At 48.2% G+C, this 57,671-nt stretch carries 45 protein-coding genes and 3 pseudogenes (2 of these 48 only partly in view); 42 read left to right on the forward strand and 6 right to left on the reverse strand.

The features are described 5' to 3' along the window. From B1728_RS03990 to B1728_RS04070, 17 genes are all read left to right on the forward strand, one after another. A protein-coding gene (locus tag B1728_RS03990) for a glycerophosphodiester phosphodiesterase family protein (RefSeq protein WP_256865216.1) crosses the window boundary here: on the forward strand, positions 1 to 2,439 show its 3' portion. 3,168 nt of this gene lie to the left of the window's left edge; only the last 2,439 of its 5,607 coding nucleotides appear in the window; its start codon lies off the left edge, out of view; it ends in the stop codon at positions 2,437 to 2,439. Between the two features lie 263 nt (positions 2,440 to 2,702). After that, complete coding sequence (locus tag B1728_RS03995; protein ID WP_306293507.1) at positions 2,703 to 3,485, forward strand: HAD-IIA family hydrolase; 783 nt, start codon at positions 2,703 to 2,705, stop codon at positions 3,483 to 3,485. Between the two features lie 138 nt (positions 3,486 to 3,623). Next, a complete protein-coding gene (locus B1728_RS04000) occupies positions 3,624 to 4,964 on the forward strand; it encodes an ABC transporter substrate-binding protein (protein ID WP_079908855.1) in 1,341 nt (446 codons plus the stop codon). A 134-nt stretch (positions 4,965 to 5,098) separates the two neighbouring features. Further along, on the forward strand, positions 5,099 to 5,992 hold the full coding sequence (locus B1728_RS04005; protein ID WP_079908856.1) for a carbohydrate ABC transporter permease: 894 nt from the start codon (positions 5,099 to 5,101) through the stop codon (positions 5,990 to 5,992). A gap of 21 nt (positions 5,993 to 6,013) precedes the next feature. Beyond that, complete coding sequence (locus tag B1728_RS04010) at positions 6,014 to 6,826, forward strand: carbohydrate ABC transporter permease (RefSeq protein WP_079908857.1); 813 nt, start codon at positions 6,014 to 6,016, stop codon at positions 6,824 to 6,826. A gap of 62 nt (positions 6,827 to 6,888) precedes the next feature. Continuing rightward, positions 6,889 to 7,725: a sugar phosphate isomerase/epimerase family protein gene (locus tag B1728_RS04015; RefSeq protein ID WP_079908858.1), complete on the forward strand. Its 837-nt coding sequence runs from the start codon at positions 6,889 to 6,891 to the stop codon at positions 7,723 to 7,725. A gap of 471 nt (positions 7,726 to 8,196) precedes the next feature. After that, positions 8,197 to 8,802: an alpha/beta hydrolase domain-containing protein gene (locus B1728_RS04020; protein ID WP_144027745.1), complete on the forward strand. Its 606-nt coding sequence runs from the start codon at positions 8,197 to 8,199 to the stop codon at positions 8,800 to 8,802. A 346-nt stretch (positions 8,803 to 9,148) separates the two neighbouring features. Beyond that, positions 9,149 to 9,997, forward strand: coding sequence for a MurR/RpiR family transcriptional regulator (locus tag B1728_RS04025; protein ID WP_079908986.1), 849 nt, complete (start codon positions 9,149 to 9,151; stop codon positions 9,995 to 9,997). Positions 9,998 to 10,261: 264 nt separating this feature from the next. Next, positions 10,262 to 10,924, forward strand: coding sequence for an RraA family protein (locus tag B1728_RS04030; protein ID WP_079908860.1), 663 nt, complete (start codon positions 10,262 to 10,264; stop codon positions 10,922 to 10,924). Positions 10,925 to 10,984: 60 nt separating this feature from the next. Continuing rightward, positions 10,985 to 11,860 (forward strand): prephenate dehydrogenase/arogenate dehydrogenase family protein, encoded by an 876-nt coding sequence (locus tag B1728_RS04035; protein ID WP_079908861.1) that lies wholly within the window; start codon positions 10,985 to 10,987, stop codon positions 11,858 to 11,860. A 38-nt stretch (positions 11,861 to 11,898) separates the two neighbouring features. Beyond that, positions 11,899 to 12,924: a tripartite tricarboxylate transporter substrate binding protein gene (locus B1728_RS04040; protein ID WP_079908862.1), complete on the forward strand. Its 1,026-nt coding sequence runs from the start codon at positions 11,899 to 11,901 to the stop codon at positions 12,922 to 12,924. Positions 12,925 to 12,984: 60 nt separating this feature from the next. Beyond that, a complete protein-coding gene (locus tag B1728_RS04045; RefSeq protein ID WP_256865229.1) occupies positions 12,985 to 13,413 on the forward strand; it encodes a tripartite tricarboxylate transporter TctB family protein in 429 nt (142 codons plus the stop codon). 14 nt (positions 13,414 to 13,427) lie between these two features. Beyond that, entirely contained in the window at positions 13,428 to 14,936 is a 1,509-nt protein-coding gene (locus tag B1728_RS04050) for a tripartite tricarboxylate transporter permease (protein ID WP_079908864.1), read from the forward strand. 263 nt (positions 14,937 to 15,199) lie between these two features. Continuing rightward, positions 15,200 to 16,258, forward strand: a complete 1,059-nt coding sequence (locus tag B1728_RS04055) for an Ldh family oxidoreductase (RefSeq protein ID WP_079908865.1) — start codon at positions 15,200 to 15,202, stop codon at positions 16,256 to 16,258. A gap of 210 nt (positions 16,259 to 16,468) precedes the next feature. After that, the gene (locus B1728_RS04060; protein ID WP_256865217.1) at positions 16,469 to 16,801 is read left to right on the forward strand and encodes a TerC family protein; all 333 of its coding nucleotides are present in this window, start codon (positions 16,469 to 16,471) and stop codon (positions 16,799 to 16,801) included. Between the two features lie 421 nt (positions 16,802 to 17,222). Continuing rightward, entirely contained in the window at positions 17,223 to 17,528 is a 306-nt protein-coding gene (locus B1728_RS04065) for a Gfo/Idh/MocA family protein (protein ID WP_079908866.1), read from the forward strand. Continuing rightward, on the forward strand, positions 17,515 to 18,285 hold the full coding sequence (locus tag B1728_RS04070) for a Gfo/Idh/MocA family protein (RefSeq protein WP_256865230.1): 771 nt from the start codon (positions 17,515 to 17,517) through the stop codon (positions 18,283 to 18,285). Before B1728_RS04065 ends, B1728_RS04070 begins: the two co-directional genes overlap by 14 nt. 8 nt (positions 18,286 to 18,293) lie before the next feature. Here the strand turns inward: B1728_RS04070 and B1728_RS04075 are convergent, their stop codons facing one another. Beyond that, positions 18,294 to 19,034: a helix-turn-helix transcriptional regulator gene (locus tag B1728_RS04075; RefSeq protein ID WP_179135871.1), complete on the reverse strand. Its 741-nt coding sequence runs from the start codon at positions 19,032 to 19,034 to the stop codon at positions 18,294 to 18,296. A gap of 117 nt (positions 19,035 to 19,151) precedes the next feature. Between B1728_RS04075 and B1728_RS04080 the strand changes: the two genes are divergently transcribed. The 4 genes from B1728_RS04080 to B1728_RS04095 all read left to right on the forward strand — a co-directional run bounded on the left by B1728_RS04080 (position 19,152) and on the right by B1728_RS04095 (position 21,771). After that, positions 19,152 to 19,514 (forward strand): cupin domain-containing protein, encoded by a 363-nt coding sequence (locus B1728_RS04080; RefSeq protein WP_079908869.1) that lies wholly within the window; start codon positions 19,152 to 19,154, stop codon positions 19,512 to 19,514. 157 nt (positions 19,515 to 19,671) lie between these two features. Continuing rightward, a complete protein-coding gene (locus B1728_RS04085) occupies positions 19,672 to 20,670 on the forward strand; it encodes a Gfo/Idh/MocA family protein (protein WP_079908870.1) in 999 nt (332 codons plus the stop codon). A gap of 199 nt (positions 20,671 to 20,869) precedes the next feature. After that, complete coding sequence (locus tag B1728_RS36120) at positions 20,870 to 21,043, forward strand: extracellular solute-binding protein (protein ID WP_179135872.1); 174 nt, start codon at positions 20,870 to 20,872, stop codon at positions 21,041 to 21,043. 452 nt (positions 21,044 to 21,495) lie between these two features. Next, entirely contained in the window at positions 21,496 to 21,771 is a 276-nt protein-coding gene (locus B1728_RS04095) for a hypothetical protein (protein ID WP_079908872.1), read from the forward strand. 227 nt (positions 21,772 to 21,998) lie between these two features. Here B1728_RS04095 and B1728_RS04100 read toward each other — a convergent pair whose 3' ends face one another. Then, entirely contained in the window at positions 21,999 to 22,385 is a 387-nt protein-coding gene (locus B1728_RS04100) for a MerR family transcriptional regulator (protein ID WP_079908873.1), read from the reverse strand. Between the two features lie 118 nt (positions 22,386 to 22,503). On the opposite strand from B1728_RS04100, the gene B1728_RS04105 reads away from it, so the two are divergent. The 3 genes from B1728_RS04105 to B1728_RS04115 all read left to right on the forward strand — a co-directional run bounded on the left by B1728_RS04105 (position 22,504) and on the right by B1728_RS04115 (position 25,497). Continuing rightward, positions 22,504 to 23,358: a patatin-like phospholipase family protein gene (locus tag B1728_RS04105; RefSeq protein ID WP_079908874.1), complete on the forward strand. Its 855-nt coding sequence runs from the start codon at positions 22,504 to 22,506 to the stop codon at positions 23,356 to 23,358. Positions 23,359 to 23,531: 173 nt separating this feature from the next. Next, entirely contained in the window at positions 23,532 to 23,993 is a 462-nt protein-coding gene (locus tag B1728_RS04110) for a MarR family winged helix-turn-helix transcriptional regulator (protein ID WP_079908875.1), read from the forward strand. Position 23,994: 1 nt separating this feature from the next. Beyond that, on the forward strand, positions 23,995 to 25,497 hold the full coding sequence (locus tag B1728_RS04115) for an IMP dehydrogenase (protein WP_079908876.1): 1,503 nt from the start codon (positions 23,995 to 23,997) through the stop codon (positions 25,495 to 25,497). Between the two features lie 129 nt (positions 25,498 to 25,626). Here the strand turns inward: B1728_RS04115 and B1728_RS04120 are convergent. Next, positions 25,627 to 26,255 (reverse strand): annotated as a pseudogene (locus B1728_RS04120) (IS3 family transposase); the annotation flags it as partial. Positions 26,256 to 26,257: 2 nt separating this feature from the next. Here B1728_RS04120 and B1728_RS36685 point away from each other — a divergent pair. Both B1728_RS36685 and B1728_RS37170 read left to right on the forward strand, forming a co-directional pair. Next, positions 26,258 to 26,359: pseudogene (locus B1728_RS36685) on the forward strand (alpha/beta fold hydrolase); the annotation flags it as partial. A gap of 62 nt (positions 26,360 to 26,421) precedes the next feature. Then, positions 26,422 to 26,666: pseudogene (locus B1728_RS37170) on the forward strand (tautomerase family protein); the annotation flags it as partial. Positions 26,667 to 26,742: 76 nt separating this feature from the next. On the opposite strand, the gene B1728_RS04130 reads toward B1728_RS37170, so the two are convergent. Then, positions 26,743 to 27,948 (reverse strand): MFS transporter, encoded by a 1,206-nt coding sequence (locus B1728_RS04130; RefSeq protein ID WP_079908877.1) that lies wholly within the window; start codon positions 27,946 to 27,948, stop codon positions 26,743 to 26,745. Between the two features lie 174 nt (positions 27,949 to 28,122). On the opposite strand from B1728_RS04130, the gene B1728_RS04135 reads away from it, so the two are divergent. The 3 genes from B1728_RS04135 to B1728_RS04145 all read left to right on the forward strand — a co-directional run bounded on the left by B1728_RS04135 (position 28,123) and on the right by B1728_RS04145 (position 33,158). Continuing rightward, positions 28,123 to 28,386 (forward strand): ArsR/SmtB family transcription factor, encoded by a 264-nt coding sequence (locus B1728_RS04135; RefSeq protein WP_256865231.1) that lies wholly within the window; start codon positions 28,123 to 28,125, stop codon positions 28,384 to 28,386. A gap of 555 nt (positions 28,387 to 28,941) precedes the next feature. Next, a complete protein-coding gene (locus B1728_RS04140; RefSeq protein WP_179135873.1) occupies positions 28,942 to 29,064 on the forward strand; it encodes an IS3 family transposase in 123 nt (40 codons plus the stop codon). 317 nt (positions 29,065 to 29,381) lie between these two features. After that, a complete protein-coding gene (locus B1728_RS04145) occupies positions 29,382 to 33,158 on the forward strand; it encodes an OmpL47-type beta-barrel domain-containing protein (RefSeq protein WP_144027746.1) in 3,777 nt (1,258 codons plus the stop codon). 129 nt (positions 33,159 to 33,287) lie between these two features. Here B1728_RS04145 and B1728_RS04150 read toward each other — a convergent pair whose 3' ends face one another. Next, entirely contained in the window at positions 33,288 to 35,597 is a 2,310-nt protein-coding gene (locus B1728_RS04150; protein ID WP_079908880.1) for a putative bifunctional diguanylate cyclase/phosphodiesterase, read from the reverse strand. A 360-nt stretch (positions 35,598 to 35,957) separates the two neighbouring features. Between B1728_RS04150 and B1728_RS04155 the strand changes: the two genes are divergently transcribed. The 5 genes from B1728_RS04155 to B1728_RS04175 all read left to right on the forward strand — a co-directional run bounded on the left by B1728_RS04155 (position 35,958) and on the right by B1728_RS04175 (position 41,741). After that, the gene (locus B1728_RS04155) at positions 35,958 to 36,992 is read left to right on the forward strand and encodes an ROK family protein (RefSeq protein ID WP_079908881.1); all 1,035 of its coding nucleotides are present in this window, start codon (positions 35,958 to 35,960) and stop codon (positions 36,990 to 36,992) included. A gap of 27 nt (positions 36,993 to 37,019) precedes the next feature. Continuing rightward, positions 37,020 to 38,039, forward strand: a complete 1,020-nt coding sequence (locus B1728_RS04160; RefSeq protein ID WP_079908882.1) for an MFS transporter — start codon at positions 37,020 to 37,022, stop codon at positions 38,037 to 38,039. A gap of 297 nt (positions 38,040 to 38,336) precedes the next feature. Next, positions 38,337 to 39,290, forward strand: a complete 954-nt coding sequence (locus B1728_RS04165; protein WP_079908883.1) for an ABC transporter permease — start codon at positions 38,337 to 38,339, stop codon at positions 39,288 to 39,290. Between the two features lie 19 nt (positions 39,291 to 39,309). Then, on the forward strand, positions 39,310 to 40,191 hold the full coding sequence (locus B1728_RS04170) for a carbohydrate ABC transporter permease (RefSeq protein WP_079908884.1): 882 nt from the start codon (positions 39,310 to 39,312) through the stop codon (positions 40,189 to 40,191). Between the two features lie 38 nt (positions 40,192 to 40,229). Then, positions 40,230 to 41,741: an extracellular solute-binding protein gene (locus tag B1728_RS04175; protein ID WP_079908885.1), complete on the forward strand. Its 1,512-nt coding sequence runs from the start codon at positions 40,230 to 40,232 to the stop codon at positions 41,739 to 41,741. Positions 41,742 to 41,871: 130 nt separating this feature from the next. On the opposite strand, the gene B1728_RS04180 is transcribed toward B1728_RS04175, so the two are convergent. After that, positions 41,872 to 44,166 (reverse strand): helix-turn-helix domain-containing protein, encoded by a 2,295-nt coding sequence (locus B1728_RS04180; RefSeq protein ID WP_079908886.1) that lies wholly within the window; start codon positions 44,164 to 44,166, stop codon positions 41,872 to 41,874. Between the two features lie 264 nt (positions 44,167 to 44,430). Here B1728_RS04180 and B1728_RS37175 point away from each other — a divergent pair, with 264 nt between their 5' ends. From B1728_RS37175 to B1728_RS04220, 8 genes are all read left to right on the forward strand, one after another. Then, entirely contained in the window at positions 44,431 to 46,314 is a 1,884-nt protein-coding gene (locus tag B1728_RS37175) for a stalk domain-containing protein (protein WP_079908887.1), read from the forward strand. A gap of 408 nt (positions 46,315 to 46,722) precedes the next feature. After that, complete coding sequence (locus B1728_RS04190) at positions 46,723 to 48,606, forward strand: sensor histidine kinase (protein ID WP_079908888.1); 1,884 nt, start codon at positions 46,723 to 46,725, stop codon at positions 48,604 to 48,606. Position 48,607: 1 nt separating this feature from the next. Next, entirely contained in the window at positions 48,608 to 50,131 is a 1,524-nt protein-coding gene (locus B1728_RS04195; protein WP_079908889.1) for a response regulator, read from the forward strand. Positions 50,132 to 50,307: 176 nt separating this feature from the next. After that, entirely contained in the window at positions 50,308 to 51,633 is a 1,326-nt protein-coding gene (locus tag B1728_RS04200) for an ABC transporter substrate-binding protein (RefSeq protein WP_079908890.1), read from the forward strand. Between the two features lie 34 nt (positions 51,634 to 51,667). Beyond that, complete coding sequence (locus tag B1728_RS04205) at positions 51,668 to 52,543, forward strand: carbohydrate ABC transporter permease (protein ID WP_079908891.1); 876 nt, start codon at positions 51,668 to 51,670, stop codon at positions 52,541 to 52,543. Next, positions 52,540 to 53,376: a carbohydrate ABC transporter permease gene (locus tag B1728_RS04210; protein ID WP_079908892.1), complete on the forward strand. Its 837-nt coding sequence runs from the start codon at positions 52,540 to 52,542 to the stop codon at positions 53,374 to 53,376. Before B1728_RS04205 ends, B1728_RS04210 begins: the two co-directional genes overlap by 4 nt. A gap of 196 nt (positions 53,377 to 53,572) precedes the next feature. Further along, the gene (locus tag B1728_RS04215) at positions 53,573 to 54,877 is read left to right on the forward strand and encodes an ABC transporter substrate-binding protein (RefSeq protein WP_079908987.1); all 1,305 of its coding nucleotides are present in this window, start codon (positions 53,573 to 53,575) and stop codon (positions 54,875 to 54,877) included. A gap of 121 nt (positions 54,878 to 54,998) precedes the next feature. Then, positions 54,999 to 57,671: the 5' portion of a beta-galactosidase gene (locus tag B1728_RS04220; RefSeq protein ID WP_079908893.1), read on the forward strand. The gene runs 483 nt beyond the window's last position; the window shows 2,673 of its 3,156 coding nt (coding positions 1-2,673); it begins with the start codon at positions 54,999 to 55,001; the stop codon falls past the right edge of the window.

The following is a 57,671-nucleotide window of genomic DNA, read 5'->3' on the forward strand; positions in this document are numbered from 1 at the left end:
ATCCGCAAACCCTACATCGTAGCTCACCGGGGAATGCCTGCGAACTCTCCTGAAAATACAATCGAGAGCAATCGGGAGGGCTTAAAAGCCGGCGCTGAATTTATTGAGAATGATATGTACATTTCCAAGGATGGACATATTGTAATCCTGCATGACGGGTCATTGGAAAGGACGACGAACGGTACTGGAAACATTGAAAATTATACACTGGCGGAGCTGAAACAGCTTAATGCCAACAAGCCGTATCCCGCCGGGTATCCGGATGTCAAAATACCTACGCTGGATGAGCAGATTGATCTGGCTAATGAATACGGCGCGATGGTGATGGCTGAAATCAAGACAGCAACACCGGCGGCGGTCGACGCTTATGTTAAGCTGTTGAAAGATAAAAATGCCGTTGGGATCGTCAATACGATGTCATTTGACCTGAATCAGCTGAAGCGGATGTCGGCGCTGATGCCGGAAATGCCGCTTGGCTTGCTCGGCGGCGGCTATGCGAATGAGACGAACGTAAAGAAATCGCTTCGTGAGACATTAAAGGCGCTTCAAGGCATTAATGCTTCGTACAACCCTGGTTACGGAGAGATAGGACCTAACTTTATGGAGGCTTCAAAACACCGGGGACTCGTCATTTCTCCCTGGACCTTCAACAAGAAGAGTGACTTTATTAAATTTATGAAAATGGGTGCTTTCGGCATCACAACGGATTACTCCCTATGGGCATCCGATTGGGCAGCATCCATTCGTCCCGAGAAGGACAAATATGAGCTTGCGGCAGACGGAAGTGTAGATGTATCCGCTATAGTGAAATCTTACAAAGGAACAGAAACGAACGTGAAGCCTGCCGTGATTGTGATCGAAGGACAAGATACAGTCGAAGTGAACGGATCGAATGTGATTGCCAGGAAAGCAGGGACAGCCCATGTGCTATTGAGATACACGGCTTCGCTGGATGAAAGCAACGTTTACGATATTTATACGCAGCCTATCACAATTCAAGTGGCAGGCGGCAACACTGGAGGCGGTGATAGTGGCAACACCGGAGGCGGTAACGGTGGCAACACTGGAGGCGGTGACGGTGGCAACAACGGCAGCGGTAATGGTGGCAATACCGGAGGCGGTGACGGCGGCAACACCGGAGGCGGTGACAGTGGCGATTCCGGTAGCGATGATGGTGATTCCGGCAGCAGCACCGGAAGCGGACACAGTCACTCGGGCGGCACAACAACTCCTGGCGGCGACTCGTCTGCATCAACACCTGCCGTTCAGGTTGTGGCAGCTATGGAAGGGACAGCGAACGCAGATGAGCTGAAGCGAGCCTATGGCGCCCACGACAAAGTACAAGTGCAATTTACAGGCCATTCCGTAGAGTTTGCAGCATCAGGGCTTACAAAGGCTGCTCAGGCTGGCGGTAAAACGCTGCAGCTTTCCGGAGAACGGACTTCCTATACAATCCCGCTGTCGGGATTGAAGCTGGATGCTATTGCCCAGCAACTTGGAACCGGGATTGAGAATGTATGGATCCGCTTTACAGCCAATAAGCAGGGAGGAACGGAAGCTGCCGATTTACAGAAGCTATCAGCAGCAGCTGGAGGCAAGCCATTGACGGAAGCGGTACGCTTTGATGTGGAAGCTGCTACTAAGGAAGGGAAATCGGTGGCGATTGCTATGAATACCCAAACGGCAGTAAAAGAGATCAAACTGGATCAAGCCGTTGTTCCAGGCAATGCGACCGTCGTGCAGTTGGTACCGGGAAGCCATCAACTGCGGTTTGTTCCGGCTGTGTTCACGATGAAAGACGGTCAAATGACAGCTATGTTGAAAGGCGGCAGAGACCAAGCTGCGTTTATGATTATCGAGAATCATAAGGCATTCTCCGATTTGGACAAGCATTGGGCGAAGAATGACATCGAACTGTTAGCCAATAAGCTTGTTGTGGATGGTGTCGACGAGAAACGCTTTGACGCAGACCGTCACATTACCCGTGCGGAGTTTGCGACACTGCTGGTAAGGGCGCTGGGGCTTGACGCAGCTGCAGCAACGAACAAGTCCGGCTTTAGCGACGTGGCGGCGAACGATTGGTATGCGGAAGCAGTTGAAGCGGCTGCAACCGCAGGCTTGCTTGGCGGATACGAGGACGGAACGTTCCGTCCAAACCGTGAAATTACGCGGGAGGAGCAAGCGGCCATGATGGTCCGCGCGCTTCGCAACGTGGGGCTCGAGACTGGAATGACCCAAGCGAAGCAGCAGGAAATGCTGGCGGCGTTCAAGGATGCCGGACAGATCGGCTGGGCCAAGGCCGACGTGGCTGCGGCGCTGCAGGCCGGATTAATGAACGGCATGACATCCGATACGATCGATCCGCAAAGCTTTGCAACTCGGGCACAATCGGCTGTGCTATTGAAACGCTTCTTGGGCAAGGCAGGCTTTATCAATTAATGGAATGCAGATGCTGAAGTCGGGGCTGCACTTTTACAAATCCTTCACTTTCCCTTGATTTTGCGATAACAGTGGTCGTTTATACTTATAGTGTAAGCAAGAAGCAAGATGAATAGATGCAAGGGTACGAGACGAGGAGAAAACCCTTTATGCACCGGATGAGAGCTGTACAGGCCAATACTGGCTTGGACGAGGATTATTCGGTGGATAGGGGGTTTTTTGTGTTGTCTTCTAGGGAGGGGGCTGCATGAAACTTGCCGGATGTGAACGAATTTGACGGCTATTTTTTTGACTTGGACGGAACGATTCTGCTAGGGGAGCAGCTGCTTCCCGGTGTTCCGGAAACATTGGGGGCGCTTCGTGCAGCCGGCAAACAGGTTTTGTTCTTGACGAATACGACAACCCGGACGCGGGCTGAATGCAGCCTTCGGCTTCAGAGGCTCGGGCTTGCGGCGGAAGTCGGCGAGATTATGACGGCTGCTTATGCCTCAGCGCTTTACTTGCGCGATCAAGGAAGGCGTACAACAGTATTCGTAGTCGGTGAGAGTGCTCTTACGAAAGAACTGGAAGCCCAGCAGATTCGGGTTACCGCAGACCCGTTGAAGGCGACTCATGTGCTTGTTGGTATGGACATGCATTTTCATTATGACAAGCTGCATCAGGCTATGAAAGCTGTGCGCAACGGAGCGGAGCTCATTGCAACCAATCCGGACCCGTTCTGTCCGATCGACGGGGATGAAATCCCGGATACATGGCCCCTTGTGAAGGCGATTGAAGCGGCGAGCTGTACGGCTTCGGTTGTCATTCTCGGCAAGCCGTCGCCTCATTACGGCGCCATGGTGCTGGAGCGGAGCGGATTGTCCGCAGAACGGTGCTTAATGGTCGGCGACCGTCTGGAGACCGATATTATGTTCGGGGTTACCAACGGTATGCGAACCGCCCTAGTGCTGACGGGTGTCACCGATAAGGCGCAGCTGCGCCAGTTTCAGGTACAGCCGGACTACGTATGGGATGCGCTGAGTGACCTGTTATTGCTCAAGCGTTAAGTGAAAATGAGATCGATATTTAACCCTGTCTTCACACAGTCCTAATCACATGTTTACACTTGTCCGTTACAGTGGGAATAGACAAAAGTGAAGCGGGGCTTATGCATGCACCTAATTCATTGTATAAGGAGAGATACCATGAGTTCCATGATGAAGAAAATGATTAGCCTCGCGCTTTGCTGCTCTACCTTGGCGGCTTGCGGGCAAACAGGCACAACTTCCAAGCAGGCAGCGCCACCGGCAGCGTCAACCGCGCCTGCTAGTGAAACGAAAGCAGACGAAAAAGTCGAGCTGACCTTCTATTACCCTATCGCGGTAGGCGGTCCATTGACGGCAACCATTGAGTCGATGGCGCAAGAGTTCACGAAGCAAAATCCGAATATTACCGTGAAGCCGGTATATACAGGCAGCTATGCAGATACTGCAGTGAAAACACAAGCGGGCGTACAAGGCAAAAACCCGCCAGATGTTGCAGTGCTGCAATCGACGGAGCTGTTCAGCCTGTTGGACATGAACGCGGTAATTCCGCTGGACGATTACATAGCCAAAGAGGGCGGGGACAAGTATTTGTCCGATTTTTACCCGGCATTTATGGCGAATTCCCAAACCGGCGGCAAAACCTACAGCATTCCGTTCCAGCGCAGCACCATCGTGCTTTACTATAACAAGGATATGTTCAAGCAGGCGGGTCTCGACCCGGAGAAGGCGCCTCAGACATGGGCGGAAATGAAGGAATACGCTCAAAAGCTGACCAAGAACGGCACCTGGGGACTGGAAATTCCGGTGACAGGCTATGGCTACTGGATGCTTCAAACCTTCGCCCTGCAAAGCGGCAAAAACCTGATGACCGAGGATGGCAAAAAGGTCATGTTCAACACACCTGAGAACGTTGCTGGCTTGAAGTATTGGTACGATTTGTCCCATAAGGGCAAAGTGATGCCGGAGGGAGTAACCGATTGGGGAACAGTGCCTTCCGACTTCCTGGAAGGGAAAACGGCTATGATGTACCATACGACGGGTAACCTGTCCAATGTGAAAAAGAACGCCAAATTCAATTTCGGCGTCAGCTTCTTGCCGAAAAATACAAGCTTCGGCAGCCCGACAGGCGGCGGCAACTTCTACATCTTCAAGGACATCGACAAGAAGAAGCAGGATGCAGCCTGGAAATTCGTCAAGTTCATGACCGAGACCGAGCGTGCGGCGCAATGGAGTATTGACACCGGTTATGTTGCAGTAAAGAAATCCGCATACGATACGGACCGTATGAAAAAGTACGCGGCTGACTTCCCTGCGGCACTTGTTGCCCGTGACCAGCTGCAATATTCTGCGGCCGAGCTGTCCACACACAACAACGGGAAAGTAATGAAGACGCTGAATGACCAGGTGCAGGCAGCGCTGACCGGTGCGGCGACGCCGGAGGAAGCGTTGAAGAAGGCTCAGGAGGAAGCGGACAAAGCGCTAGCTCCGTTCAACAAATAACATTCGGAATGGGTTCCGCTGCATGGGGCTAAGCCTTTCGGCTCATACTTGCGCTTTGCGGCGGCAGCCCATTTTCTTTTCACAGCTCGACAAATCACTTATCGATGGATCGCTTTACTGAAGGAGGTTCCTGTATGGGCGCTACGGCGTTAAAGAAACATTGGAGAACAAACGCCTTTGCTTGGCTGCTGCTGCTGCCTTCGCTCTTATTTTTGTTCCTATTCACGTTTTACCCGATGGCCAAAACGATCAAGCTGAGCTTGTACCAAGCGGATTTGGCCACTCCGGTCCCGATGTTTATCGGGCTGGACAACTACAAGCACTTGGCTGAGGATGAGATCTTCTGGAAAGTAATGAGCAATAACCTGTGGTTTGCCATCGGTACGGTACCTACCTCGATAGCGCTAGCCATCGTGATGGCGATTTTCGCCAACAAAGCCATGCGCGGGACCGGTCTCGTGCGCGCCGCCTTTTTTTACCCGACGATGATTCCTATGATTGCTGTAGCGAACATTTGGCTATTTATTTATACACCGCAATACGGGCTCTTAAGCCGGTTGATGAAAATGATCAGTGTCGGGGAGCTGCAATTGCTTGGCTCGTCTCAGCTTGTGATGTGGGCGATGGTCATTATGGTTATTTGGAAGGAAGCGGGTTATTTTATGATTTTTTATTTGGCAGGGCTGCAAAATATTTCGCCGGACCTGTATGAATCCGCACAAGTTGACGGGGTATCGCGATGGACGATTTTTCGCAAAATCACGTTCCCTCTGCTCATGCCAACCACCTTGTTCGTCACCATTGTGGCGCTGACCAATTCGTTCAAGCTGGTCGATCACATTATGATCATGACCAAGGGCGGGCCGAACAACGCGAGCAACCTGCTGCTGTACTATATCTACGAAACGGCGTTCAGCTTCTGGGATCAAGGGATGGCTTCGACCTTGACGGTCGTCATGATCGCGGTGCTGCTGTTGTTCGCAGCGTTGAACTTTTTCGGACTGGACAAAAAGATACACTATCATTGAAGAAGAAAGACAGGCGATACCATGCGGTATAATAAGATAACCTGGGGCCGGGGGCTCCTCTTCCTATTCGCGCTGCTGTGGCTCGTGCCGCTGGTTTGGATGCTCCAAACGGCATTCCGGCCGAAGCAGATTGCGCTGAGTCCGGGTTTTTCCCTTGAATTTACTTTGCAAAACTTCGCGACAGTGTGGTCGGCTGCGCCGTTCGCACAGTATTATTTCAATACGGTCTTGATTGTAGTGGGTGTCTTTGCAGTTCAGATGGTTACGGCGACCATGGCCGGGTTCGCATTTGCCCGGGTCAGCTTTGCCGGGAAAAATATCATATTTCTTCTGTTCCTCGTTCAATTGATGGTGCCTGCCGATGTACTCATTTTTCCAAACTATACGGTATTAAAGGAATTGTCGCTGCTGGATACGAAGCTGGGCATTATGCTCCCGTATTTCGCCTCGGCCTTCGGCATATTTTTGCTGCGCCAAATGTTCAAGACGATTCCGCCGGAGCTGGATGAGGCCGCTGTAATGGAAGGATTCTCAAAATGGAGAATCATGTGGCAGATTTATTTCCCTCTGGCGCGCCCTTCGTATATAGCGTTCGGGCTTGTCTCCGTGAGCTATCATTGGAATAATTTCCTTTGGCCGCTCATAGTCACCAACTCCGTGGAGAATCGCCCGCTTACGGTGGGGCTTGCCATTTTTGCGCAATCCTATGAGATCGGTGCTCAGTGGACGGAGGTCAGTGCAGCGACACTGTTGGTCATTGCTCCATTAATGGTCGGATTCCTGCTGTTCCAACGTCAGTTCATAAACAGCTTTATCCATTCCGGGATTAAGTAAAGAAGGCACGCAGTTCCCGATTGATAGAAAGAGAGGATAGGATCCATAAGGAGGAGAATCAAATGAAGGAACAAAGCAAATACTCCGTATCTACCTATGCTTTAATTGAGCTGCCTTTGGAAGAGGCAGTGCAGCGCCTGCTGCACGAAGGCTGGACAATGATCGAGATTATGGGTGAAGGACGGCATGCCGAAGTGTTCGACTGGCCGGAGGAACGGCTGGATGCGCTGAAGCGGTTGGGTCAGGACCACAGGGTAATCTGGTCGCTGCATGCGCCTATCACCGGCTTGAATCTAGCCTCCACCAGGGAAGAGGAGGTTCGCACTACCGTCCAAATGCTCGAGCGCAGCCTGGAGGTGGCACACAAGCTGGAATGTACGCATGTTGTCATTCACCCCGGCGAGCTTGCTCCCGAAGAGGGCGGTGTGACGTGGTCCGATACGGAAGCAGCGGCGGCGCGTGCTGCTGCCGTGCTATCCGATGCCTTGCGGATTACCGGGGGCACGGATATCATCATGGCGCTCGAAAATGTGCCTCCTTATCCGGGACTGCTCGGTGCGGATGCAGACTTCTTGCTTCAAGTGCTTCACAAGCTGCCGCCTTCCGGCTTCGGAATTATTTTTGACGTAGGGCATGTGCATTTGACTGGGGCAGGCAAGTGCATGTCTGCGTTGCGGGAGGTATTGCCTTATGTCGTTGGCATACATTGGAGCGACAACAATGGGGAGCATGACGATCACATGAGACTTGGCGCAGGCACAGTGCCATTACGAGAAGTGGTTTATTTACTTCAGGCATCCGATTATACGGGGGCTTGGGTACTCGAGCTTCGGAGCTTACACGATGTGGAAGCTTCGGCAGCGTGGCTTGATGAACACCGGACCATTCCGGCAAACTGAATGGGAAGCCTTAGTTTTGTATGGAGCTCAATCAAATATGAAACTATTATAACGGAGCCGGGGGTTACGTCATCACGCGCAGATCGAGCGAACTCGAGCGCCCATATCGGGGTTCGATTTCGGAACTGGACAAAAGCAGGAAAAATGAGGCTTCCGGTTTTGGAAAGAGTTATTATATAAAGTTAGAAGAAGACAGGCGATCTTGCCCTTCATGCCCTCAAAACATTAAAAGGCGATAATTATATCAAGTAGGATTTAATACAATACGCAGATGAAGGAACTAGATGACTTGGCGAACGTTAAGGGCAGGGGAAATCCTGCTCTTTTTTGTCATTATAGAGTTTATAAGTTTCGGGGTCCCCACAAAGTACTGATTTCAGTTTTGAACCCAAGGCTCTTCTTTGTTGGAGTTACATTCGGGGTTCCTCTCAATTCTGTGGAAGGAAATGGTCTCAGGCTGCAAGTGCTGTCATGCAGATTAACTCTCAAACCGAGTCGCTCTACTATTATACACAGAGACAACCAGACACTTACTTTTTTCGATCATGGGAGATCGCAGGTGGTTCACATGCACCAGTAAGAACAATGCAACTCATAAGACAAAAGACAGACCGTGACGGGTTAACAGACTCTATAAATACTTATTCAGCGATACGATCAAGTGAAGTGAATTGGATATATACAGTCGATGCAGCATTCCAACATATTAATGTATGGATCAACGGAGGTGATCCTCCTCCTCAGATGCAACCGATGGAACTATCCTCGACAAAAACCAGTTATATGAATGACCAATACGGGAACGCAAAAGGAGGAATTCGCCTTCCAGAACTTGAAGTACCGATTGCCCGATATATAGCTGGACCAACAATTGCCCTTGGTGGATACACCATTCCATTTACAGAAGCACAGCTTAAAGAACTTTACCCAACGCATGAGGCATATGTGCAAAAGGTGGAAGCAGCAGCAATTGCAGCTAAAGATGCAGGTGTCATATTGCCATACAGAGTCGAAGAATATGTTAAAGCTGCAGAAGCAGCACCCATTCCTACGTCAATTATGCCAAATCTAAAGTAAAAAGAACTGGCGAATTTTATTAGTATCAAAATAGGGCTAACAAGTGCACTGTACTCGAGGAATATTAATTGGGGATTTTTTATTTGAAAGCACATATGTTTGTGTCGCAGTCTCACGACACAAACATATGTGCTTAACCGTTTTGAGACACAAACATATGCGCATAATCGCGGTAGGCTTTTCGCAGATCGAAAGCAGCGGCTTATTAAGTTTTCGGGATACGATAGCGTGGAGCTTCCACGAGAACAACTCCTCTGTGATAGAAGTCCCCTTTTATTGGAGAAATAAAAATGTTACAATGCATCCGTTAGAAAGTAATAAAAATTACAACAAATGGAGCCGATCTATGGACAATCCTATCCTTCAGTTAAAAAATAAAATTTCCGAACTGACGGAAACGCAGCGCAAGGTGGCCGACTACATTATTAAAAATCCGGTGGACGTCGCTTTCCTGACGGTCGATCAGCTTGCCGGTATCGTTGGAACGAGCACGACGACAATTATGAGATTAGCGTTCAGTCTCGGTTATTCGGGTTATACCGAATTTCAAAAAGGGCTTCAGGAAATTTTGCGGAATCGGGCGGATCCGAATACCCGGCTGGCAGCTAATCTAAAAGACGTAAATAGAAGCGATCTATGGATCCGCTGCGCCGAAAACCATATTAATAACATTCAATCGACCGTGGAAATGGTTTCCGGGGAAACGTTAAGCAAAGCGTTAAGCATGATCGTTTCTGCTGGCCACATCTACTGCACCGGCGTTAGAAGCGGTCTTCCGGTCGCGCAATGCTTAAACTACGGGCTGAATCGGCTGCTTGGCAACTGCGAATTGGTTCATGCGGATCATTTTGAATGGACGGAAAGAGTACACAATTACACCTCATCGGATCTGGTCATCGCCACATCATTCCCCAGATACGCCAGAAAGGTGTTCGAATATGTAAAAACAGCCAGAGAAAACAACGCGCAAGTGATATCGATTACCGACAGCTATTCATCCCCCTTAGCCAAATATTCGGATATTATACTGCCCTGCAATGTGGGCAGCGTCGCATTTCATAATTCAGTGATCGCCCCGATGTTTGTAGCCGATTACATCATAAGCGCAGTCGCCATTAACGTTCCCGAGAAAACAAAACAGCGTCTGGATAAGCTGGATTCAATTCTTAAGGAAACGAATTATCATTTAACTTGAAAATGTTTCTCTGTCGTTCATTCCTTCGGCAGCTTTCGGCAAAACTTATACATGCGCGCGTCAGCGAATTAGGGCCGTCCCTTCACAGCGGGCCTTGTTTCCTGACGTTTTTTCGTTTTGTTCGGCACATCTGAAAAAAGGGTTTACATCAAAAAAAATCAATGTTACTATTACGATGAAGAAAGTAATAAATATTACATCGTTATATTAATGTTGTTATATTTACTACTTTTAAAATTATAGCAGGAAGATGGGGAATCATAAATGACTAGTTTGTATTCCGGGAATAATCCGCCTTTATTGTCTGAAGACATCATCAAACGCGCCAAACTGCTAAATACGACGCTGCTCAGCGATGTAATGGGCTGCGCCGGCGCCATGGATTATGCGATCAAACCCGTCGCTTCCGGGATGAAGGTGTTCGGCACCGCGATGACCGTTAGCTTAAGACCCGGCGACAACCTTTTTCTCCATAAGGCAATTAGCATCGGGCAAAAAGGTTACGTATTGGTTGCGGATGGGAAGGGACATGTTGCAAACGCTTACCTTGGGGAGCTAATGGCCGAAGCAGCAAAGACGTTAGGGCTGGAAGGTATTGTTATAGACGGGGCGGTGCGCGATCGTGAGGCACTTTGTGAATTGAATCTCCCGATTTTTTGCAAAGGCTTCGTTCCTAACGGGCCGCATAAAGACGGACCGGGCACGCTGAATACACCGGTATCGTGCGGCGGAGTTGCCGTGCAGCCTGGCGATTTAATCGTCGGCGATGACGATGGCGTTGTTGTCGTACCGAGAGACATGATTGAAAGCGTGCTGGGCTTGGCCGAGAAAAAAGCGGATTATGAGGAGAAACGCAAGCAAGCGATAAGAAGCGGCAATGTCGAGCCCGCGTGGCTCAAAGCGAAGATGGAACCTTTCGGCTTGTAGTCCGTGGGGCAGCAGCCAGAAGGAAATCAATTGAAAGGATAAGTGAAAGGATAAGTGAACATGCAACTGGGATTTATCGGCTTTGGAGAAGCTGCTTTTGAAATGTCGTCAGGACTAAAAGAGCAAGGTTTTGGAAAAATTATTGCATATGACCCGCTGTGGAATCATCCTGTATTCGGCTCGCTTGTAAAAGAGAGGGCGTTTAAAGCTGAAGTGGAACTAAAGACCGAATCGGAGGGGGTCTTGGACCAGGCAGACATTCTCATCGTCGCCGTACCCGCGGACAAAGCATATGAAGTGAGCGATACATTAAAACCGCATTTAAAAAAGGGTTGCATTTATGTTGATGTATCCGCTTCCAATCCTGATGTCAAAAACAAAATAAGCGGCAACGTCAAAGAGAAGGAAGTTTGCTTTGTCGATGCGGCCATGATGGGGCCTTTGCCGGTTTACAGGCATAAAGTTCCCATCCTTGCAAGCGGTGACGGAACGGACGCTCTGATCCGGCACATGTCGTCTTACGGAATGGAAATTAGCAAAGTTAGTGAAAATCCCGGGGACGCCTCCGCGGTAAAATTAATCCGCAGCATTTACATGAAAGGCACCGCGGCTCTTTTGATTGAAATGCTGGAAGCAGCCCATCGTTTCCAGGTCGAGGACTTGGTAGTTGGCTCGATCGGCGAAACGATGGACGGCAAAAGCTTTGAGCAAAGCATGAACCGGCTGGTGACGGGAACCTCGATCCACGCCGTAAGAAGAGCGGCCGAACTCGAAGGCTCTATCCAGATGCTGAAGGCAGCCGGGTTGGATTCGTTAATGTCGCAAGCGGCAAGGGATAAACTGCGCTTGCTCTCCGACTTTAACCTGAAGGAAAAATTCGAGGGCAAAACACCGGCGAAATGGCTGGATGTCATTACGGCTATGCAACGGCAATGAGGTAAAAAGTATTTTATAGACGGGAGGAGTATTTTTTTATGAAAAAAATGGCTGCGCTTACAGCAGTTTGCGTTTTGGGATTAGGTACTTTGATTGGCTGTACGGCGAAATCGCCGGTCACCTCCAAAAAAGGTGGCGAGCAGCAGGCGGGCACTCAAGCTAGTACCACGCAGTTGGATTATCCGAAAAAGCCGATCACGTTGATTGTTTCGTTTGCGGCCGGCGGCGGTACCGATCTCGGTGCACGTTTGTTGACTCCTATATTGGAAAAGGAACTGGGGGTTCCTGTCGTTGTAGAAAATAAGCCGGGCGGAGGCGGCTGGATCGGTTATTCCGAGCTGCTTGGGGCGAAGCCCGACGGCTACACGCTTGCATACGTAAATACGCCGGGCCTCATTACCGGTTATGTTAATCCGACGGCGAAGCGCAAAGAAAACTTGGACAGCTTCGATTTTATTATTAACCATGTTCTCGATGCAGGCGTTATCGCCGTCCGCACGGACGACAAACGGTTTTCCAACATCAATGATCTGGTCGAATACGCCAAGAAAAACGAGCTTTCCGCAAGCAGCAACGGTGTCGGCTCAGGGAACCATTTTGCTTCCCTGCAAATGAACAAGCAGCTTGGCACCAAATTGAGAGCGGTTCAATTCGGCGGTACGGCGGAGGCATTGACGAGCGTGCTTGGCAGCCACGTGGACGTGCTTATGGCGAAAGTCGGGGAAGTGGTGGAGCCGATGAAAGAAGGCCAGTTAAAGGTGCTTGCGGTCATGATGCCGAATCGCGTGCCGCAGCTGCCGGATGTGCCGACGTTAAAAGAAGCGGTTGGCGTGAGTATCGACAATTACTCCATTCGCGGCATCGCCGGACCGAAAGGCATGGATCCGCAAATCGTCGCCAAGCTCCAGGACGCGTTTGAGAAAGCGATGAAAAATCCGGAGCACGCCAAGAAGATGAGCGACATGGGATTAAATATCGACACGACCAAAGGTGCAGACTTCAAGCAAATGCTGAAAAAAGAAGAAGCGAGCGTTAACGAATTAAAAAGCTTGCTCGGCTGGTAAGGCGATGGATGCAATTTATATTAAAGGACGTGTCTTCCGTTGAAAAATATAAGCGTTTATATGGCTGTCTTCTTTCTTCTTTTTAGTGGCGTCATGTTCTGGGAATCATTATCGATGAGCTACTACAGTGAGTACGGTCCGGGTCCCGGGCTGCTGCCGCTGTGGGTCAGCGGCTTTATTTTCTTGTTATCGGCGGTATATCTTGTGACAGCGTTTAAGAAGGACATTATTCTTTTTGCCCGTGTATTGCCGAAAGGAGAAGGGCTTGTCAACGTGCTCGTCTGCATGGGATCGCTCGTGCTTTTTATGGTTCTGGTACCGTTGACGGGTTTTTTGATCGGTAGCACCGTCACGTTGTTCATCCTTTTCATGCGCGGCTACAAATGGTATTGGAGCCTAGGATTTTCCGCTTCCGTCGCCTTTATCATATTTTGGGTATTTGGCGTTATGCTGCAAGTACCGCTGCCGGTAAACGATCTTGGTTGGTAGGAGGAGAATGCATCATGGAATCACTTGGGTACTTGCTGAACGGATTTGAAACGGCGTTAACCTGGACCAATCTGCTTTATTGCCTGATCGGCGTCACTTTCGGGATGTTTATCGGGGTATTGCCCGGGCTTGGTCCGACGGCCGGAACGGCGCTGCTGCTGCCGCTGACTTTTGCCTTGGAGCCGGTTTCAGCTATCATTATGCTCGCGGGCATTTATTACGGCTCCATGTACGGCGGGACGATCACCTCAGTGCTGATCAATACGCCGGGCGAAGCCGCTTCCTTAATCACCTGCCTGGACGGGTATCCGCTGGCCAAGCAGGGACGGGCGGGCGCGGCGCTAGGCATCGCAGGCATCGGGTCGTTTATCGGGGGCATTATTTCCATTATTGGTCTGGTGTTAATCGGTCCGTTTCTCGCCAAACAGGCGCTTAAGTTCGGGCCTCCGGAATTTTTTGCGCTTGTCATTTTGGGGCTATCCCTGCTGCTTGGTCTCATGGGAAAATCGCTGCTGAAAGGGTTGATCGGGGCACTTTTCGGTCTTTCGCTAGCGTTTGTCGGCCTGGACCAAAGCTCGGGCATCGTCCGGTTCGGCTTCGGGCAGACAGAGCTGATGAAAGGCATCGATTTTATTTCAATCGCGATGGGGATGTTCGGATTGTCCGAGCTGTTTCTCAGTGCGGAAGCCAGCTTGCGCGGCAAAGCGCCCGAGCCTCCGAAGGTAACAGGGCTGCTTCCTAAAAAGGAAGAATGGGTACCATCCATGAAGGCGATTAGCCGAGGAAGTGTTCTCGGCTTTATTATCGGGTTAATTCCGGGGACCAACTCGGTTATCCCGACAATTTTAAGCTATTCGATGGAAAAAAAGCTGTCGAAAAATCCTTCCCGCTTCGGGAAAGGCGCTTTGGAAGGGGTCGCAGGTCCGGAGACGGCGAACAATTCGTATTGCGGTGGCGCGCTGATTCCGCTGTTCACATTAGGCATCCCGAGCTCCCCGACGATTGCCGTATTACTGGGCGCGTTTATTATGCATGGTCTTACGCCGGGGCCTACGTTGTTCCAGAAAAACCCGGATCTTGTTTGGAGCATTATCGCCAGCATGTTTATCGGCAACGCGATCCTTCTCATTATGAACCTGCCGATGGCCAACCTGTGGGCACGTATTACGATGGTTCCGTTCAAGCTGCTATTCCCAATCATTATCATGATTACGATCGTAGGCACTTACAGCTTGAACAACAGCATGTTTGACGTAGGAGCGATGCTGGTGTTCGGAATTTTAGGCTACCTATTTAAAAAGGCGGAAATTCCGCTGGCGCCAGTTATTTTGACCTTTGTACTCGGAAGCCTGCTGGAGAAAACGTTATTGCAGTCGCTTACCATTTTCCAGGGCAGCTTTTTGGGCTTCTTTACACGGCCGATCTCCGGAACGATTTTAGTGATTGCTGTCCTTTCGCTAGTATTCAGCATTGTTTCTTCGGTAAGAAACAAGCGCATCATTACAGAAGATGTGGAGATGTAGCCTTTCAGCAAAATAAATCCGTTATGTACCGCGTTCTTTGAGCGGCGCCGGGTTCTCGCACACAGGACTTGGCCGCCGCTTTCGATTAACACTTCATTTAGCCGCATGAAAAAGGAAGCCAACAAATGCTATTTTAGTTGCCTTCGGATCGCTTGGCTCCATATTAGGTTTTTTTCCGGGTTTTTGGTCAAACGCATTGTTGTTTATGTTAAGCACTTTTTCCTTGCGGGAGAAGCAGTCTAAATCGGGAGGAGAACAATCGCATGGCAGAACCTACCGGCTTTAAAGTGAACCATGAGAAGCTTGAACAATACGTGAGCGCTCTTTTTCAAGAAGCGGGAATGGATGAAGAACAGGCGGCGATCATCGCGAGGCACCTAGTGTTAGCCAATTTAAGAGGCATCGACTCCCACGGAGTCAGCCGGGTTGATATTTATACGAAAAGGCTGGACTACGGCCTGGAACGAAAAAAGACGGCGGTGCGCATTGTTAAAGAAACCGCGTCCAGCATGCTGATCGATGGCGACAATGGAATGGGCATCGTTTTGGCATCAAAAGGCATCGAGATTGCGGTCGAGAAGGCGAAGGGAACGGGACTTGCGGTCGTCGGGATCAAAAACTCGGGCCATTGCGGAATGCTGGCGGATTACACGCAATATGCGGCACGGCATCAATGTCTAGCTCTCGCCACGACCAATGCGCCCTCGAATATGGCGCCTTGGGGCGGGAAACAGGGCTTTTTCGGCACCAACCCGTTCTCTTACGGCGTGCCGGCTGGAGAAGAACGGGACATTATTTTCGATATGGCGACAAGCGTCGTCGCACGCGGAAAAATAACGTTAGCCCGGAAAAACAAAGAGCAAATTCCGTTAGGCTGGGCAATCACTAAAGAAGGAAAGCCGACAACCGATCCTGACGAAGCTTTGGACGGTCTGGTGCTTCCCGTAGGGGGCCCGAAAGGGTACGGCTTGGCGTTTTTAGTGGACGTTTTATCGGGACTCCTCACCGGCGCGGCATTCGGACCCTATATAGGCAGCTTGTACAAAGATTTGGACCGGAATCAGCGGATCGGCCAGTTCTTTTTTGTCATGAGGGCAGACTTATTTGAACCGTTGGAGGAGTTCAAACGGCGGATCGATCAAATGATTCGCGAAATCAGGCAAATCCCGTTGGCGGAAGGGTTCGAGAAAATTTACATACCGGGGGAGCTTGAGCATGAGAAGGCGGAGGAAAGAAAGATGAGCGGCATCCCGCTAACCGGTTCCGTCCTGCAGGAGCTTGAAGCGGTCGGCAAGCGGTACGGCATCGATTGGCCGCTTTAATAAGTTGAACCACTATGCGGGCCCATTGCATTCCAAACGGGATGGCCTTGCAGCTTCAGACATTTTGTTCCCAAGTTTCTTTGATCATATGGGCCTTCAGCTGGAAGAAACTTGTGAACCAAAATTCGCCTGCAAGACCATTCCCTTTTTCCATTTCATTGGGCTTCTCTCCGATGTTCTTTGGTTCAACTAATATAGATCCTCGATAACGTGTATGCCGTAGCCGGTGCGGCCGGAGGAAATTATGTATTAATCGGGCTCGGCTTGTTGATCAGCATACCGTTAATTATTTGGGGAAGCCAGCTGATAATGGGATTAATGAACCGGTTCCCGATCATCGTTCTGCTCGGTGCTGGGCTGCTCGGTTATACGGCGGGCGAGATGATCGCGGGTGACAGTCTGGTAAACCGGCTGGCGGAAGCTATGTTTCCGCAAATTCATTACATTTTACCGGCCGGCATGGCCCTGGTTATTGTAGTGCTCGGCATCATGAGTAAAAGAGCCGAACACCGGACGGAGAAAGCGGAAGGCACTTTGGAATAATTCGAACAAAGCTCCAGCTGGCCATCAAATAAAACTAAAAAACAATTAACAATTGTATGTGAGCGCCTCAAAAAATCAATGGGAAAAAGGCGGTTAAAAGAAACCAAAAAGTTCAGGAAACCCCGAAGATTGATGAATGACGAATTTCTGAGCCGAAGAGGAGGGGCCATGCGTTATCGCATGGTGGCTGTCGGGTGACAAGTACATTATCTCATTAATTGCCGCGTAAATCGCGGCATTATTATTTTTTGGGATAAAGTTCTTGTCAAAACCAAATTCGCCATTCATATCGATTTTTCATAAATGATCATCGTATTTTTACATTTACAGTCCAGTTTGTCAGGCATATGATTAATTTATCGAGAATGCCTTTTTAAAACATCATCACAAGCTTCAGCGATACTATAACGGGAGGATAAGCATGAGCAGCAGAAAACTAAAAGTAGGTGTGGTCGGCTTGGCTGTAGGGGCAAGTCATGTCAAAGACTACGCTAAAAGTGACACCGTTCAAGAAATTGTGCTGTGCGACGTGAATGAATCAAGACTGCACGAGATCGGCGATAAATATAACATATCCAAAAAATATACGGATTTCGATAAAATGCTGAAGGAGGAAAAGCTGGACGCCATCAGCGTAGCCGTTCCTAATTTTTTGCATATGCCGTTTGCCATTCGGGCGATGGAAGCGGGAGCGCATGTGCTGTGTGAGAAACATGGCGAGAAATGAGGCAGAGGCGAGAAGCATGCTGGAAGCCTCTCAAAAGCACAACAAGAAGCTGATGATCAACTTCAATCAGCGATTTCAACAGGAATGCCAAACGTTAAAATCCGTGATCGACGAAGGCAAACTCGGCGATATCTATTATGTACGTACGGTGTGGCAGCGCAGACGGGGGCTGCCATGGTGGTATCCGCTTTCAAGCGGAAAAGAAATATGCGGCGGCGGGGCCATCATTGATCTCGGCGTCCATGTGCTTGACCGTGCCATGTGGTTTTGCGGGTATCCGGAGCCGGAATGGGTACTGGGAAACACCTTTTGTAAGGTTTCCAAGGACGAGGCCATGCGCAGAGGCATTCCGAATTTCGAGCTTGAAGACATGGGTGTCGCCATGTTCCGTATGACAAACGGAACCATGCTTGAACTAGAAGCATCCTGGGCCAGCAACCGTGAGAAGGAGATCATTACAACGCGGATCTACGGCTCCAAGGGCGGTGCGGTTCTGCATACAACCGTTGGAGAGGGTAATGCGGCCTATAATAAAGTGTTTTTGGAAACCGACGGAGAGATTCATGACATTCCTATAGAAGAGTTAAGGGTTTCCAAGATGCCGAACGTTCGGCAAGCGTTTCTGGATGCCATCGTCAAAGATGAGGAGGTGCCATGTACGCCGCAGCAAGGACTTAGGATTACCCAAATGTTAGATATGGTTTACTACAGCGCTGAAAAAGGTATGCCAATCAGAATTGAATCATGGTCGATGTAAATTAGGATTCAAGTACGGAATTTTCTTGGCGATAAGCCTGTCTTGGATTGAAAAAAACGAGAAAAGTTGTAGATATCGGAAAAACCGCAAGCGTTCGCAATATCCGTGATACTGAGAGTAGACATGCGCAGCAGCGTTTTGGCCGTTTCCAGTCTGCAATGCTGCAAATAGGCGTAGGGCGTAACGCCGCGTTCCTGTTTGAAAATGCGTATAAAGTGATCTGTCGTAAGAGAAAAATGCCGGGCGAGTTCGCTTATATCATATTGCTTCTGGGGATGCTGTTGAAACATGCGGCACAGCTCATCTATTTTTAATGAATAGGCCCCGGCCGATGTTGGCGGTTTATTCTGATATTCCGTAATAAGCGCTTGCAGCCATACTTCCATCTGCGGCAAGTTATTTCTTTCTTCGGCTAAACGAAAGCGATTGAGAAGCTCCAATACGAAATGGTATTGATCAAAATGGCGATGCTCAGGCAGGTCACCTAAGACATCCGGATTCCGCAATGTAAAATCAATATAACGAACGTCAAGACTGGCAGGATCATTCTGATGGGCATTGACCGCCTTCTTATAATCGATAAAGAAAACGTCGCCGACACTTAATTTGTAGCAGTTCTTGCCCAGCATGATCTGGCCGTTTCCGCCCCAAACGCTCCACAAAGTAAACCCTGGATGACAACCGACGGGAACATTCCATTTCCATTCCGGAACGCAGTGCTTCCCGTAATGCATGGAGAGGATATCCATATGCTTCACTCCGGTTATTAGATATCGATTTTTCATAAAAGTCTATTAAATTTTTACATTTATAGCCCAGATTGTCAAGCGTGAAAGAGCTTACATTAAAAGAAGGAGTGATTTGAAATGAGAACTTATCGTTTACAGCAGTTGGCCGATGTTACGGAAGGACATATTTTGAAAGACATTATGCCGGGGGATTACATTTCTCACGGCGGGCTTGCCTTCGAGAAGCCGGGGGCACGCGCTCATACGAATGACGGTCCGGGAGGCATCGACTATCATGTGCACGAAGATTGCGAAGCTTTCTTGATCCTGCAGGGCAGGGGCGAGGTTGAAATCAATAAACAGCACATGTATCCCGTAAAGACGGGAGACGTCGTCATTATTGAGCCGGGAGAGGACCATCATCTCATTTCAAGTGTGGAAGATCCGATTGTCGTCGTCTGGTGTCACGCCGGTCCGTCCCGACATAAAAATCAAATGTAAAGAAGCGGTGAAGGAGCTTGGCTTTGACGATGAACCTATAAAGTTAGGGAGTCCCTCAGGGGACTCCGTTCTTGAACGGGTGAGTGGAATTTCGGACTGGCTTGAAAGCGCTTCATAATGGCCTATTACTGAAATGAATTGAAAGCGAGGTTAAGACATGGACAAAGCCAGAATTATTCAAATCGGTACAGGATTGCATGGACTGCACTGGATCACAACCATCCTCTCAACGGAAGAAGTCGAATTGGCGGCAATCGTGGATGCGAGCACGGACAACTTAGAGAAGGCGCAGCCTCTGCTGGGTGGCCGCGCTGTCCCCGCTTATACGGATTACAATGAGGCGCTTCAGGAGACGAAGGCGGACATCGCGGTGGTGGTCACCCCTCCCGACACGCACAAAAAAATCATGGAGGATATGCTGAATGCGGGACTCCACGTCATTATGGAAAAACCGATTTCCTCGGATTGGAACGAATCCATAGAAATGGCGGATTTCGCCGACAAAAGAAGCAAGTATGTCATGATCAGCCAAAATTACCGCTGGAATCCCGTTGTGCAGGCGGTCAAAGCCGCCGTGGATTCCAATGCTGTCGGCCGTATTGAGGAAGTAGAATGGTTATTCGCTCGCAATCATACGGCATCCAGCTCGTTCGTCGTTTGGCGCAAGCAAATGGAAGAGATGTTTTTGAAAGAAATGTGCGTTCATCATTTCGATTTGATGCGATATCTCTTAGGGACCAATGCGGTATCTGTCTATGCCGAGAGTTCGAGTCCATCCTGGAATTTTCTCGATAGCAACGGAGCCGTTTCCGCCATTATCCGGTTTGAACAGGACGTGATGGTTCACTATTACGGAAGCTTTATCAATCGCGGAACCGATACGCCTTGGCACGGTTATTTCCGTCTGATCGGCAGTGATGGCGCGATCGAATCGTATGACGAACCTCCTGTCATCATAAAACTGGATGGATCCAAAGAGCGTATTCCGCTGCCGGATATGGCCTGCACGGGACTTAAGTATTCGCTGGTCGAGATGCTTCAATCGATACGGGAAGGCCGTAAACCGAGCACCCATATAGGCGATAATCTGCATAGCTGGGAAATGGTGTGCAGGGCGGTCGATTCGATTAAAGCGGAAAGAAGGATCCGATTTTAATCATGATTACCCGATGCCCTGTTTCAACTGAAAACTTACCATACTGAGGGGGAAGAACGATGTTGAAAAAAATGACGTCACTTTCGATTAGTATGTCCTTTTGCTCACTGCCGCCGCTTGCGGAGGTGCAGAACCGGCCGGCCCATCCAACAACAGCTCCGCTGCCGATGGCTCAAAATCCGATACCAAGGATGCGAATGTGACCATCCGTTTTGCGACATGGGATACGGCTAGTTCCCTAGAAACGTACAAAGCGGTCGTGGCTGGTTTTCAGGCTAAATATCCGAACATTAAAGTACAGGTTGAATCCGTGCCGGACAGCTATGAGCAGAAAATATTCACATCGCTTGCAGCCGGTAATGCTCCGACCTGAGCGATTTTCTATAACAAAACTTTATTCGACAACGTTCCTTATCCGAAAGACGATTGGACGTATGATGATTTCTTGAATGCAGCACAGAAGCTAACCGGTAACGGGGTGTACGGCTTTGTTACCAAGCCAAAAATACGTATCATTTTATGTAGAACTTATTATTTCATCATCGAAAAAAGAGCTATATAATGTATGACACCATATATGTCGGGTGACAAGAACATTATCTCATTAAATGTCGCGTAAATCGCGGATTTTTTTTTGTTATGGGATAAAGTTCTTGTCAAATCTCAATGACAAGAACTTTATCCCATTCCCGACAATGGTTACATAACATCGTAATGACGAAGTTTAGTACCAAAAAGCTTATTCCGACCAGCTTCCTTCAATCAATCATTTGCTGCAATAGCCGGCGATGTGCTTTAAGCATCGGCTAGCAGGAATTCAAAAAGATGAACTTAAAGTATTGGATATTGGATACACTTGAAAGTCATCCAGACTCTAGCGCCTATAGAACAATTTTTTACGGAGATATTATAGGGTGTCCGAATAGTGGGATGGGTGCAATGGTTGTAAGTATCGATGGAGTTGTTCATGCTATTAACGGTATTGCGATTGGATATTATAAAAACCTCCCGACATATACTGGAGAACACTTTGATGAGTATGTGTTGGCTTGTAGAAAGGGGTTAGAGGAGACCAAACTGGATCCAGTAATTGAACCTTGAACAAGGATTAATTTGAAGGCATATCACGTTTTGATTGCTCTCAGTTGAATGTAAGGATGCCTTAGAAAAGTAACCAATTGCAAGACGACAAGAACATATATCGTTTGCCGAAAAAGACAAGAACACATATGGTTAACCGTGATTGATAAGATCCTCAATACATATGTAGTTTTTAGCGTCAAAACGAGTTACGGTTACAGAAGTCCATCCTTCATTACGGCAACGGTTTATTTACTACTGTTCCCATCTTCGGTTCCCTTCTTCGCCAGCAGCGCCAATTTGTTGTCTAGCATCCGGGCGAGAAGAGACTGCGATTGTTCCAATTCTCTTTTCCTATGGTCCATCTCCTTCATCTTCTTCCGCAAAAATTCAATGGCCCGGGAGAGTTCAAGTTTGTCTACTTCCTTCAAAATAACTTTGATTTCCCTTATCGTAAAACCCGCAGCCTGAACCCTTTTGATCAGTAAAAGGTGTTCGACCGCTTCCTCGGTATAGTCGCGATAATTATTGTCTCTGCGGTCAACGTGGCGTCTATCCAGCAATCCTTCCTTCTCGTAATAACGAATGGTCGGCGGATTTAACCCGGTCTTCTGTGCCAGCACATGAATTTTCATACTTTCCTCCCATGTAAGGCTTGACCTTCAAGTAAACTTTATAGTTTATACTTTAGAGGTCTAATGGAACCTTGTCAAACCCATTGGCACAATTGTCGATCAGAAGGAGGAGCTGTGAATGAACGCTCAGAAAAGAAATTTACCGACCAGAGCTGTAGTTTTGGGGGGCGGTGGCGTGACGGGCATCGCATGGGAGGTTGGCGTCTTAGCGGGACTGCTCGAATCCGGAGTAGACCTCCATCGAGCAGACGTGATCATCGGAACGTCAGCTGGTGCATTTGTCGGAGCAGCCTTGGCCAGTGGATACGACATGAATAATCTGTTTGTCGCCCAGTCGGAAACGAACTCGGCCGAGATACCGGTCGCCGCGTCCGATGAATTGAGGCAAGCGTGGTATCGGGCATTTGCCACGGGAGGAAGCGATCCGCGAAAAGTCGGGGCAGAATTTGGCCTTATCGCCAAAAATAATCCCTCCCCCGTATCGCCTGAACAGCGGCGCACCGTGGTCGAGAGTCGCCTTGTGACCAGAAAATGGCCGGCGAATCTTAAGGTGACCGCCATCGATGCCGACACCGGGCAACTTCATACTTTCGATCATCAATCGGGAGTTTCTTTGCTCGATGCCGTGTCGGCCAGCGGAGCCGTTCCGGGAATTTGGCCGCTTGTATCGATCGGTGACCGCTTCTGGACCGACGGAGGAATGGTGTCCACGACCAATTCACGACTAGCTGAAGGCTACGAACGGATCGTGATTCTCTCTCCGATGCCAAATGGTTATGGCTCCATCCCGGGAGCAGCGGAAGATGCGGCAAGCATGCGTACAAGCGCGGACGTTTATCTCATAACTCCCGATGAGCGCAGCGTTGTGGCCATCGGCCCAAATCCATACGACGCGGCCCGCCGCAGCGTAACAGCGATCGCCGGGCGGGAGCAGGGATGCGCTATCGCCGAAGCCGTTCTGACTATATGGTAAGATTCTTTCCTAACGGACGATTTCGCTCGTTCATCTACCCGAGTGCAAAGGCCCCCTCAAAAATCCACTTTCTCTATTAATTCTTTACTTTGTATTCTCTTAATTACTTGACAAAAGGTAACTAGTTAGATAATTTAATACATAACCAGTTACCTATTGGAGGGGGTGGAAAAATGAAATTACCAATCAAAAAAGAAATCACACCTAAAGCATATATTTATGGATCAATTTTCTCATTATCTAATCGTTTGCAACTTTTAGGTGATAGAAGATACAAGGAGCTTTCATTAAAACAAGCTTTTGTGTTGTGGAATATCTCTCTTTTTGATGATTACTTTCTTAACCTAAAAGACATTGCTCATATGGTTGGTACTTCGAGTCAGAATGTGAAAAAAATCATTAATATTCTTGAGAAAAAAGGTTTTGTAAAGGTAGGAAAAGATGAATCTGACAGAAGGAGTTTGCGTGTTGCTTTAACAGCTAAGGGCAAAGTGTATTACTTGGAAAGAGGTAAGAAGGAAGAACAGTATTTGGAGGAGTTGTTTGCTGACTTTGATGATGAAATGCTTATGGGATTGTATCGAGGACTAAATAAACTTATGGAAAAAACAGCTCAAGAACAAGGAGGAAAATAATATGGCAGTTTATATGAATGAAGTATCGCGCACCTTCGGTGAGTATTTACTAATTCCAGGTTACTCATCTGTAGAGTGTATACCGGCAAATGTTAGTTTACAGACACCCTTAGTGAAATTTAAAAAAGGAAATAAACCTCCTATGTCTTTGAATATTCCTTTGACATCAGCAATTATGCAGTCTGTTTCTGATGATACAATGGCAATATCTTTAGCAAAAGAAGGTGGACTTTCTTTTATTTACGGAGCACAATCTATTGAAAGTCAGGCACAAATGGTTGCTCGTGTTAAAAGTTATAGAGCTGGCTTTGTTGTTAGTGATTCTAACATATCTCCTGAAGGTACTTTAGACGAACTGTTAATGTTAAAGAAGAAGACAAATCATTCGACTGTAGCAGTAACAATTGATGGAAGTTCTAGGGGGAAATTAGTAGGCATTGTAACTAGTAGAGATTATCGAGTTAGTCGGATGACTTTAGACACTAAAGTTAAAGATTTTATGACACCATTCGAAGACTTAATCTGTGGTAATAAAGATACCACATTAAAAGAAGCGAATAATATTATATGGGAGCACAAATTAAATTGCCTACCAATCATTGATGAAGAACAAAGATTGATTTCTATGGTATTTCGAAAAGATTACAATACGAATAAGAAAAATGAGAATGAGTTGATTGATGAATCTAAAAGATATATGGTTGGTGCAGGTATTAATACTAGAGATTATGTCGAACGAATTCCAGCATTACTTCAAGCTGGAGTAGATGTTCTTTGTATTGACAGTTCCGAAGGATTTACAGAATGGCAAAAGATTGTTCTTGAATACACCCGGAAGAATTATGGTGATACCGTGAAAATAGGGGCAGGAAATATAGTTGATAAAGAAGGCTTCCGTTTCCTTGCCGAAGCTGGTGCTGATTTTGTAAAAGTAGGAATTGGCGGCGGTGCAATTTGTATTACACGAGAACAAAAAGGCATCGGGAGAGGTCAAGCTACCGCATTAATTGAGGTAGCGAAAGCTCGTGATGAATATTTTATTGAGACAGGAATCTATGTACCAATTTGTTCTGATGGAGGTATTGTACACGATTATCACATTACATTGGCACTAGCTATGGGAGCAGATTTTCTAATGTTAGGAAGATATTTTGCCCGATTTGATGAAAGCCCCACTAAAAAAGTGAATATAAACGGTAATTATATGAAGGAGTATTGGGGAGAAGGAAGTACAAGGGCAAAAAATTGGCAGAGATATGACTTAGGAGGTGACGAAAAACTTTCTTTTGAAGAAGGAGTTGATTCCTTTGTGCCCTATGCAGGAAGCTTAGAAGATAATGTTGGACTTTCGTTAAGCAAAGTACGTTCAACAATGTGTAATTGTGGTTTCTTGACAATTCCTGAACTACAAAAAAATGCCAAGCTAACCTTGGTTTCCTCTACAAGTATTGTTGAGGGTAGCGCACACGATGTTCTACTTAAAGATAGTCGTCAGATTTTGTAACAATTAATTGTTAGTGAATCCCATCCCCTCACTGTCTATCATTCATCATATAATGTAAGACGACAAGAACATACACGCTTAAAAGCCGCATCGTGAAGTGACCCCAAAAAGTTAGACACGGTTATTTCATCAGGCAGCTTTCTCAGAATGAGTTCGGTACTGTACCGGACTCATTTTGATTTTTGCTTTTAACCGTTTGGTTTTGTAGTATTCAATATATTTTTTCAATTCTTCCTTGAAATGTTCCATGCTTTTAAACTCTTTATAGTACAGAAACTCTGTTTTGAGAATGCCAAAGAAATTCTCTATGACGACGTTGTCGTAACAATTCCCTTTTCGTGACATGCTTTGGAGAATGCCTCTTGACTTAAGCGCATAGTGATATTGCTTCATTTGGTAATGCCAACCTTGATCTGAATGAAAGAGAAGATGGTGCTTTTCCGGCAGACGCTCCAGTCCTGCATTCAGCATCTCAGCTACCAGAGAATATGTTGTTCGTGAACCAATGGTATAGGTAATAATTTCCCCATTGAATAAGTCCAAAATAGGCGAGAGATACAGCTTTTCTCCAAATAACTTAAACTCGGTGATGTCCGTTACCCACATCACATTTGGCGCCTCCGCCTGAACTGGCGATCCAGATGATCCGGTGCAGTCTTGCCGACTGTCCCTTTATGTGACTTATACTTTTTCATGCGGACTAGTCATTTAAAGCCCATCTCCTTAATGATCCGCTGAACCTTCTTGTGGTTCACTTTATTTACCTAGTGCTGAGATTCATCTATTAGATACTGGTCATTTTGCATTGGAAACACTTGCAAATGAGATAGGTGAGTTAATTTTAAAGAGAAATAATATCTAATACAAAGCAGTTATGCATCTCAAGCTATTGAAGTCCATTACCAACAATAAAAGAGAAAAAATATGCCGTTACTTCGTTTTGACTTTATTAAAGGAAGAGATAATGAAAGCTTAAAAAACTTTTAGATGTAACTCATGCTGTTGTTGTAGAAGCTTTTGATGTTCCGAAACGTGATCGTTACCAAATTGTGAATTAGCATCCAGTAGAACATATGATTATTGAAGATATAGGGTTACAGCTTAACCCCACTGACAATTTAGTTGGTTTATCAGTTATAAGCAAAGATAGACCAAAAGAGATAAAACAATAAGGAGAACCTATTTTTATAACGCTATCCACTTTTAACAGAACATTGTTTAATGAGATTCGATCTGACTCATATTCTAAGTTGTTTCTTCTTGCCCTAACAATAACTTTGATCCTTTCGACGACAAAATAACAAAGCGAGTTAGCACTACAAGTACGGCGAGTATGACAACTGAAAACAGTAAAATTCCATAATACATTCCAAGCCTTTCCGCAATAAATCCGAGTCCTAAAACTGGAACGCTAACACCAAGATACGCAATTGCATAGTAAATGGATACAGCGTCGGCTTTGCTCTCTTTTGGGGCAATTTCCGATACAAAATGCAAACTTAATGATGAAGTTGGACCGTGTCCAGCCCCAGCAATCAACGTACTCACCAAAAGTAACCATAGAGCATGAGTAGGGATTGAGATACTTACACAAATGATACCAATAGTTAAGAGACTGAAACCTGTAAGAATTGAACTTTTAAATGTCAGTTTGTTTAGTACAATCTGCATGACAGACGAAGAGCCAAGCATAAGAAAGACAACTGCTCCCGAAATGGCAAGATTCTTGATGCCAACTAAGGTTGTTACAAATGTTGGTGCCACAACCATGAAAAATCCAGCCACCGCCCAAGCGAGCACTCCAACAAAACAAGCCGTAAGAAATTCAAAACGAATACTTCTTGGTAATTTTGGCAGATGAAGATGAGGTTTGTCAGTTCTTTGGTGGAAAGAGTCTTTCATAGTCAAGGTAAAAATAATTGCAGGTACGAGAAGAATTAAATGAATGAAATATGGCAAACGAATTGGGAAAATTGTGTATTGAGCGACTATTCCCGAGTATAATGGACCGATAGCACTACCAATCGCAATGGCTACCGAGGCAACAAGGGATGCCCTTTTACGGTTAGTGGGTCGTAATTCAGCTAAGGCCGCTATGGCACTTCCGTTGAGAATACCTACACAGAGGCCTTGAATGGCACGAGCTAGAAATAACATCCAAGTTTCTTGAGCAACAGCGAAGATGATCGTCCCAATCGTTGCTAACAAAACGCCACTTACCAACATTTTCTTTCTGCCAAAACCATCAGACAGTTGACCGAAGATCAAACTGGATGGAATCAACACAAATGCGTAGATGGCGAACATTAGGGTTATCGTACCACTCGAAAAGTGCCATATACTGCTGTAAACCCCATAAAGCGGTGAAGGAACATTTGTCCCAAGCATGACAGCACACAATGTATACGCAATTATCCAAAACAAAACTGATTTAGAATAATTATGTCTCATAACATTACTCCTTTCTGTAGATTATTATAAGTACTATTGTTCTAGTAATACGGAACAATATAACATGGAGAAAGGAGTTTGACAATAGTTCTAGGAATATGGAACAATAAGTTCAGGAGGTTTAAAAAAATGAGGACACTTTTTCACCCGAAAATAGAGGATATTCAATTAACAATGGTGTTTCATGCCCTGAGTGATCCGACTCGCTTGGACATGGTAAGGGGAATGCTACTAGATCCTTTATTCAATTGCTCTGCTCGCTATCCGAACATCCCAAAATCAACTCGATCTCATCACTTACGAATTTTACGAGAATCGGGACTTGTTTTAGTAGAACCAGTGGGGACCTCGCAAAGTGTATCAATACGTCGTGAGGAATTAGATTCACGTTTTCCAGGACTTTTAGACACTATTACGAACACCATTAACCCTATCTGACTTGTAGTATGCGGAATGACACAAATTTCTCCTTATAGTAAACGGTAAACAGAAGCAGTGACACTAATAAGGGGAGAATTGTGTCATTAATGAGGGATATAATATAATTATTATAATAAATAATACAAAATTCGACTTTTGTGTGAATGTCTATATGAAAAAGCCCTATTAGGGCTCTTCTTGTTGGTAGTGGTGCGGCCGTGTCCAGTAACATTCATATGCGAACTTAATTAACATTTGTCTCGAACTTTATCCAACTAGTTCGTGTTTATATGTTACAGTATTGCAGTTTAGTTCGGAATCATTTACCGCTTGGCGGACCTTATGGTGTAATCCCGGCCGGTTATTCTTAGTAGCATTGTCCATTATGGACTACATCCAAGCCGCTCGTTCCTCTTTAACGCATTAGTTGCCCTAATGGCGGCTTTTTTGTGTTTTCGCAGCATTAATTTCTATATGAAACAATTTACAATTAATATAAAATTCTGTTGGTCGTTGCATTGATAACGGACCCATGGAATCCTTTTGGGGAACTTGAAATGTGAGAAGTATTATTTGCATAAATACCAGACCTTTGAGCAATTAAAGAACGACATTGATGCTTATATTCACTTTTACAATTACGAACGATTACAGAAAAAAACTAAACAGCCACAGCCCCATGGAATTCAGGGCTAAGTTTTTTCTGTAAGACCTATATTCCAATAACAGGATATAGAGGTTCAAATGCCCAACGGTGTCGGATTTGCAATATACAATAACGCCAGCTGCCGAACTATTCCTCCAAGATTCGTATCAGCCTGTCAAAATCCCGTTTTGGTTCATGTGGTATAGGAATGGACCATTGTCATCTCTGATGCAAAGTGAGTAAGATGGCGGTACATGCCGGTAAGGGAGGGAGATCAAGAACGCTGAATTGCATGACCACGACCAAAATTGTAAGCAGTTACATTTGTGGTTGAGAGGCAGGAACATTTGAAAACAGGAGGATGGGTATGAAAAGAAGACGGTTGGCTCTTATTTTAAGTGTTGCTATGGGTCTTTCATTATTCCAGCTGCCGATGCCTGCAGCATTCGCCGCTTATGATTCGCTGCCGGCGTTCCCGGGGGCGGAAGGCTTCGGTTATGCCGCTGCCGGAGGGCGCGGAGGTGAAGTGTACCACGTCACCAGCTACGACCTCACAGGACCGGGGACGTTCCATGACGCACTGACAACGGCCGGATCGACGCCGCGGACGATTGTATTCGATATTTCGGGCGAGCTCACGATCCCTCAGATCATCGTTTCAGGCAAGTCCAAGATTACCATTGCAGGCCAGACTGCGCCGGGGGACGGAGTGACGATCCGCGGCAACAACATCCGGTTTGTTAACTGCAGCGATATCATCATTCGGTATATGCGGTTCCGGATGGGGGCGCAAGGCTTTAACGACGATTCGATGTATTTGGAGGACTGCCGCAATGTGATGATCGATCACTCCTCCTTTTCCTGGGGAACCGATGAAGTACTGTCCATCAAGAGCAAAGATTACAACAATCCGAAATCCAAAAATATTACGGTTCAATGGTCGATCATTTCGGAAGGCTTGCTCACGCATTCCATGGGCGGACTGGTAGAAATGAATACGATTACAATGCATCATAATCTGTATGCTCATAACAACGACCGCAACCCGAAGACCAAGGGTATAATGGATTTTGTGAATAACATTATTTATAACTGGGGCGGTTACCCTTATGTGGCCGGAGGCGAATCTGGTACGAAAGGCTACGGTAATGTCGTCGGCAACTATTTCATCGCAGGCATGAATTCCGCCAACCCGCAATATGGGGTTGTTCGCGGTAATGAGAACTACAATCTTTATCTTAAAAACAACCGTATCGACAGCAACAAGAACGGGATTCTCGATGGAACGGATACGGGAACCGGGATGATGGAAGCGGAAAGACCTAGCCTCATCGTGCCGGAACGCTTCGAATATCCGCCGGTACATACGCAAGAGCCCGAAGCGGCTTATGAAGATATACTGAGTCACTCCGGCGCATCGATCTCTCGGGACAAAGTGGACGAGCGGGTGATCGATAGCGTGCGTCATCAGACCGGAGCTATTATCGGGAATGAAAATGATGTCGGAGGGTTTCCTCAGCTGGCCAGAACCAAGGCTCCTCTCGACACGGACCGCGATGGAATGCCGGACGCATGGGAGATAGCCAAAGGTTTGAACCCGAACGACCCTGAGGATCGAAACGGCGATCTCAATGGTGACGGTTACACCAACCTCGAGGACTATCTGAACGAACTGGCGGCTCCGGGCTTCCCTGCGAATTATCCTCAAACGCCGCCTGCGTGGTCGGGAACGCCATTCGATCCGCCGGCACAGCCCGCGACAGAGCAGCCTGAGCCGGAGCCTGCACCTAGCATGGACGGGAAAACGCTGCGAAATGTCGTCATTCACGATAACAGCGGCAGCGGTACCGCCAATGCGGCAAACTGGTCGGTACAAAGTAATTTTCAGCCTGGCGATTTTGTAGCCGGAGATCGTATGACTGGAAGCAAAACGTATAAATTTGTGACCATACCGGATGAACTCAAGGGCATGGAGTGGATTCGCTCCGCGGTAGCCTCCAGAAGCTCGACCAGTGCGGATTTGCTATCCTTCTATTTAGCTGCGGATGCGGACGTATATGTCGCCCATGATTCGAGGATTTCGTCCCGCCCGCAATGGCTGACATCGGCATACGAAGATACGGGAATGGTCATCGCCGATGACCAGCCGGTACAGTACAAGCTGTTCAAAAAGCGTTATCCGGCAGGCTCTCGCGTAGTCATGGGGGCAAATAACAACACCTCCAACATGAACTATTTCGTTATTCTGAAGCCGGTAAGCCCGGACACGAAGGCTCCAGCGGCAACGCCTTCGGGGCTTGCGGGTGAGCTAACGGCAGGGCCCGCGATTTCGCTCCAATGGGAGCCTGTCGATGGTGCGGATCAGTATTTGATTTATCGATCCACGTCGACGATGCCGTACTTTAAAGTCATCGGAAGCTCCAAATCCACGGAGTACACGGATGCCGCCACGGAGCTCGGGATTACGTATCAGTATAAAGTGTCCGCCGTCAATGCGGGCGGCGAATCCCCGCAATCGAGCCCTGTGGAAGTGCTTGCCTTCGATCCGTCGAAGCCGAAGCCGTCGGTTCCTACAGGACTGCAGGTAGCGGATGCGAAAAGTATGTCCGTAGCACTGAAATGGTCACCTGTGAATGGTGCTGTCAGCTACGAAATCTACAGAGCCGCTTTACCGAACGGCGCGTATCAGAAGATCGCGGCCGTATCCAAGGCCGCATTCACCGACAAGACGGTTAGCCCGTCCACGTCGTATTCCTATAAAGTAGCTGCGGCGGGAGTCGGAGGTGCATCCGCCCTGTCCGAGGGTGTCAGCACGACGACGAAACCGCAGGTTGCGCAACCGCAAGCGCCGGAAGGCTTGACAGCGGGTGAGGTGACAGCCGCCGCGTTCGCCATTCAGTGGAATCCGGTTAATTCGGCAGAACGTTACTACGTTTACAGGAAAGGGATCGGCGACAACGATTTTACCCGGCTCGGCAGTACGCTTTCGCCTCGTTATCTCGATGATACGGTAAGCGCGGACCGCGCCAGTTACATCTACAAGGTGACGGCGGAGAATGAAATGGGCGAATCGGCAGCATCTCGCGAGCTGGCTATTGATATGCCGCTGCCCGCGACGCCTTCGCAGCTTTTTGTCGGATTAAAGGGAGAGACGTTCGTCGGGCTTATCTGGACATCCCATGGCGGGGCGACCCAATATAATGTGTACCGGGAATCAGCAGGAGAACCGATGCAATATGTAGGATATGCCAAGGTGGATACGTTCTACGATCGTACCGTCAAGCCGGGGGTAGAATACACCTACTATATCACCGGGAAAAACGCGAGCGGGGAATCGGGGCCGTCCAATCGGGTAACGGTCAAGACGCCGGAGACATCCAAGGACATAACGCCGCCTGTTACGACGACGGACGCCCAGCCAGGCTGGCATAACACCGCTCAAACGATCAATCTGATTGCGATTGATGCCGAGGGCTCTGCTGTATCAACCTATTACAGCGTAGACGACGCTCCATTCCAGGCAGGCAATCGGATCGAGATCGGTCAAGAAGGAGTGCATACGCTCCGTTATTACAGCATTGATGCATCAGGCAACCGGGAAGACGTCCAATCTGCACAGGTGAGCATCGATCTTACCGGACCGGCCGTTCCGCTGTCCGTTACAGAATCGGTCTATCATTCGGATGCCGTGAATATCCGTCTGGATATTACGGATGCGCTGAGCGGCGTGGATCAAGTGAAAGCGACGCTTGACGGCAAAGAAGTAAGTCTGCCGATTACAGCTGCTCCCTATGAGCTATCGATCGGTGATCACGCAATGACGGTAACGGCGACAGATCATGCCGGCAACGTAACGGTTCAGCACGGGGTATTGAAGGTTGTGATGAACCGCGGTTACTTGGATGAAGCCTTACAGTCGGCGTATGATCAGGGCCTTATCACGAATAAAGGTATCCTGAACAGCCTGCTCGCCAAAGTGAACCGTATCCAAAGCGAAACGGATCCTGCGAAGATCATCAACGCGTTGAATTCGCTTGAGAACGAACTAAAAGCGCAGGCAGGAAAGCACATTGATGCGTCCTTCGCACAGCATCTGCTTTCGGATATCGATTATTTAATAAGACAAGCTAAGGATCAACCCTAAGAAAGGGTAAAGACGATTGCTTCCCGATGCGAGAATCGGGGAGCAGTCGTTTTGTTTTATTGGTGCGAAAAAAGAACCTTCAACCGCCATGTTCGGCGAAAGAAGGTTCTTAGCTTATAACCAGCCCGTTTATAATGCAGCCTTCACAGAGGCTGCTTGTCCGGCAAAAACCTCGCTCATTTCATCGGCAGGCAGCGGCTTTTGAAAATAATAGCCTTGAATCCAGTCACAGCCATGCTGTTTGAGGAATAGGAACTGCTCCTCCGTTTCTACCCCCTCGGCAATGACCGTCAGCTTCAAGCTGCTTGCCATCGCCAGGATGGCCTTGACTATCGAAGCTTTGCCGGAATCGCCGGAAACCTCGGAAATGAATGTCTGAGCCATTTTTAGCACGTCAACCTGCAGCAGCTCTAAATAGCCTAGAGATGAATACCCGGTCCCGAAGTCGTCCATCGCGATTTGCACACCGAGCCGTTTGAGTCTATGCAGCTTCTCGACGGTTTCTCTTTCTTCCTGAATCGCGATTCCCTCGGTTATTTCAAGCACGAGCAGCTCGGGCGGAAGTCCTGAGGTTTCCAGTACGGAGATCACCATATTCACAAAATTGGCTTCGTTGAACTGCCGGGGCGAGACATTGACGGATAAATGAAAGGCTGGAGCCCCCTCATTCATCCAAAGCTTCGCCTGATTACAAGCCGTGCGGATGACCCATTCGCCGATGGGGACGATCAAGCCGGTCTCCTCTGCGAGCGGAATAAATTCAGCGGGGGACACCATGATTCCGGGCGGCTTCTGCCAGCGAATCAGGGCCTCAATACCAACGAGCTTCTGACTGTCAGTATCGATTTGTGGCTGATAGTAAAGAATAAAATCCCCTTGCTCCAATGCCTTTCGAAGGTCGGTCACCATCGCCATCTTAAGAGACAGGGCCTGATTAAACTCCTCGTCATAGAAGACCGCGCGATTTTTACCAAGTGATTTCGCTTTATACAAAGCGATATCCGCATTCCTGAGCAGCGCAGATACGGTAGTTCCATCTTTCGGGTATACGGAAATCCCGATGCTTGCCGACGTACATACTTCCCCTTGCTCGAGCTGAAACGGACGGCTGATTTCCTCGATAATGTGCTGGGAAAACTCCAGCAATTCTTCCTCGGAGCAGGTTTTGCACAGCATTGTAAATTCGTCGCCGCCCATGCGGGCTACAAAATGCCGTTTATCCGCAAGTGTAGTCAATCGGGCGGCGACCGCTTTAATGAGGGCATCCCCGGTGCTGTGGCCATAGCTGTCGTTAACATATTTAAAGCGATCGAGATCGAAAAACAGAACAGCCAAGCTATGCTGCCCGCCTTCGTCTGCAGCTGCCATGTCAATGTCTTGTGCTGCCTGAATTTCAAACATACGCCGGTTGGGGAGAAGCGACAGCTGGTCGTAGGAAGCCAAAAATTCAGCTTGGCCAAGCATCAGCTGCCATTTGTGCATCAGCTTATCGTTCTCCAGTAATACGGTGATTTGCCGAATAACGATAAGCGCTACCGTAGCCGTGCTTGCAATAAAAATGGCATCCATCATTTGCGAATCGATCCGACATACCGAAAAGGCGAGAAAAACGATCGCACTGCTATAGGGCAGGAGATATCGCAGCTTCGAGCCGGCCTCCTGAGGAACTGCAATACGAGCAGTGTCGGGCTTTAGCCTAGTGGAACTCAATCCGGCGATAGCAACCAGCATAGCCGACGCGCTGTACAGAGGGTCAATCCATCCGCCGATCATGTATGTATTGGTTGTGAGCTGGGTCAAGTATAATGTATCTGTAATAACGAACACGACGAATCCCGAGGCAAAAGGGAAAAATACCTTTTTCGGATAAGGAAAGCGGCGGGTATAAAAAAGCATGAATAAGCTGATAAAGATGACCAGGTCTGTTACCGGATAGGAGGAGGTCGCCACGGCCCCCCACACGGTTGTCCTTTTAAGAAGCTGTGCAAGCTGCGGGTGAATGACGTATTCCCAGCTCATTATGCTAACAATAATAAAGACAATCAGGGTATCAAACAAAAAACGAACGCCTTGATAAATGCTCCTTTCTTTTACCAACAAATACACGAGGGCGCTAACATAGGTCATGTTTTGCAGGTTCCAGAAAACATCTCCGATGCTGGGAACCGGAGCCTCGATGCCGAGAACCCAATCGTATACAATCCACGAGAGCAGGGCAAGGATGTAAAGGATGTCCGCCCACGATAATAGACTCCAAAACCGGCGGTAATGCCCATGCTGCTTACGGGCCGCGTACCGCAGTGTGAAAAAAGATAATAAGTAAGGAATAGTCTCTATGGCAAGGATCAAGCTGGGACAGTCTCGTAAATAAGGAAACAAAAGATATTGCATAATAATAAACCCTGTAATTATGTATAAAAGCCTGTTGGGGCTGAACATATCGGTTCCCTCCTAGCTCATGCAGGTGGCTTGGTTCGTAACGGAGCGAGACTATCAGGCTCAGTAACGATAAGGCAGCACTCCTGTTGTACATTTTCTTTAAATCGGCAATCTTTTCATAGGATGCCAATTCAAGCGCTTGCAATTTGACTAAGCTTAAAGACCTAGATTTGTTTGGGTCTTGTTGCCTAATTATAATGCTGCCTCAATCCACCTGTAAATAGGAAGGATAGCAGGTCTTTTGGCGTGCAGGCTGCCAAATGTTCGAGTCAAGGGTGCACACCTGTCATACATATTGTGTAAATTCTTTACTTTGTGCTAGAATATTAACTTATTAAAGATGTTTAATAAGTAGGGGTGGTGATTATAATAAAGCAGCCTTTTATTAATCCCAAAATGATGGGCGAAAGGATTCGCCAGCTTATTCGTGCCGAGCTCTATCAAGATGCCGAATCGACCAAGGCTGAGCTTGCGCAGAACACGGGCATCAGCTTTCCTACCATCAGCAAAGTACTTGATGAAATGAATGATTCCGCAGAGGTGCTGCTAACCGGGATAGGCTTATCCAGCGGTGGCAGACGTCCAAGAACTTATAAGCTGAATCCCGACTATATGACGGGGCTAGCCGTCTATCTGGAGAAGGATTTCACCTCTTACTCGCTGCTTAATTACGTGGGGGACGTCCTCGTCCGGGAGGAATTTCCCGCTGCTCTGCAAGCTGGTCCCGAGCTCCTGACCGAGCAAATCAATACGTTCCTGACGCGATATCCATCCATGCGGGTGCTGACGCTGGGTATCCCCGGTGCGGTGGATAACGGCCGAGCGTTCCACATTCCAGGCTACGAACGGTTTAGGGATTTCAGCTTCAAAGCTTTCTATGAGGAGCGGTTTCCTCTTCGGGTCCAAGTCGAGAATGACATGAATACCACGGTTTTCGGTTATTACGACCGCACGGGCAGCGATGATTCACTCTCTCTTGTATACCTTTACTTGGGCAAGAACGGACCGGGAGCCGGGATTATGGTAAATGGACACATTGTAAGGGGAAAATCCTTTTTTTCAGGCGAGGTTTCCTATGTTCCGGTGTCCGATTCACAGAATTTCGGTCAGATGCTGGATGCGGCTAGCGAAACATATGGCAGCAATGAGAGCCGGTCGATACTTATTGAGGCGATAAGTCGCCTCATCGTCTCCTTCGCGGCCACCCTGAATCCGCATGCTGTCATCTTCAGCAGCTCGGAGCTAACGGCTACGGATCTTGTACAGATCCGACAACGAAGCGCCCTGATGATTCCGGAGGAAAATTTGCCTGATCTCGTGAGCAGCGATTGGGAACAGGATTATGTTCACGGACTTCATAGGTTGACTGTACAGAGTATGATGGCAGCGGATTGAAGAATAATCAGCTCCAGGGGGAAAAGCATGAACCATCATTCATTAAACACTCGACAAATTCATTTATGGCGTCTTGCGATTTATTTCATCTTTGCGATTCCCGGGTTCTCCATAGCATCATGGGTATCGCGTACGCCAACAATTCGTGATGCTTTGGGTGCTTCAACGGCACAAATGGGCTGGATTATATTCGGATTGGCCGTAGGCTCCATTGTGGGTCTATTGTCTGCCAGCCATCTTATAGCACATAAGGGCGGTCGCTTTGTCATGGTAGCCGGCTTGGTGGTCAGCTCGATCGGTATCGTAGTTGTCGGTATGGGCGGCTCGTGGCTGGCTAGCAGCATTACGGTCTTTTTGGGATTAGCTGTTTTCGGTTTCGGGAACGGAATATGCGATGTTGCGATGAACGTAGAAGGAACGGCAGTTGAGAAAGCGGTTCAAAAGTCGCTCCTAACCGGCTTTCATGCCGCATTCAGCGTGGGTACACTGCTAGGAGCACTGGCTGGATCGGCTTTCCTTAAGCTCGGTGTCTCAGTTCCTGTCCACATGGCGGTTGCAGGGGTTGTTATCTTGCTATCTATCGCATATTTATACAGGTTCGTACCCGCAGGTACCGGGAAGGAAACTGGCACCAACTCGATGGAGCCGCCAATGAGCGCCAGGGAACGCATGGCTGTATGGAAAGAGCGGCGTACGGTTCTGATCGGTATCATTGTACTAGGGATGGCATTTGCCGCAGCAGTCGGGATTGTGTTTTGGGGACTTGGTGCGGCGTTCGGTTTTCCGGTGGGTTTATCCGCTGCGGGAGACGATCCGCGTGGAGTGGCGGCCAGGGTAGGCGCCGTATCGACGGCCGGATACCTCGCATTTCTTGTCGGTCCGCCCTTCCTGGGACTTCTTGGCGAATCGGTTGGCCTGCTTCGTGCCCTCATTATCGTGCTTATCGCTGTAAGTGTCGCAGGCTTGCTGTCTCAAGCGGCGAAGCCTATTGGAAAGCAAACAACCAATTCCAGGGATCGTCAGGAAAAGAAATTCGAATCATTTTGAAGGCACAAGTTTGCTAGCCTAGCGTTTTATCTACTCATTTCAGAATAGTAATCCCCGTTTGATAAAGGCATTGATCCTCAAATGCCTTATCGAACGGGGATTTTTTTCATACGCAACTAATGACAACGAGTGCAATTAATGACTGTTTGCCATCATCATCATTCTATGAGTGGTAAGCCACGGCCGATCCAAGCCGATCTGAACAAGTAGGGACTATCGACGGAAATCTCCATCCCGCCGTATGATGAATCTGCAATTTCACAAGATGTCATGGAGAATCGAAAGGAAGGAAGTCACATGCAAACCAATATGAATGCGCGGGTCTCTTCACCTCCGGCAGCGAGGTCATCGACGTTGATGGGGAGGCTGGTGCGGAACCGCTGGCTCTATTTTATGGTCGTCCCAGGTCTTTTGTACTTTCTCATATTTAAGTACTGGCCCATGTATGGAATTTTTATTGCATTTAAAGACTATCAACCGTTTCTTGGCTTTTGGGACAGTCCGTTTGTCGGGCTTAAGCACTTCGAGCGCTTTTTTAGCGACTCCAATTTTCTCGTCCTGTTTCGCAACACGCTAATTCTTGCTACTTACAATATCCTGTTTTTCTTTCCGCTGCCGATCGTGATTGCGCTCATGCTAAACGAGCTGAGGCTTGAATTCGTTAAGCGGACCGTTCAAACGCTAGTTTATATTCCTCACTTTATGTCCTGGGTCGTCGTGGTTGGGATCGCCTACATCTTTTTGACGACGGAAGGCGGCATTGTGAACGATTTGCTGGCCCGTTACGGGGGAGACAAGATCAATTTTCTTGTAAGCAACGAGTGGTTCCGGACCATTATTACTGCAGAGGTGATATGGAAGGAAACCGGATGGGGGACTATCATTTTCCTGGCGGCCTTGGCAGGTGTCGATCCCCAGCTGTATGAAGCCGCACGCATGGATGGGGCAAACCGTCTCCGCCAGCTGTGGCATATTACCTTGCCGGCTATTCGCAGCACTATTGTCATTCTGCTGATCCTCCGGCTGGGAAGCTTTCTTGATACAGGCTTCGAGCAAATTTTCCTGATGCTTAATGCGATGAACCGCGAGGTAGGGGAAGTCTTCGATACTTATGTCTACTCCGTCGGCATTAGTCAAGGACAGTACAGCTTCAGTACCGCGGTCGGCTTGTTCAAGTCGTTGATCGGCTTCATTCTTGTTGTCGTGTCCAATTATTTGGCCAAAAAATTCGGAGAAGAAGGTATTTACTAGATAGGAGGGCTGAAACGTTATGCGGATCAAAACAAGCTGGGGTAGCCGGGTATTTGACAGCTTTAATATGACGCTGTTGATTCTATTCGCTTTACTTACGGTAATTCCATTCATTTATGTTATCGCCGGATCATTTGCTACACAGAAGGAATTGCTGCAGCGTGGCTTCATCTTATTCCCGACGGAATTTACGCTGGATGCATACAAGTATATTTTTTCCACGCAGACACTGGTTAGAAGCTTGCTGGTTACCGTTTATATTACGGTCGCAGGTACGCTGATCAACATTTTCCTTACATGCTTAATGGCGTATCCGTTAGCCCGCAAAGATATGGATTTCCGCAGGCCAATCCTGATGCTTGTCGTATTCACGATGCTGTTCAGCGGTGGAATGATACCTACATTTCTGGTTGTCAAGCAATTGGGAATGATCAATACGTACTGGTCCTTGCTGATCCCGGGCGCTATCAGTGCATTCAACTTAATTATTATACGGAACTTTTTTCAACAGCTGCCGGATGGACTTGAGGAATCCGCCAAAATGGACGGATGTAATGATCTGGGCATCTTTTTCCGGATCGTCCTTCCGCTATCTATGCCTGCGATCGCAACATTCTCGCTCTTCTACGCCGTAGGTCATTGGAATACGTTCTTCAGCGCTGTGCTGTATATCAACGATAGCGCCAAATGGCCGATACAAGTGCTTCTAAGACAAATTGTTATCCTGGCCTCCGGCGGAATTGGAGACTCCGCCAGTATGGGAGCAGAATATGTTACTCCTCCGGAGCAATCGGTGAAGATGGCAGTCATTGTGGTATCTACTCTTCCGATCCTGCTGGTATACCCTTTCTTACAGAAACATTTTGCCAAAGGGGTACTGCTAGGCTCGGTTAAGGGATGAAGATATAATAGGAACATGGAAAAGGGAGGATTCACAAAATGAACAGAAGACATCAGAAGACACTTGTCAAAACAGGAGCTTTGCTCGCATCCGTGACTCTGGCTCTGACCGCCTGCGGCGGGAATAATCAAGGAGCTTCTCAAGGCGGCGAAGCAGGGGGCAATCAAGGTCCGTACCAACTGACGATGATGCTGCCGAGCTACAATCCGGAGACTATGCCTGCGGACAGCTCGGTTTTAAAGCTGCTTGAGGAGAAGACGAATACGAAGCTTACGGTATCCTGGGTGCCTTCCTCGTCCTACACTGATAAATTAAGCGCCACCGTGGCTTCCGGCGAATTGCCGAAGACCTTTGTAGCGCTGGAGCCGAAGGCTTCCTTCATCGTGAATGCCGCCCGTACCGGTATGTTCTGGGAGGTCGGACCTTACTTGAAAAGCTATCCGAATCTGAGTAAGATGTCGGATATCGTTCTGAAGAACGTATCGATTGACGGCAAAATTTACGGCGTGTATCGTGAACGGGATCTGGCCCGCTTCGGTTTGATGATCCGCCAGGATTGGTTAAATAACTTGGGCTTGCAGCAGCCGAAAAATATGGATGAGCTGTATACGGTTCTGAAAGCCTTTACGACAGGGGATCCGGATAAGAACGGAAAACAGGATACCATCGGGCTTGCCGTAGGGATGCAAGGGGGAGTTATCGCCGGTTTTAAAGACATCCTGACCTATATGGGCGGCCCGAACGAATGGGAACTGAAGGACGGCAAGCTCATTCCGGCTCATATGACGGATGCCTATATGGACACCATGAAGTTCTACAAAAAATTGTATGACGAAAAGATCATCAATCAGGATTTTGCGCTCATCCCGGACGGCAGGGCCGTTATGAATAAAGGTCAGGCCGGGCTATGGATCGATAATATGCTGGACGGCCAAAATATCGAAAATAACATCAAGAAGGTTGATCCTAATGCCAAAATCAATCTAATCAACCGCATCTCCGGTCCGAAAGGCGAGAGAACCCGTGCCGGTGCCGGATACCTGGGCATGTATATGATTCCTAAGACGAGCGTGAAGACGGAAGCTGAGCTTAAGCAAATTTTGGCTTATTTTGATAAGGTTTCCGAAAAGGATATTCAGAACCTGATGAAGTATGGTATCGAAGGAAAGCAATACACGGTCGAGAACGGCCAATACAAGCAAAATACCGATGCGAAAATAAAGGCCGAAATCACAGACGGCAATCAGTTTATGATCCTGCAAAACGAAGTTATCAACTATGGAAACGAGTTGGAGAAGCTCAGTACCAAGCTGTTCCAGGATAACGCTACCTTCGCTCTGGCCAACCCTGCAGCGCCGTTTATCTCCAACACCGAGGTCGAAAAGGGCAAGGAGCTCTCCAAAATCATTCAGGATGCCACGGTAAAATTCATCATGGGTGCATTGACGGAAGCGGATTGGAAACAGGCGGTTGATAAATGGCTGCAAAGTGGCGGAAGCAAGGTCATTGAGGAAATCAATGCTGAATACGCCAAGGTTGCGAAGCCATAAGGCTTGATAATAAATAGACAGGCAGAAGAGGGTTCCGTTCTCGCGGTCCTTCTTTTCTGCCTGTCTAACTTAAATGAGGATCCCTGAAAGGGACTCGCCCCCCCATAAAGTGGACAGCATGGTCTGTTGACTAAATGGGGGCTTTTTTTTCCTCTTCCCGGTACTGTCCCGGTGTCATACCTACGATTTTTCGAAAGGAGCGGATAAAGTTTGCTGAGTTGTTGTACTGTAACCGCTCTGCGATCTCAACAATCTTCAAATCGGACTCCTTCAGCCATTTCTTGGCCATATCAATCCGATACTGCGCTAAATATTCTCCAAAATTAACCCCTGCCTCCTGACGGAAAACACGGCTCACGTAATGGGGATGGTAGTTAATGCGGGAAGCGCATTTTTCCAGCGTCAGTTCCGAATCAAATTCCCGCTGAATCATATCGATGACGGCTTCCGATATATGCTTGAACTGGGACTCCCGGCGGTTGCCGAGCTCTTGGATGTAAGGAAGGACGAACCTCGTCCAGAACCAGTCCTCCATCTCCTTGACATTTCGAAGCTTAAATAGAGCTGGGAACAAGGAGGCTTCATCCTCTGCAACCCGGTCCATGGGAATGGAAAGCTCCTGACCGAATTTGAGCAGGTCGACAAGAAATCGCAGCAGTGACAGCTGATAGCTCTGATGCTGCGTATGAGGCCGGAACAGCTCTCCGATAAAATGCTTCAAGGCTAGCTCCGACTGCTGCGGATCCCCCGCCCGAATCGCATCGAATAAGGCCTGCTCCCCTTCGTGAGGAAACCAGTACAGATTGCTCTTCTGCGGCTGTACATCTTCAATAAACAGAATCGATTCTTGCCCCAGTCCTGCCCTATATTTCAAAGAGGTCATAGCTTCATGCAGTGCCTGCTGGGTTTCTGAGAACGAATGGAAGGTACGGCTGATTCCTATGCTTATTTTGATCCCCAAATATTGAACAACCGCTTTCTGGATCTCATCGGACAGAGCGAAAATCTGTTCTTTAAAGTCCTGCCCTTCCTCGGAGGAACCGATCAGGGTCACTTGAAAGTCCGAGGTGACAACCGGCACCAGTCTTTGCTCTGCGAGTACAAGCTCACCGACGATATTATTGATGGCAAACATGAGTAAATCCCGGTTCGTCTCTTCATACCTCGTATCCTTCAGCGTGTCGATTTGGATGGCGAGTATGCACATGGAGGACCATGGCTCGTCCAAACCGTACAAGCCTAATTTTTCTTCAAATTCGGCCGGACGAATGGTCCCGTTAAACAATTTCTGCACGAAAAATTCCTTCAGCTGAACCTGCTGTCCTTTGAGTTCATTCATGATCAAGGACTGATTTCTGATCAAATAGTCGACCCGTTCTCCGATAACATGAAGCTCGCCGTTTGAATGTGCTGCATCCTTCCCTCCGTCGGCTGCGGAAGGAATGCCGACAAGAGTGGTATAAATGGATTGAATGGGGCTGTACATCCTCTTGGAACCTATCCATGCGAGAATCAGCGTAACGACAAGTATGGCCATACATACGAGCAATGTCATCCAACCAATCACTTTATTTTGTCCGTTTACTTGCTCGTTCGAGGCTAAGGAGACATAGCTCCAGCCGTTGTATGAGGATTTCCGGTAGGTTACCGTCACTGCCTCGCCATCTATCTCATCCGTATATTGGCCAAGGGCATTGTTCGCTTCGAAAAGAGGCTTCAGATAAGGCTGGTTCGACATATTGCTTCGCAGCTTCGAACGGTCTTGATGATCTATGATCCGGAACTTTTGATCCAGAATAAACGAGCTGCCGAATTTGTCATTCTGATCCGGCGCAAATTCCTTCATCACATCGGAGGAAAGCACGACGCAAATGATCCCTTTCGGATTGACGGAGTTGAAGGGATATTTCTTGACAAAGTAGATCCTTTGGGAGGAGGATGCTGAGTCATCCGTTCCGCTTGCCCAGAAAGACCCGGCCGCTTCTTGGGAGAATGCCAGAAGCTGAGGCTTAAAGTCCGGTGAGCTGTATTCGTTAACCCCGGTGCTTGAGACCATCCAGTCCTTGCTCAGACTGAGCAGAAATACATCCTTGATGCCAAGCTCATAGGTTTGAATTTGGGAAATGCCTTTAAACAGCTCGTGTACCATTTCGAAATCATGGTTGGATATATCTTTATCGAAGGCGTTGGTAACGGTAGGGGACTGCAGCAGCTGCGTCGCTGAGTTATCAATTGTCCTAAGCGTTTGCTCGACACGCATCTGCATTTGCTGCAAAAGCTGTTTATTTCCCTCGTTTACCTTCTCCTGTACAGTTCGGGATGAATTGTAATACGCAAAGGTGCCCAGCACAATGACGGGCAGGGTGCCGATCAAGATGGAAAATAACATCAGCTTCAATAAATAGGAAGGGGATCGGAATTTCATTAGGGCCTCCAGGTGGTCGTTCATACATAACATATTAATTTTACATGAAGACCCTGTATTTAGCCATACATTCGAAAGAGATGGGGCCGTTCTATGGAAAAAGGATTCCCGGCCGCTTCCCGGTTTCCTTCCTAATTTTATCCCAAGCATCTCCCGGGCCGTGTCTCATGAAATAGGAGCGCTCGCGTTGTATGCTGGATTCAGGAAGCAAATTCCACAGTATCGGGATTTATAACCTGTTTATGAAAAGGAGAACGAAAGAGAATGATTAGAAGAAAACAAGTATCGGTAATTTCACTTTTACTGGCAGGCTGCTTGGCGTTCGGCGGCACAGCCGGCGCTTTTGGCGAGACACCGCCTGCAGGTGTGCAGATTAAGGAATTCAGCTTGCTCGATACAGCGTCGGATGTTGTCGGTTCGGCAGATTTTACACCGGAGGGCAAGAAGGACGGACACTTCAAGCTGCAGCTGAAGCTTGCTCAGAAGACCGTTATTCGTTCCGTCGTATTGCGTTCAACGGATGCTTACGGGAAGGACAATGATCAAGGGGTATGGCGAACCAACCGTGTAACTACCGGATGGCTGCTCGGTATCGTGCAGGACACAACAGTTACAACGGCAAGCGGTACAACCCATGAAAGCATCGTCGTCAACCCGGGTTTTCGCAAGGATGTGAAAGAGCCTGTCGGAGAATTTGAGGGGGATCTTACCTTCGATTTATATGCGAGCGATAACGGAACAATCAAGGAGACACAGTACTACGTGCTAGAGATAGAAACACCGCAGGGCACAGTTGTCTCCAAGCCGATCCGTTTTAAAAAGCCTATGGTTTCGGAGGGGACACCGGCGACTGTGCCAAGCCCGTCACCTTCAACTGGCCCGAATCCGACACCTGGCCCAACACCGGCTCCGTTACCGAATCCAGTGCCGACAACTGACCCAACGCCTGCTCCGGCCCCCGTTCCTGCAGATGGATCGAAGGATATTGCCATCCAAGTGTTTTTCAAAGGAACCGAGCTTCATTTTGACGATGCGCAGCCGATAGTGAAAGATGGGCGAACACTCGTTCCATTCCGGCTGTTGTTTGAAACATTAGGCTTTACGGTGAAATGGGTGGAAGAAGGAGCTGCCCGGAAAGCGATCGGAACCAAAGACGGACTCTCCATTGAATTGACGATTCATAGTACGAATGCGATCGTAAATGGAAAAGCGGTCACTCTAGACGTACCTGCACAAATCATTGACGGTCGCACCATGGTGCCTTTACGCTTCGTTTCGGAGAGCAGCGGCTACCGGGTCGCTTTCTCCAGCAGCGCCAATGTGTGGACGGTTCGGATTGAGGAAGCCAGCCCGGGCACGGATTCGGCACCAACACCAACACCAACACCAGCACCGGAGCCTGAGCCGACTCCAGCACCAGTCCCAACCCCGGTAACGGAACCTGCACCGCCCCCGACTCCTGTACCCTCTGCAGGGGAAGTTGAGCCCTATGTTGTGAAAGGCTACCTGCTTAACAAGCAGGGGAATCCAATCGCAGGAGCTGAGATCAATGCAGATAACCAATTGTTCTACGACAGCAGCTTGGGAGCGGTGACCGATGAGAACGGATATTATCGGATTGAAATGCCCCAACTTCCTACGACCTGGATTATGTCCGCAAAATTTTCCCGTGAATATAACGGCAAGGAGCAGAAGTTTTATTTAAGGTCTGACGTCGATCAACCATTCGCCGGAAGTACAGGTGCGGTTCGCAATTTTACCTTGAAGGATGTTGTGGGACATATTGAAATCCATCCCGATTTTTGGTCGTTTGACGATAGCTTGCCGCAATTCCAAATGAACGACTTGGAGGTTACCCTTACGCCGGTAGGACCATTATTTGACGGAAGTGCCGGCAAAACGATTACGACACGTGCCGATGTACTGCCGACAGGCGGCCACGGAGTGGATAAAATACCGCTCGGCCGGTACAAAATTTCCGCCACATGGAAGCCGGAGGGCCATGCTCCAATGCCCATGCTGCTGCGAGTTACAGGGACTAGTAAATATATCCAGTCTCCCGAGTTCGATTTCCATAATCCGTTGGGGACACTATCCATCTTCCTAAACCAGTTGGATGTGAAGCTCGACAACCAAAACGGAAAATAACATCAAGGTATGCACAGCCTCTCTGACAAGGGAGGCTTAAGCTGCTTTTTGAATACAGCACTATGAGTATTTAATAATGAGACAGGCTCGTGTCATTGCTAGCACGGGCTTTTTGACATGCGCTTCGAAACCGAGACTCCGCTCTGTGGAGTTATCTCGCCTTATTCAACAGAACAATCCAGAACAAGAAATCACAATTGAAGACATAGGAGGGACAGCTTTTACAAGGTATGATCAAGGTAACCGCTTACAGGATGGAATGGCTTTTTCAACGGTGAAGAAATATCTCCCATTATTACCGATGAATGGAGTTTCTGCCTAGAAATTTTGAAATAGAGCTCCTTGTGTTGAAGTATGATACTATATCCGTGAGACTCGCAAACAATCTATAAGAATGAGGAAGCAATCATGCGCAAATGGGCAAGCCCGGTATCAAGACGCAAACATATTCTGACCTTGGCTAGTCTCCGAATGGAAAGCAAGCTGATCTTGATTTTTATTGTGCTCATTATGATTCCAATAGCCTTGCTGCAATACGTGACCAATAGAAATTTTAACCAATCGCTCCAGGATAACACCCAAGCATATGTCATGGAGGTGTCCACGGAGATGATGCATCGGCTCGACGAGTACATTAAGGATATAGAGCAGTTGTCGACGATCCCCGCCTACGTGACAGAAATTAAGGAGAATTTGGAGCTGTCCAATCAATATTACGAAACCGAGCGTCTGCGCAGCCAAACGGGACTCAAGCAGCCGCTGCCTTTGAACCCCATTACGCCGACTTCAGTTGAAATCAGGCAGAAAGTGGAATCGAGCATCAATTTTCTGAACAATATAAAGGAAGAAACGACATCCGTATATCTTTTCGATAAATATGGAAATGCCTACTATCGTTATAAGAATGGCTATCGGACGGACATCAATACCCGGTATCCGGATTGGAAAAGAGCCGTCGAACAGCAAAAAGGAATTCCTGCATTAATAGGAACGGAAGAAATTATTAGCAACACCAAAGGGCGAAGCTATGTTTTTTCGGTGGTTCGGGAAGTGTTCAATGACGCCTATCAGTCGATCGGATTAATAGTCGTGGATGCAAACATGAGTACCATTGAGCGGTTCGTAAGCAGCCTGGACAAGGTCACAAGAGGCAAAACCTATATCATGGACCCCAATAATCTGGTTATTTATGATAGCGATCGTGCTTACATCACCCGCCAAATTCCGGATTCCCAATGGCTGCAAAAGGCTAGCGGTCAGCAAGGAAGCTTCGTGGATGACGTTAACGGGGTGCAGTCGCTCGTGGTGTATGTCGCCTCGGAGCGGACACAATGGAAAATGGTCATCACCGTGCCCTTGAAGGAATTAACGAAGGATGTACAGCGAAATCAAAAGCTGGCCTTTTATCCTACGATTGTTACCGTTGGCTTAGCATTAACCGCTTCCATTTTCTTATCATTCGCCGTGACGCGTTCGCTGCGTAAGCTGATTAATTTAATGAAAGTGGTCCAGCAAGGGAAATTGGAGGTCAGATACCCGATCACGGTTGACGATGAGATTGGACGGCTTGGCCATCAATTTAACCGGATGCTGGAGCGGATTCAGGATTTAATCCATGAAAATCAGGTGATCGGAGAGCGGAAAAGAGAAGCGGAGCTGGATGCGCTTCAATCCCAGATCAATCCGCATTTTATCTATAATACGCTGGAATCGATTCGAATGACGGCCGAGATCAACGACGATGAGGAAGTTGCCGATATGACGGAAATACTCGGCAAGCTGCTTCGCTACAGCATCTCCATGGGCAAAGAATTTGTAACCCTGGAGGAGGAGCTGGATCACTTAAGAAATTATATGAAGCTGCAGGAGTACCGGTATCCGGATCAATTCCGGCTCCACATTGATCCTTATGAGGATTACAGCAGCCTTCCGATGCTGAAATTGGTGCTACAGCCCATCGTAGAGAATGCCGTATTCCATGGAAAGGACGCTTCGAAGCCGATTATGATGCTTCGGGTATCCTTTCAAGTTACCGGCTCCGATATAGTCATCCTGATCAGGGATAACGGGTTGGGAATGGAGCCGGAGGTGTTGCATAACCTGCGGGTTTCACTGATGAATCCCGCGGCAGCAGGTCGAGACAAGAATAAGCGCAGTATCGGCCTTCGCAACGTGAATGAACGGCTGAAGCTGTATTATGGAGAGCATTACGGGCTAGAAGTCGATAGTATGCCCGGTATAGGTACGGAAGTGCGCCTAAGGGTTCGAAGCTTGGAAGGAAAGGAACGTTAGTATGCTCAAAATAGCGATAGTAGATGATGAAGAACGTATTCGTTTGGGATTAAGCAAAATCATTAGGAAAGCCAGCGCCCAGTATGAAGTCGTCGGCTCATACACGAATGGCATGGAGGCGCTGCAGGCTTTGACGGATCTGGAGGTCCATGTCGTGATCACGGATATCCAGATGCCCGCACTGAACGGACTGGAGCTCATTGAGCAGCTCAAAAAAATAAAACCATCGCTTGCTTTCATCGTTTTAAGCGGCTATAGCGAATTCGAATATGCGCGGCAAGCCTTAAGATTTGGTGTCAGCGAGTATTTGCTTAAGCCGGTGAATAAGCAGGAACTGTACGGCGCCTTGGAGCGGCTGCACGAAGCGATTCGAACGGAGCAATTACGCCAACAGAACGAGCAGGCGGAATCCTTGAAGAAGCTGTTAGACATACAAGGCTCCGCTGAGGAGGCGGAGAAAGCCATTCGCCATTTACCTCAGGATTTATTGGCTAAACCTGTCACCGTACTCTGCGTAAAATCCGATCTGCCTATGGCAAGAAAGGCTGTAGAGACATGGGAGAAGGAACAGTGTGCTTCTTCGTTCTTCAAGGTTCTGATGTTTTCCGAATGGGAGGCCTGCGTTGTCTGCACCCATGAGCCTATGACCGAGCAGGAACGGTATGAAAAGTCTGCAGGGCTTGCGGAATCGTTAATGAGTCGGCTTAGCGGTATTTTATCCGCGGGAATCGGACCTGCCGTTTCGGATTGCTTTAAGCTTGGCGATGCCTATCAGGAAGCAATTCGCGCGTGTGATTATGCCATCTATTCTCCATATCGAACACAGACCGTAGGCTCCAAGGATCTTCCCGCGGCTCCGGCTTCCATAGCCATAGGCAAGCTTGAGAAGAGAATGAAGTCGTCCCTGGACCTGCTGGATATTCATAAAATCCGTGAGGAGCTGCAAGCTGCCTTTGTGGAGATGGCCCAAATGAAGGCTGAGAAGAAGCGAGTTATCGAAGCCTGCTCGAAATGGATCTACTTCATTCAGCATGAAGTGCCGGAATTCCATGAGGCTGCTGCGCTGCACTTCGGCCAGGACCTCGCTGTCGAGACGCTGTTGTTCCGTCATCTTCGCTTTCATGACATTCAGAATCAAATGGTCCGTCTGGTTACGGAGACACTAACTCTGGTCAAGGATACGCGGGACGGAAGCAAGAGCCGTGTTATCGACAAAATCAAAAGAATCATTGCCGAGCAGTACCGGAACGATATTGAGCTGCCCCGGCTTGCAGACCAGGTGTACTTGACGCCAAGCTATTTGAGCAAATATTTCAAGTCGGAAACAGGCCAGACGTTAACCGAGTATTTGATCAGCATTCGTATCGAAAAGGCCAAGGAGCTGTTAAAGCATCATGCCGAAATGAAGTCCTACGAGGTGGGGGACCTGGTGGGCTATCCGGATCCCGCCTATTTCAACAAGCTGTTTAAACGCATCGTAGGTCTAACGCCAAAAGAATATAAGGATAAGGTTAGATTGCCCTAGCGATAGGGCTATTTGCTTGTCCATTTGATCGTTTTTGTGTAAAAGAAGACAAGAAATACGAATTGAGTACATTTAACAAGCATCCGCGGCTCATTATAATGAATCCATGAAAACGATATCAAACAGCCTGCCGGGGTATGCTATGTAAAAAGAGACTAGGAGATTCCTGCTAAAAGATGAAAAAGACACTATTCCTGCTTTTCTCTGTATCGCTGCTGCTAGCATCCTGCGAAGCCGATGAGATCCATCGTCCCCCGGCTGTACCGGATTCGGTGCAGGGCGCGAAGCATCCGTCCCCGGAACCGAAAGTAAAAGGGACCATCACCGTTACAACCAACCGTGTGGATTTGGTGAATGACGGCACGTTCCAGCAATATGCCAATGCGTTCAAGGCCAAGTATCCCGATGTTGAAAGCGTTGTATTCGAGCCCATCTCCAATTACGAAAGTGATATCCGAATTCGTCTTACGACGGGCTCCGCCGGCGATGTGCTGCTGATCCCGGGCAATATTGCCCAAGATCAGCTGGGAGATTTTTTTGAGCCGATTGGAGATGTGGCCGACAGCCTGGGGAAGCTGCATTTCAAAGATTTTAAAGCTTACAACCAGGACATTTACGGCATAGTTTCCGGCGTTTCCGTCGAGGGGATCATCTATAACAAAAAAGCGTTTGCCGATGCCCAGATCACGCGGCCTCCGACGACGCTGGATGAATTTTATGAAGCCTGCAGCATGCTGAAGCGTGCCGGCAAGATCCCCCTCTATGTGAATTATGGCGACCAGTGGCCCTTGAAGCAATGGAGCGAGATCTTGGCGACGATGATGAGCGGTAAAGGCAGCTTTCTGGATGAAATGACCGGTCAAGACGCCCCTTTTCAAATCGGTAACGAATTCGGAAAGTCATTGACCATTCTTCGCACCCTGATCCAAAACCGCTATGTTGAACCGGATCTAAGGAATAGCAGCTGGGAAGCTTCCAAGATGGATCTATCCACCGGCAAAGCGGGGATGTATTTCCTGGGCAATTGGGCTATCAATCAGTTAATCGGAGCGGGGGCGAAATCGGAGGACATCGGCTTTTTCCCGTTTCCTTACGATAATAGCGGGACATACCATGCTTTGATGAATAACGATTGGTTTTATGCCGTAAGCAAGGTCAGCAAGAATAAAGAGACCGCGAAAGCATGGATCCGCTTTATGGTGGAGGAATCGGGATACAATATCCGATCCGGCTTTATCCCTCCTCAGATTGAGAGAGAGTGGACGCTTCCCCAGCTGGATGAATTTTTCTCATACGGTCCGGAGCTATTTGAGAATGCGCCTGCCTCACCCTTGTGGTATGCCATAGCGAATGCATCCAAAATTGATTTCTTTGAAGGAGAGTATTTGCAAAGAGCGGCCATTGCGGATGACTTAAGCAGCAGCTTTGAGGAGCTGAACAAGAAATGGAAAGAGGGCAAATTCCGTGCCCAATACGGTCAAATGGGTGGACCGGCAAAGTAACGACATCAGATCGAGAGGAAAGGGATGAACCAAGGTGAATTTAAGCTACAAAACGCAAAGGACAGTCATATTGGTTTCCTTTTTGACTATCCCCTTATTGCTCTTAGCCATGTTCTCATATTATCCGGCAATCAACCTGATTTATTACAGCTTTCTGAAGTGGGATGGATTGACCGATAAAACGTTCGTAGGGCTGCAAAACTACAAGGAAATATTGACGAATATCGAGTATTTCGGGGTGCTTAAGAATAACCTGTACTACTTTGCAGGCGGTCTCCTGCAGACGATGTTTGCCTTGTATTTTGCCGTGGTGCTCAACTCGAAGCTAAGAGGCCGCAATGTGTTCCGGGTTATTTTGTTTCTGCCTTATATCATGCACAGTGTGGCCATCGTGTTTATGTTTCAAGCGCTTTACAATAATCAGTACGGCACCTTAAACGCGCTGCTCGACGCGGTCGGACTGGGCAGTCTGCAGCAGGATTGGCTCGGCAACAAAAAGCTGGTGAATTACGCTTTAGCCTTCGTATCGATGTGGAAATATATGGGACTCAGCATGGTCATCTTCCTGGGCTCCCTTCAATCGATCCCCCACGACTTATACGAAGCCGCAAGAATCGACGGAGCATCGACTTTTCAGCAGTTTTGGAGAATTACGCTGCCGAGCATTCGCAGGGTGATGGAGCTCTTGCTGCTGCTTACACTGACCGGTGCTTTGGAAGCGTTTGAAATTCCTTATATTATGATGCTCGGCGCCAATGGCACGGACACGTTCATAATAAAGACCGTCGAAGTCGCTTTCCAGTTCAAGGAAGTGGGCTTGGGATCAGCTATGGCTGTCATCATGCTAATCATCGTATTGCTATTTGTAGGACTTCAGCGCCTATTGTTTAAGGGAGGGGAGAACGTATGAGGGGAGAGGAATCCAAATCTATTAAATCCTTTTACTACCTGACATTGCTTATCGGAGCCTTCGTCGTATTGTTTCCTCCGTATACGATCTTTATCACATCGTTAAAGACGAAGCAGGAGTTTTTGCAAAGCCGGTTTGCGCTTCCGGAGCATTGGCTCAACCTGGATAACTATATCTATATTTTTCAGAAAACCAAAATCATCTCCACAGCGCTGCCAAATACGTTGTATATTATCTTGCTTTCCGTTGGCGGTAACATCATTCTTGGGACAATGGTTGCTTATGCGCTCGGGAGATTCGAATTCCGGCTTAAAAAATTCATCATCGGCGCTTACCTGCTGGCCTCTGTGATTCCTCTTGTGACCACACAGGTAGCCACTTACAAGCTGATGAACACGCTCGGATTAATCAATAACATTCATGCACCTATTTTATTGAATCTAGGGGCCGACGTCATTTCAATCATTATATATTTGCAGTTTAGCCGAAACATTTCTTATACATTGGACGAAAGCGCAATGATCGAAGGGGCTTCTTTGTTCCGAATTTATTGGAATCTATTTTTCCCGCTGCTGCTTCCAGCCACAGTAACCGTTGTTATTTTGCGGACGATTTACATTTATAATGATTTTTATATCCCGTTTCTGTATATGACCAAGTCGTCCTTGCAGGTGGTTTCGACCTCGATATTCCAGTTCGTCGGCCCTAACGCGGCAAGCTGGAACTATATCTCGGCTATGATTATCGTTATTTTTATTCCGGCCATTATTTTGTTCTTGTTTCTTCAAAAATTCATTTATGCAGGTGTCACGAGCGGATCTGTTAAAGAATAATCAACCTGCTAATAACAAGCTTTCTGCCACTGCCGGTATGGAAGCTTGTTTTTTGTTGTGTTCTAAGCCTGACCCAAGGCCGCAAGAGGATAATTGAAGACAAGAATTATTAACCTAAACCAATGTAATCGTTCTCTTTTCCCTATACAATCTCCTTGTAAGCGATATCAACTTGTAGAAGGGGAGTATGTATCAAATGAAGAAAGTAGTAGGAACCATGCTCGCGGTAGCTCTTTCCGCAACGGCTCTTGCAGGATGCTCGACGGATAGCACAAACGGGACCGCACCGGGGGGAGATCAGCAAGCAACCGCAACGGCAGGCGGCAACGCCAATGTCAAAGGGAAAATTACGGTGGTAACGAACCGTACGGATCTTATTAACGACGGTACGTTCGATAAATACAAGCAGGCCTTCAAGAAAAAATACCCTGGTGTGCAGGATGTGGAGTTCGAGGGGATCACGAACTATGAGAGCGATATCCGTGTCCGCTTATCAGCGAATAACGTCGGAGACGTGCTCATGCTTCCTTCGAACATCTCCACGCAGGATCTCGGTAAGTTCTTCGCTCCGGTCAATGATGCGGCGGATGCTCTCGGGAGCCTGTACTTCAATGATATCAAAGCGTATGAGGGAAAAATATACGGCATCGTATCCGGTGTCAGCACAGAGGGGATCGTGTACAACAAAAAAGCCTTCGAGAAAGCCGGCATCACTTCGATTCCAAAAACCTTGGATGAATTTTACGCAGCCTGCGAGAAGCTGAAAGCGGCAGGTATCGTCCCGATCTACATCAACAATGGCGCCCAATGGCCGATGAAGCAGTGGGGTGAGGTTCTGGCTCCGTTCATGAGCGGCAAGGCTGATTATTTGAACACGATGGTTAACACGGATGAGCCGTTTAAAGTGGATAATGAATTCGGCAAAGCCTTTACGATTGTGCGAACGTTGAAAGAGAGGGGCTATGTGGAGAAGGATCTGCATTCCAACGTCTGGGAAGCATCCAAAGGAGAGCTCGCCTCAGGCAAAGCGGGCATGTACTTCCTAGGCAATTGGGTTATCAATCAGGTTATCGGAGCTGGAGCCAAATCCGAGGATATCGGCTTCTTCCCGCTCCCTTACGACAACAGCGGCAAGCTTAATGCTCCGCTCAACTATGATTACTTCTATGGCGTCAGCGTTGCGAGCAAAAATCAAGAGACGGCCAAAGCCTGGATCAAGTTCATGGTGGAAGAAGCGGGCTATGTAGAAGCTTCCGGCTATATTCCGCCGCAAAAATCCAAGGAGCCCGGTCTGGCTCAGCTAAAAGAATTCAAATCTTATAACCCTAATTTCATTGAAAATGTAGCGACCTCCTCCAAATGGAACGATATCGGCAACACCGCAAAAATTGATTTCTTCGGCGGCAAGTACATTCAAAAGGTGCTGGAAGCCAATGACCTAAAGACGGAGCTGGACGCGTTGAACAAAAGCTGGAAGGAAGCGAGAGCTTCCGTCAAATAATCCCGCAAACAAACATAGCCTTATAAGGGGATATATAGGACGAAGCTTGCTGCCGCGGGGCTGTAAAATTCCGTGGCAGCAACAAATACGCAGCAACTATTCACATTCTGGAGGACACACAATGAGTACGATAGTCGTCTTTTACGATTCAAGCTTTCCATATGCCGGCGAAAGGCCCGATGAAACGGCGCTCCAGGCGCTCCGGGTCAATTATAGGGTAACCGATGCGGCCGGACTGCCGGAAGCTTTAGAAGAAGCGGATGCGTTAATCCACTTGCACGGACCTTATGTTCCGAAGGCGGCCTGGAATCACGTATTATCCTTTCTGCGCAGGGGCAAAGGCTTGCTGACCGTTGGCGGCGCTCCCTTTACGACACCGGTGTACGAAGAGGATGGGAAGTGGATCTGCGAACCGAAGCAAACGGGCTATCACCGCCAATTGCAAATTCATGAAGCTTTGCCGGTAGACCCGGCTCCGATCAAGAAGCTGGCTGCCAACCCGGATATTCCTATATTTCAAGGATGGGAGCAGCTGTTCACCGTCGCGCCCACCTATGGTCTTGTGCTTCACGTAACCCGCACGGACGATCAGCCGGGGCAGCTAGGATCCTCAGGCCCTATGGATGCGCATATTTATCCGTTGCTGAAGGGCATCGGCGAGGAGCCGCTTCTCCGCGAGGTTGCGGCACCTGCGGTGCTTCTGGAGAATACAAAGGGAGACTTTGCCGGCGGCCGGTGGATTCTCATCCAACAAGAGATTTCAAGCTGTTTTTGGCAGCATGGCGGCGCGCAAGCACTAGGGGAGTGGGCTGAGTTTACGGCTCGCGGTGTGACAGAGCTCTGGTTCAAATCGAACTATGCGTCCTATGAGCCCGGGGACCGTGCGACGCTAACCCTGCAAGCGCAAAAGCTTGGCAGTCAAGCCGCACAGAAAACGAAATGGACGTTCAACATTCGAGTGCTCAAGGCTAAGGAGTCGGTATGCGTTAAACCTGACCCTGCTTTTACGTATGAAGAGGCTGATTTCGACTGCCTGGAAGAGAAGGTGCTTGAGCTTCAGGCAGGCAAGGAGCTTGGGTTTGTAAAAATGCATGTTTCGGCGGCACTGGAAGCCGGACTTTATATTGCAGAATGCAAAGCGGTATCCGAAGAGGGAGAGACGAGGTTGTTGCGCCAAGGCTTCTGGGGCATGGATGAGGAGCTATTGAAGCAAGGTGACTATATCACTTGCGACCGCGATTACTTCTGGAAGAACGGGAAGCCGCTGCCGGTCGTCGGGATGACCTATATGACAAGCGATGTGGCTCGGAAGTTCTTGTTTATGCCGAACATTGCGGTATGGGATCGGGATATGGCGCAAATGAAAAGGGCCGGCATCAATCTGATCCGCACAGGCATTTGGTCGGCTTGGCGGCAGGTCATGTTCGTGGATGGCCATGCCTATGAGGAAGTGCTTCGCGCCATCGATGCCTTCATCCTGACAGCCAAGCGCTATGATCTGGAAGTGACTTTTAATTTCTTTGCCTTTACACCGGAGACTTGGGAAGGCGTCAATCCTTATCTGGACCCAAGAAGCATTGAAGCCCAGAAACGCTTTATTTCCGCCATCGTTTCCCGCCATGCTGAATCCAAGCATGTTCATTGGGATCTGATCAACGAGCCGTCGATGTTCGATCCGAAACGGATCTTTCAGCAGGGGCCGCGGTCAAGTCAGGACCGCTTTGAACGCCAATGCTATATCGAATTTCTTCGTGAACGGCACGGTTCCATCCGGCAGCTTCAAGAACGCTGGAGCATGACGCCGGAGGAGCTCCCTTCTTTTGAAGCGGCAGAGCTGCCGGAGCCGGAGCTTATCGGATTTAATACGACGGAATCATTGCCCAAGAAGAGCGGTCAATGGCTCGACTACACGCTGTTCTCTATGGAGATGCATAACCGCTGGGCTGCCCAATTGATAGAGACGATTCGTGAAATACAGCCTAAGCAACTGGTGACCGTCGGTCAGGACGAAGGGCTTGGCGCGCAGCGGCCTTCACCGTTTTTCTATGCGGAAGCGGTTGATTATACAACCGTCCATTCGTGGTGGAAGATGGACGATCTTGTCTGGGACGGTATATTCGCTAAGGATACGAATAAGCCGAACCTGATTCAAGAAACAGGAATCATGTATGTAGAAACGCCGGACGGCCGCGCGAAGCGCAGCGAAGCCGAGCTTCGCAATATATTGGAAAGAAAATATGCCTATGCATTCTCGACAGGCGGCGCCGGTGCTGTTCAATGGATATGGAATATTAATTTTTATATGAATAATGTTAACGAGTCCAACATCGGGGCCTTGCGCGCAGATGGAACGGAGAAGCCTGAAGCGGAAGTGTCCTATGATTTCGGCGCGTTTATGGAAAGCGAGAAAGAGCTTTTTGCAGGCAGAGAGCTGGAAGAGGTTGCTGTTGTGTATCCTTATTCCAATGATTTCTCCAACCGCCCGCTTGCGGGGGAAGCAACCACCCGCGCGATCCGTACGCTAGCCTATGAAATGAATGTGCACCCGCGAGGGATCGGCGAATATCATCTGGCATCGCTCTCTACGCACAAGCCGAAGCTGATTATCGTGCCGAGTGCCCATAACTTCCGAAGCTCGTCGCTGCAGGAATTGCTTCGCCATATTGAAGCTCATGGGGGGACGCTTCTCTTCACGGGACCGGTAGGACTCGACGAATACTGGCGTCCGGTCGACCGGCTTGCCGATGTGCTTCCTGCGGGTGCTGTGACGAACGTACTGCGTGAGGAGATGGTA

This window comes from Paenibacillus sp. 32352 (assembly GCF_002042965.1).
Classification (GTDB): domain Bacteria; phylum Bacillota; class Bacilli; order Paenibacillales; family NBRC-103111; genus Paenibacillus_S; species Paenibacillus_S vulneris.

What these genes read in the sequence shown, in the direction of transcription:
- B1728_RS04170 (WP_079908884.1), top strand. Translation starts at nt 39,310, where the DNA reads ATGCGGATCAAAACAAGCTGGGGTAGCCGGGTATTTGACAGCTTTAAT.
- B1728_RS04130 (WP_079908877.1), bottom strand. Translation starts at nt 27,948, where the DNA reads ATGAGACATAATTATTCTAAATCAGTTTTGTTTTGGATAATTGCGTAT.
- B1728_RS04035 (WP_079908861.1), top strand. Translation starts at nt 10,985, where the DNA reads ATGCAACTGGGATTTATCGGCTTTGGAGAAGCTGCTTTTGAAATGTCG.
- B1728_RS04160 (WP_079908882.1), top strand. Translation starts at nt 37,020, where the DNA reads ATGAACCATCATTCATTAAACACTCGACAAATTCATTTATGGCGTCTT.
- B1728_RS04055 (WP_079908865.1), top strand. Translation starts at nt 15,200, where the DNA reads ATGGCAGAACCTACCGGCTTTAAAGTGAACCATGAGAAGCTTGAACAA.
- B1728_RS04080 (WP_079908869.1), top strand. Translation starts at nt 19,152, where the DNA reads ATGAGAACTTATCGTTTACAGCAGTTGGCCGATGTTACGGAAGGACAT.
- B1728_RS04020 (WP_144027745.1), top strand. Translation starts at nt 8,197, where the DNA reads ATGCAGATTAACTCTCAAACCGAGTCGCTCTACTATTATACACAGAGA.
- B1728_RS04195 (WP_079908889.1), top strand. Translation starts at nt 48,608, where the DNA reads ATGCTCAAAATAGCGATAGTAGATGATGAAGAACGTATTCGTTTGGGA.
- B1728_RS04145 (WP_144027746.1), top strand. Translation starts at nt 29,382, where the DNA reads ATGAAAAGAAGACGGTTGGCTCTTATTTTAAGTGTTGCTATGGGTCTT.
- B1728_RS04030 (WP_079908860.1), top strand. Translation starts at nt 10,262, where the DNA reads ATGACTAGTTTGTATTCCGGGAATAATCCGCCTTTATTGTCTGAAGAC.
- B1728_RS04050 (WP_079908864.1), top strand. Translation starts at nt 13,428, where the DNA reads ATGGAATCACTTGGGTACTTGCTGAACGGATTTGAAACGGCGTTAACC.
- B1728_RS04110 (WP_079908875.1), top strand. Translation starts at nt 23,532, where the DNA reads ATGAAATTACCAATCAAAAAAGAAATCACACCTAAAGCATATATTTAT.
- B1728_RS04100 (WP_079908873.1), bottom strand. Translation starts at nt 22,385, where the DNA reads ATGAAAATTCATGTGCTGGCACAGAAGACCGGGTTAAATCCGCCGACC.
- B1728_RS04150 (WP_079908880.1), bottom strand. Translation starts at nt 35,597, where the DNA reads ATGTTCAGCCCCAACAGGCTTTTATACATAATTACAGGGTTTATTATT.
- B1728_RS04045 (WP_256865229.1), top strand. Translation starts at nt 12,985, where the DNA reads ATGGCTGTCTTCTTTCTTCTTTTTAGTGGCGTCATGTTCTGGGAATCA.
- B1728_RS04015 (WP_079908858.1), top strand. Translation starts at nt 6,889, where the DNA reads ATGAAGGAACAAAGCAAATACTCCGTATCTACCTATGCTTTAATTGAG.
- B1728_RS04000 (WP_079908855.1), top strand. Translation starts at nt 3,624, where the DNA reads ATGAGTTCCATGATGAAGAAAATGATTAGCCTCGCGCTTTGCTGCTCT.
- B1728_RS04065 (WP_079908866.1), top strand. Translation starts at nt 17,223, where the DNA reads ATGAGCAGCAGAAAACTAAAAGTAGGTGTGGTCGGCTTGGCTGTAGGG.
- B1728_RS04005 (WP_079908856.1), top strand. Translation starts at nt 5,099, where the DNA reads ATGGGCGCTACGGCGTTAAAGAAACATTGGAGAACAAACGCCTTTGCT.
- B1728_RS04215 (WP_079908987.1), top strand. Translation starts at nt 53,573, where the DNA reads ATGAAGAAAGTAGTAGGAACCATGCTCGCGGTAGCTCTTTCCGCAACG.
- B1728_RS04040 (WP_079908862.1), top strand. Translation starts at nt 11,899, where the DNA reads ATGAAAAAAATGGCTGCGCTTACAGCAGTTTGCGTTTTGGGATTAGGT.
- B1728_RS04010 (WP_079908857.1), top strand. Translation starts at nt 6,014, where the DNA reads ATGCGGTATAATAAGATAACCTGGGGCCGGGGGCTCCTCTTCCTATTC.
- B1728_RS04190 (WP_079908888.1), top strand. Translation starts at nt 46,723, where the DNA reads ATGCGCAAATGGGCAAGCCCGGTATCAAGACGCAAACATATTCTGACC.
- B1728_RS04175 (WP_079908885.1), top strand. Translation starts at nt 40,230, where the DNA reads ATGAACAGAAGACATCAGAAGACACTTGTCAAAACAGGAGCTTTGCTC.
- B1728_RS04075 (WP_179135871.1), bottom strand. Translation starts at nt 19,034, where the DNA reads ATGGATATCCTCTCCATGCATTACGGGAAGCACTGCGTTCCGGAATGG.
- B1728_RS04135 (WP_256865231.1), top strand. Translation starts at nt 28,123, where the DNA reads ATGGTGTTTCATGCCCTGAGTGATCCGACTCGCTTGGACATGGTAAGG.
- B1728_RS04095 (WP_079908872.1), top strand. Translation starts at nt 21,496, where the DNA reads ATGAACTTAAAGTATTGGATATTGGATACACTTGAAAGTCATCCAGAC.
- B1728_RS04115 (WP_079908876.1), top strand. Translation starts at nt 23,995, where the DNA reads ATGGCAGTTTATATGAATGAAGTATCGCGCACCTTCGGTGAGTATTTA.
- B1728_RS04025 (WP_079908986.1), top strand. Translation starts at nt 9,149, where the DNA reads ATGGACAATCCTATCCTTCAGTTAAAAAATAAAATTTCCGAACTGACG.
- B1728_RS04070 (WP_256865230.1), top strand. Translation starts at nt 17,515, where the DNA reads ATGGCGAGAAATGAGGCAGAGGCGAGAAGCATGCTGGAAGCCTCTCAA.
- B1728_RS04210 (WP_079908892.1), top strand. Translation starts at nt 52,540, where the DNA reads ATGAGGGGAGAGGAATCCAAATCTATTAAATCCTTTTACTACCTGACA.
- B1728_RS04180 (WP_079908886.1), bottom strand. Translation starts at nt 44,166, where the DNA reads ATGAAATTCCGATCCCCTTCCTATTTATTGAAGCTGATGTTATTTTCC.
- B1728_RS04200 (WP_079908890.1), top strand. Translation starts at nt 50,308, where the DNA reads ATGAAAAAGACACTATTCCTGCTTTTCTCTGTATCGCTGCTGCTAGCA.
- B1728_RS04165 (WP_079908883.1), top strand. Translation starts at nt 38,337, where the DNA reads ATGCAAACCAATATGAATGCGCGGGTCTCTTCACCTCCGGCAGCGAGG.
- B1728_RS37175 (WP_079908887.1), top strand. Translation starts at nt 44,431, where the DNA reads ATGATTAGAAGAAAACAAGTATCGGTAATTTCACTTTTACTGGCAGGC.
- B1728_RS04105 (WP_079908874.1), top strand. Translation starts at nt 22,504, where the DNA reads ATGAACGCTCAGAAAAGAAATTTACCGACCAGAGCTGTAGTTTTGGGG.
- B1728_RS04085 (WP_079908870.1), top strand. Translation starts at nt 19,672, where the DNA reads ATGGACAAAGCCAGAATTATTCAAATCGGTACAGGATTGCATGGACTG.